Below are 57671 nucleotides of genomic sequence, written 5' to 3'. Positions count from 1 at the left end.
TTCCATTTTTTTCAAATCTCAATATTTATTATACGCATAAATCTACATAAGTCAACATTTTTATTATAAAATAAAATATTTATATTATTTTTGTTGATTTTAGTATTTTATTGTTGATGAATATTGTTTTTTATGATAGTATGATGAAATACAAGGAGGCGTAAAAATGAATTTTCACGAACGATTTAGAGAATTACTTAACGAATATAAAGAAAAGCACTCTGATGTAACACAGGCACAAATTGCCAGTACCATCGGATTAACTCCTCAGGCTTTCTCATATTATCTAAACGGAAGAGAACCTAATTATGATACACTTATAAAACTATCCAATTTTTTTAATGTAACAGTAGATTATATGATTGGAAAAAGTGATTATAAAAACACAGCGCAAAAAATAAATGCTCAATCATTAGGAATTTCCGATAAGGCAGCATTCTTTATGTCTCATTTACAAGATATAGATACAAGTCTTTCTGAGGAAGGCGTAGAAAGCAAATACAATATTGCAAACACTTTAAACATCCTATTAACAAGTGATTATGGACACCAATTTTTTTCAAATATAAATTCGTTTTTTGATGTAAAAAAGTGTAACGAAATCAATGACGCCATATATTCAGCCTGCATAAACGATGGATTATCAATCTCAATTGGGGAGGATATCGATGCAAAATATATATACCTAAACAGTATTCAAAACTCCTTAGAATCTGTGAGATATGAATTGGAAAATAAATATACGATCTCTAAAACGGCAAAAGAACTTGGCTTTGAAAAGAATGAGCCCTGACCGAACGATTCGTTCACCCACTTGTGGAGAAAATAAAGGGTGTCGCATTCTGCTACTCCCTTCGCAACTTTCTGCGAAAATCCATCGTGCCAACTTGTGGGCATGCCGTCGACACTTGTGGCGAAAGGGTGTCCACCCTGCCCGACATCCCTAAATTAAACTTAGGTAGCTTTCCCAACTTCTTGGGAAATCCGCAAACGTCTGCGGTTTTGCTCAAAAATGCGCAAAAGTAAAAAAGCCCCTCCTGCGCCAACAGGAAAGGCTTTCATATAATGGGTACTCTGGTAGAATACCGCCTCAACACCGTTATTATATCAGACCTACCCTTATTTTTCTATACCCAATTTTAAGGAGGTCTTATTTTTATGCCTGTTTACAAGAATGAAGAAAAGAATACTTGGTACACCAGTTTCTACTACCAGGACTGGCAAGGCAACCGCAAGCGCAAAAAGAAAGAGGGCTTTGCCCGTAAGAAGGATGCGCAGGAATACGAGCGCACCTTTAAGCTGCAGCAGTCCGGCTCTTGTGATATGTCCTTTGGACAAATGACGGATCTATACCTGTCTGATTGCAAGATACGCCAAAAGCCCACAAGCTACCGTGTAAAAGAAAGTGGGATAAATACCCATATTCTGCCTTATTTTAAAGATATGCCTATCAACGCTATTACAGTGGCACAGGTGCGGCAATGGCAGAATGAGCTATTAAATAAGGGCAAATATGGCCCGAATTATCTGCACACCATAAACGGACACCTCTCGGCTATTTTTAACCATGCTATCAAGTATTACGGTCTACAAAAGAATCCTGCCAGAGAGTGTGGAAAAATCAGCGGTAAGCGTCCCGAATTGCAGTTTTGGACGTTGGAGCAATTCAACGCCTTTATTAAAACCTACGAAGGACAGTACCCCGAATATCCTATTTTTTTGCTGCTGTTCTGGGTTGGTCTGCGCTCCGGCGAGCTCCTGGCACTCACTTTAGGAGATTTCGACTTTGAAAAGCACACTGTCAGAATTAACAAGACATACCACCGTTTTGACCGGAAAGACTTAATACTCCCACCAAAAACAGAAAGAAGTAACCGAGAGCCGACAACACCGCCATTTATAGAGGATGCAGTAAGGAAATACACCTCCCTGCTGTACGATTACAAGCCTTCTGACAGGCTATTTACTGTGTCTAAGTTCTTTATCAAACGCCGTTTAGAAAAGGGTGCAGAAGCCGCAGGACTGCCACAAATAAGGGTGCATGACCTCAGACACTCACACGCCTCTTTGCTTATCCACCTTGGCTTTTCCCCTCTGGTAATTCAAGAGAGACTGGGGCATGAAAACATAGAAACCACACTGAATACATATAGCCACCTTTACCCCTCACAGCAAGGAGAACTTGTAATGAAATTGCAGGAAGTCTTTAACAGATAGTACGTTTTTGGTACGCCCAAATAAAAAGAATCCCCGAAACGCTGATTTTTCAGTATTTCGGGGATTCTTATCTTTTAATCATCCAGAATAATAAAGCTGTAATCGCCGCCGGTGCGTTCCATGAAATAATTCCTTGCCGCAATATCAGAGGAAACGGGTGCCGCCGTCCAGTAATCTCCGTTGGAATAGGCAACATAGCGAGAGCCGTCTGTCAGGCGGAAATACGCACAGTTCGCCGTTGCACACTGATACTGAATCTGCGTTTTACTGGTAATATAATACTTCCCGAACATTGCCGCCACTGCGCCGCCCTGCTCCGCCTTCACCAGACCGCGCCATGCCGCAAGGTTATATTTCGGCAGAACCTCCACATTAAAATCGGGGATCAGCCGATTGATGGCAGTAATGGGATACGCGTCCATCTGCACATTGGGATAGACAACCTCCCAAAAGCCATTATCATTCTTCAGAACATATTCCTTGATATTTGCCGTATTGCCTGTGGTGGAAAATACCACAACGGCATATTTATTATCCTTTCGGATTTCACGCACATAATAATCCGCGAAACGCCCTTCATACAGGCAGATATAATTCAAAATCCGCCCATATTCCGCCGTTGCGGAGGACAGCCGCCCGATATTGCCATGGCTCTGGTTATATTTTGCCAGAAGCGACTGATAATCAGACTGGACAATCTGCCCCGCCTTGCCGCTCGGAGAGGCCAGCAGATATTTCCCATTCTGCTTCACTGCCGCAAATACGCCGAAATTCATATTGCCCGAGGAAACGCTTGCGCCATTATACGCCGCCAAGTCCTCCCCATCAATCAGCAGGAGCTCAAATCCGGACGTATCCAGACCGCTTTCCAAATAGCCCTCCTTCACCAGCATGTCCGGGGTTATGTAGCAGCCATCATAATAGCCGTAAAGCTTGCCGTTTTTGCTCATCCAGCCGCGTTTCGCGCCGTTGACCTTATAATCCTGCTGTGCCGCCGCGGCAACCGCCGTCAGAGTGTCATACACCTTGGATGCCTGCCAAAAGGGCTTATTCTGCGTGCCTTTCTTGCTGTCCGACTTTTCGTTCTTTTTTTCATCATTCTTGGCCTTTTCAGCCACCTGCTTTTCATCGGCTTTATCCGTTTTTCCACCCGGCACGATAATCTCCGTTGTGCCGCCCTTTCCATCGGCAGCATCTGCATCGGGGGGGAGGGGGCTGCTCAGGTTGCAGCTGCTCATCAGGAACACGCAAAAAGCCAGAAGCAGGCAAAAGATACCTTTATTCCTCACGGTAATCATCCTCTTTATCCTTGATTGCATCAAAAACAGAACAGAGCTCTTTTTCGTGTGCCTGCAGGATTTTTGCAAGCTTTTCTTCCATGGCATCCTGATCATCAATAAAGGGGAACCCGACAATCCAGACAGGGTCGCAATGGCCCTCCTCCTCTATGATGGTATCCACCAGAGCACCTACAGGTTCCGTATCGTAATAATCAAAAACCGCTTCGTATTCCCAATCCTCAAGCTCTCTGTCGCAGCTTAAGCGAAGCACAACCTCGTTACTCTTGACATAAATGCTCCAGATCAGCTCTGCCCTTTCGGGAACGGAATAGGAGCCAAGCTCCTGATCCAGAAAGCCGGTTTCTTCATCCTTCAACATGATCACGATTGTTGTTTCTTCCATAAATGTTCTCCTTCATTCACAATGATACCCACAGTTATCTGTTCAGTATACTACAAAACCCGCTTTCTTGCAACAAATCCCACAATTTCACAGGTCTATCCCTTCTGACGAAAATTTCTCAGCTTTGTTCCCGTTTTATTTCAGAATTTCGGGGTAGGGAATAAATTCCTTCGGGGGATTTTCGTGCGTGCCTAGCATTTTTTCCATCCAGATCATGCCGAGCCACTGCTCCAGCTTATAGGCGCAGTCGGTGAATTTCCCGACCGCACGATAGCCCATTTTTTCATGGAAGGCAATGCTCTGCGGATTCGGATAAGCAATGCAGGCATTGACATTCTGCACATTCTGCTGCTTCAGCGCTTCCTCCAGCCTTTCATACAGCAGCCTGCCGACACCGCGCCCACGCACCCCGCGTTCCAGATAAACCGTTGCTTCCGCAGACCAGAGATACGCCCTTCTGGGATGAAATGCGGAGGCATAAGCATAGCCGATAATTCTGCCGTTTTCCACTGCCGCAAAATAGGGATATGCCTGCAGGGTATTGCGGATGCGTTCCCGAAATTCCTCTACGGTCGGAACGGTATATTCATAGGTGATGAAGGTATCGGTTACATAGGGGGCATAAATGGCAAGCAGTTTCTCTGCATCTGCCTCGGTTACGGGTCTGATTGTGATTTCCTCTATATTTTTCATAGAACTTCTCCTTTGTATATGAAGCAGGAAAGACTGCCCCATAAAAGAGCAGGCGTTCCCGTTTTATTTCGCGATTTCCTTCCAGAAGCTTTCTGCCTCAAAATGAGCATCCAGACCCAGATAATCGGAAATAGTCTGCCCCAGATCTGCGAAGGTCTTTCTGACACCAAGGTCAACGCCCTCCCGAATCGGCTTGCCGTAAGCCAGAATGGGGACGTATTCTCTGGAATGGTCGGTGCTGGGTGTGGTCGGATCGCAGCCATGGTCTGCCGTGATAAAAAGCACATCCTCCTCCTTCAGCTGCGCCAGAATTTCAGGCAGCCTGCTGTCGAAATATTCCAGTGCGCCTGCGTAGCCCTCCACATCGTTTCTGTGCCCGTAAATCATATCGGTATCGACCAGATTGGTGAACAGCAGTCCTTCAAAATCATCCTTGAGGAACTGAATGGTCTTTTCAATGCCGTCGTGGTTATTGGTGGTATGGTCGGTACGGGTCATGCCGCGATGCTCGAAGATATCCTCGATTTTTCCGACAGCCACAACCTCCATGCCCTTCGCCTTTGTGAGGTCGAGAATGGTCGGGCCTGTCGGCTCCAGAGAAAAATCCCTTCTGTTTTTGGTGCGGGTGAAGCCATCCTTTGCATTGCCGATGAAGGGACGCGCAATGACACGCCCAACGCCATACTTCCCTGTCAGGATTTTTCTTGCCTTTTCGCACATTTCATACAGCTTTTGGACAGGAATGACATCCTCATGTGCCGCAATCTGGAACACGCTGTCCGCAGAGGTATAGACGATGGGGTAGCCTGTTTTCATGTGCTCCACGCCCAAATCCTGAATGATGACCGTACCGGATTCGGCATAGTTGCCGAGTGTCTTTGTGCCGATTGCCGCTTCAAAGGCATCCATGACCTCCTTGGGGAAGCCTGTTTCCGTAAAGGTCGGGAAGGGTCTTTTGGTGATAATGCCTGCCATTTCCCAATGCCCTGTTGTGGTATCCTTGCCGATGGAGCGTTCTGCCATTTTGCCGTAGCAGCCCTTCGGTGCGGCAACCTCACCAAGAAGCGAGACCTCCTTGCCTTGGATATCCCCCAAACCTAAGGCGCAGAGGTTGGGCAGGCTCGTCTGCGGACGCACCTTCTTGATATTGACCAGGGTATTACTGCCAACATCCCCAAAATCAGCCGCATCGGGCAGCTCGCCAATGCCAACGCTGTCCAGTACAATAATAATCGCTCTTTTCATGCTTAACCCTCCTGTCTGATGGTTTTCAAAATCAAAGGTGTCTGCTCTGTCAGCGGTGCAGTCTCGATTGTGATGGCCTTTTGCAGGAAATCCGCCGCACTCTGACATTTTTCTCTGCTCTTACTATATACCACCGCCAAGGTTTCACCTGTTGCAATTACATCACCTGTGCGTTTTTTCATGACAATACCTGCACCAAAATCCAGCGTCTGTCCCTTGAACATCCGCCCTGCGCCGGTTTCCTGCGAGGCTCTGCCAATCATGGCTGTATCCATACGGGTAAGATACCCCGATTTCGTTGCTTTTACTTCCCATTTTTCCTCTGCCAGAGGGAGCAGGCTATAATCCGCAATGACGCGGACATCGCCGCCCTGCTGTATCAGCAGCTCCTTAAATTTTGCAAGCCCCTTGCCATTTCTGATATTTTCGAGCAGAAGTGCCTTGCCCTCCTCCTCACTCTGCACGCGCTCCGCCAGAAGGAGCATATTCGCGCCAAGCGTCAGAGAAACCTCAAGCAAATCGCCGCCGACATTGCCCTTCAGCACCTCGATGGCTTCCATTACCTCAAGGCTGTTGCCGATATACATGCCCAAGGGCTGTGCCATACTGCTGATAACCGCCGTTACCCTTCTGCCGACATGCCTGCCCATATCTGCCATAATGCCTGCAAGCCTTTCCGCATCCGCCGCATTTTTCATAAAGGCACCACTGCCGCATTTCACATCCAGTACGATTGCATCCGCGCCTGCGGCAATTTTTTTCGACATAATGCTTGCCGCAATCAGAGGGATGCTATCCACCGTTCCTGTGACATCGCGGAGAGCGTAAAGCTTTTTATCCGCAGGCGTAAGATTATCCGTCTGGCTCATCAGCACGATGCCGCTTTCCTTCGCAAAGCGCAGTGCTTCCTCCTCTGTCACATCCACCCGAAAGCCGGGGATGGATTCCAGCTTATCAATCGTGCCGCCGGAAAAGCCAAGCCCCCGACCGCTCATTTTTACCACAGGCACACCCACAGATGCAACCAAGGGCGCAAGAATCAGCGTTGTGGTATCCGCAACACCGCCTGTGCTGTGCTTATCCACCTTACAGCCTGCCAGAGCGGAGAGGTCAAACATACCGCCCGAATGCGCCATTTCCATGGTCAGCTGTGCCGTTTCTTCCGTATCCATGCCCTTCAGAAAAATTGCCATCAGCAAGGCGGAAATCTGATAATCGGGCAGAGTGCCATCCGTCACGCCCTTCACAAAAAAGGCAATTTCTTCTTTTGTCAGCTTGCCGCCGTCTCTTTTTTTGATGATGCTATCTACAAAATTCACGCAGGAATCCTCCCTTCGGATCGAACCTTTCTTTTTTTCCTATTTTACCATAAAAAGAAGTAAATGACGATAAAATTCCTATCTGCTTTGTATAAAATAAAAAACTGCTCCGAAGTCTCCCTCAAAGCAGTCTTATTTCCAAGTAATTTCTTTCTGAATACTCTTTTTTAGCAGGTTGCGCCGCCGACAACATCCAATCCCAGAATCTCTGCCTTTTTCTGCAGCAATTCATCACTCAGAAGGATTTTTTCCGCGTTCGCAAAGCCAATACGATTGATGGTATCCGCAAAGCGTTCGCCGCTTTCCCCTGCGGAACGGAACAGGAGGATTGCCTTTTCCACGGTATCCAGAACCTCATTCTTATCCGTAAAGATTTTATGAAGCATCTGCCCATGGGCAATCTTTTTGCCCCAGCGTCCGCCGACATAGACCTTATAGCCATCCACGCCCTCATCATTGCAATGGAAGGGACATTTGCCGATACAGCGACCGCAGTGGTTGCAAAGCTCTGCATCAATTTCCAGCTTGCCGTCTGTGTTTTTCTTCGCCGCATGGATAGGACAAGCCTCCTCCAACTGGCATTTTTTGCAGGAACGGCAATCCTCGATATGATACTGCGGCACTCTTGCGCCCACGATACCCAAATCGTTCAAGGTCGGCTTTACGCAGTTATTGGGACAGCCGCCTGTTGCGATCTTGAATTTATGCGGCAGGGATACCCCACGATAGCCCTGATAGAAGCGTGTATGGATTTCATCGCTCAGCGCATAGGCATCATACAGACCATACTGACAGGTGGTTGCCTTACAGGAAACCACAGGACGCACCTTGCTGCCTGTACCGCCGACGGAAAGCCCTGCCTTTGCCAGATGCGCGCAGAAGGCATCAATATCTTGATAAGCAATCCCCGAAACCTCAATCGTCAGACGGGTGGTCATCATCATGTGTCCATCACCATAAAGCCTTGCCGCTTCCGCAATGACACTTGCTTCCTCCGTGGTAATGCGTCCGTTTCTGGTGATGACGCGGGCGTTGAACAGATTCGTGCCCTTATGCTGCAAAAAGCCCATGCCCTTTACGCGCTTGATATCCTCGGGGCGCAGGGTACAGCCCTCCGCAGGAGCCTTGCCCTCCAGCTTATCAATAAATTCCTCCAGTGCCTCTGCGGTCAGCTCCACCGCATCCCGACAGCGTTTGCCCTCTGTTTTATACTTCGCCGCAAGAGGGGCACATTCCGTTGTGCCGAGCGCCAGCTTTTGTTCAAATGCGGCAACAAAATCCGCGCAGATTGTCTTTAAATCCTCTCTCGTGCCGTATTTGCTGCTCAAGACACCGATGGCACCGGAAAGCGCACCACAGGTGCCGCCCATACCCATGCCGGTGCGGAAGCCTGCAAACAGCTTCGTTGCTTCTTCTGTCATGCCAAGATGATATGCTTCATTTGCCGCAAGCAGAATGGCCTCTGCGCAGCTTTTATCCTGCACAAAATAATACTGTCCTGCCTTTTCCTTCAGCATCAATAATTCCTCCTTCATCTCTCCGAAAAATCAAATTCTCTCTCTTTTTCTCAAAATTTTTCTCAAAATGTCACTTGTTCTTCATTATATGCCCTTTTCTGACGGAAAGCAAGAATTTCTCCCCTGCGAAGTCAGGCTGTTTTGGGACAGAAAAAAAGGATATTCCGTTTGGAATATCCCTTCAGATCTGTTGAAAAAATTACAGGCTGTTTACCAGTCTTGTCAGAGAAGATTTCTTTCTTGCTACTGCATTTTTGTGGTAGATGCCTTTGATGTATGCTCTGTCGATTGCAGATACTGCGTTTTTCAGAGCAACAGCTGCTGTTTCCTTATCGCCTGCATTTACAGCAACGATTACTTTCTTCATAGCTGTTTTCACCTGAGATTTAATCATTTTGTTTCTCAGTGTTTTTTTGTTAATCACTTTGATTCTTTTCTTAGCAGATTTGATATTAGCCAATGTTATTTCCTCCTAATTACTTTAATGTGGTTTTCTCTGTCGATATTTTGGGGAATATCGCTCTTTCCTCTTACTATTAACCACCTTGAGGGCATGCTCCCTCCGACACGGCTTGGGGCTTTTTTTCCACTCTCTCGAGTACCCCATGGTTAACTTAACGGATATATTTTACCTTATGGAGCGAAATAAGTCAATGAATACTTTTCAAAACTACGAAAAAAATAATGAAAAACCCTAGGAAAATACAGAAAGGCAGTGAAAGCATGAACGAAAAAGACGAAAAAAAAGCGCCGCAGACGTTTTCTGTCCGCACAGACCTTGCCATTGAGGCACGGGAGCTGGCGCAGAAGGACACCACGGATACCCTTGAGGGCGTAGCGGTGGAAACAGACGAGCAGGCAGACTATTCCCTTACACATGTACACATCCTCTCTCCTGCGGGAAGCGCGCGCATGGGTAAGCCGATGGGGCATTATATTACACTGGAATCGGAAAAGCTAAAGGAAAATGATGCAGATTGTCACGAAAAGCTGATTGGGCTTCTGGCAGAGCAGATTCGCTCTCTGGCAAAGCCGAAAAGGGAGGATTGCATTCTGGTAATCGGGCTTGGTAATTGGAACATCACACCCGATGCACTCGGCCCGAAGGTAATTTCCAAAATCCTGGTGACGCGCCACCTCAGCGGCACACTTCCTGCGGAAATCGAGAAGGCTGTACGCCCTGTTGCCGCCGTCAGTCCGGGGGTAATGGGGATTACGGGGATAGAAACAGGAGAAATCGTAAAGGGGATTGTGGATAAGCTGCACCCCTCCCTGCTGATTGCGATTGATGCCCTTGCCGCACGCCGTTCCAACCGCATTAACGCCGCCATTCAGATGAGCGATACCGGCGTTGCGCCGGGCGCAGGGGTCGGCAATCGGCGCATGCTGCTGGATGAGGCACATCTGGGGATTCCCGTGATTGCGATTGGCGTACCGACTGTGGTGGATGCCGCAACGCTTGTAAATGACACAATGGACTGTATTCTGGAGGAAATGATTCGGCAGACAGAAAAGGGAACGGCGTTTTACGAGACGCTTGCCGATCTGGAGCAGGAGGAAAAATATCAGATGATTGCCGAAATCCTTGGGCCATATACAGGCAATCTGTTTGTGACACCGAAGGAGGTGGATGCCGTTGTGGATCGTCTGGCAAACATCATTGCCAACAGCATCAACATTGCACTGCACCCCGGCATTACGCTTGAGGATATCAATAAATACGCATGGTAACACCACAGAAAGCAGCGAAAAAGGAGCCATAACGGGGGTATCCCCACTGCGGCTCCTTCTTCTATGTATTTGCACTTACCGATTGCACCAAAGCCTTTTTCGCCTGCAAAGGGTCTGCTGATTATTCTATGCCAAGACAGCCGCCCCTTTGCACACCATTTTCCGATCCTTCGCTTTGGTGTATCTACCTGTACCACAAAGGTTCCGACGGATGCGTTTGCCCAACTTATCACATTCCGCCTGTTGGGATTTCTGCGCGCAGCTGTGCCCCTCTTTCATTTCCACATTTTTGCCCCGCGTGCAGAGATTCCGTTCTGATAGATTTCCCCTGAAAAATATCCCATAACAGCAATTTCTCAGCCTGTACCAAAAAAACTCCCTCCCCTCCATGCTTTTTACATTTCGCTTTTTACATTTCTGCTATGGGTACTGTTCATCTGCACCTGTTCCCTCCCGCAGGAAAAATACCCCTTTTCCTCTGCGGACAAATGCACGCAACTGAACTCTATCTTCCTTTATTTTACAAATTTTTCCGCTTTTATGGTATATCACGAAAGGGACATTTTTTATCTTTTTCTTAACGCAACCGTCCCCTTAGACTGGAACGGCGGTCGATATTCAATTTTCGGAACACAATCTTCAGATGATTCTTGACCGTACCCTCGGAAATATGCAGCATTTCGGCGATTTCTCCGTTGCGAAGTCCTCTTGCCGCAAGCTCCGCAATCTCACGCTCCCGTTTACTGAGCGGCTCCTCCCATTCATTCTCCTGCTTGGGAATGAACGCCTTCCATTCCGGCACAGCAGGGATATTCTGTATCGGCAGGCTGCGGATTTCCTGAATGACAGCGGCATATTTTCTGGAAACAGAGGGCAGATAAAACAACGGCTCCAGATATTCGCGGAAATAAGCCGCAAACGAAAGCACCTGATCCCGTTCTGCCAGGGAAAGCGTAAATTCCAGATGCTCCGCCGCCTTTCGGCTGCGTCCGATGGCAAAATAGCAAAGTGCTAGATTGGTGTGGATAAAAAGCTGGGACGGAAGGGCAATCAGCCTTGCATCCACCTTCAATGCTACCTCCAGAATCCCAATCGCCTTATGATAATTCTTCTTCAGAATAATTCTTGGAATACGCACACCCTTGATGGCACTGTTTGTAAAATTCAAATCATACAGCCGATTGGATGCCGCCTGCAGGCGCTTTCGCAATCTGTTCTCCTTCGGCTGCAGCATGGCAAAATAGCTCTGTACCGTTTCCTTCATGCACACATCCAGAAAGGTATCCTGCAGGAAGGCATAGGTATGCGCAGGGTCCTCCAGATAGTCCAAGGTTCGCTTCCATGCCTCCAAATCTCCGCGATAGACTGCATTGGTGCCAAGAAGCAGCGCCGCACCATAGGTCACGCAGGCATTCTTTCTTTGCAGAGACGCATACAACGCCTGATAGCCATAGATTTCCGCATCGGCGAAGCGCCCCTGCGCACAGCAGACCTCGCCCCGATACAGCTCCGCCGCACCGCTGCCATGCCCTGCCGTCAGGGAATTATACAGCTTCATGACGCGTTCCAATGTTTCTGCGGTTCGTTCCAATTCGCCCGGCTTTGTATAGAACAGCCGCCACATGGAAATACTGCCGAACAAAAACGGTTCTCCCACCGTAAAGATAACAGATGGCGCTGTCATCAGGCGTTTTGCCCGCTGATAATGCTGTTCCATTTTTTCCAGATTGGGAAAATCCTGAAAGGCGGCAATCAGTTCCCATTCTCCCAGAAGATTGGGGTCATTCCCATCACAGATGATGCTCTTCGCTTCCTCCAGAAGCTGTTGATATTCCGTAAAAGCGGCATCGGCAAAAAGCGCGTAGCAAAGCCGAAGAAGGGATAAGGGATACCTCTGCTTCGTTTCCATCGGGCAATGTCTCAGAATCTCCCCTGCAATTTCCGTATAGGAAAGCTTATCGAATTTTTCGAATAGAAGCCCTGTCAAATCGCAGGAAAGAATTCCCGCATAATCCAGAACCTTGTAGAAGGCGGCAACGGCTTTTTTCGTCTCCCCATGCTCCCGATACCAGCAGCCGCAGCGATGATAGCTGTCCCACTGCGTCAGAAAGGACGCATTATGCAGGCGATAAAGCAAAAACTTCCGCAGCAGCGCACAGAGGCAGTACCTCTGCTGCTCCGCATCATAGTACAGCAGGGGCAGACTATAAAACCACTCGCCCATCTGCTGCAAATCCGCAATGTCCTCTGTCAGCGCGCGCACCATTTCTACATCTACCGTTTCAAATTGCGCAAGACGCAGCAGCGCCTTTTTAAGGATATCCTCCTGCCTTCTCCAGAATAAATCCTCCATCAGACGGCTCAGCTTTTTCCATTCCACCTCTTCGCAGCCGTTTTGCAGATACAGCGAAACAACCGCCGCCCAACCGCCTGTTTCCTTCTGAATATGTATCGCCTGCTTTTCCGTAAGGGAAATGCCCAGCTCCTCTGCAAAGCAGATAATATCCTCCTTTCGCAGGAAAAAATCCTTTTTGGAAATGTAGCAGACGTGCATCAAATCCTGTATTGGCAGCTGCCAAAAGCTGCGAGAAAGAAAAATAACATGCACAGCGGTACCCTTCAGGGCAGAAAGCAGCTGCAAAACGGAAAACGGAAACTGCGCCGCAATCACCTGAAAATTATCAATCATCAGATAAAGCGAGGATTCCTCCGCAGGCTTTGCATGCACCAAAGGCCCGTTTTCATGATATAAATCGAAAATCTGCTGTGCCAGAGCAGAGTCCTTCTGTGCAATCTGGCGCACGAGCCAATCGCAGCAGACTGTGGCATCCTGCGCATTATGCCAGCGCAATGCCCCATACGGCACATCTCTGAGGGCATGCTTCAGGGCGGTTGTTTTTCCATAGCCGGCAGGTGCTTCTACAAGCGTCAGCGGCACGGTATGCAGCCGTTCCAGCTGGCACAGCAATCTTTCAGAAAAATAAATCGTTTGCAAATAAATCCCCCCTTCCCTTTTCTTGGCATCAGTATACCAATTTTTCACAGATTGTGCAAGAAACCCCAGAAAAGCACAAAAAACGCCATGCGGCTTTTTCGTTTCCGCACAGCGTTTTCATTGCTTTTCTTTTTATACTTTTTAAATCATTGTTGCCGCTTCAATCAGCTTCAGCTTCATTGCGCTCAGCTTATCGGAAAGATCAACCGGCACAATATCGGGGTTTTTCAGGCGTTTCTGTTCTTCCCAGAGGGTATCCTTTTCTCTGTTGCAGTATGCCTGAATGTCCATTGCCTTGGGGCATTCATACACCAGCTTACCATCCACAAAGATGGGAACAAGCAGTTCGCGAAGCGTGAAGCTGCCGGCAGGCAGCTGCATGCTTTTCCATTTTGCATTCGTATCATAGATATACAAATCGGAATCCTCTGTGAATTCTTCTTCCTCCAATGCCAGAAGGTCAGCCTTAATCTTGCCTGTCTTTTTATCATAAATACGGATAATTTTCTTGATGCCGGGATTCGTTACCTTCTCTACATTATTAGACAGCTTAATCTTAGGTTCAAAATCACCGTTTTCGGTTTCCTCTGCCGCCAGCTTATACACGCCGCCAAAGGCAGGGCAATCGTCAGAGGTAATCAGCTTTGTACCAACGCCCCAGAGGGTGATGGTTGCGCCCTGCAGCTTCAGGCTTGTAATCAGATTTTCATCCAAATCACTGGAGGCAGAAATGACAGCATTGGGATAGCCTGCCTCATCCAGCATCTGTCTTGCTCTCTTGGAAAGATATGCAAGGTCACCGCTGTCAAGACGGATACCATAGCCTTTTTCGGGCAGTGTGCCTGCCGCCTTCATTTCATCAAACACCTGAATGGCATGGGGCACGCCGCTTTTCAGTGTATTATAGGTATCCACCAACAAAATGCACGCATCGGGGAACAGGTTTGCATAGGTGCGGAAGGCTGTCAGCTCATCAGGGAAGCTCATTACCCAGCTATGCGCATGGGTACCCTTTACGGGAACATCATACAGCTTGCCTGTCAGCACGTTGCTTGTTGCCACACAGCCGCCGATGACTGCCGCTCTTGCACCGACTGTACCTGCATCGGGACCCTGCGCGCGGCGCAGACCAAATTCCAGAACGGGGTCGCCCTGTGCTGCGTGTACTACGCGGGAAGCCTTTGTTGCAATCAGGCTCTGGTGGTTGATGATATTCAAAAGTGCGGTTTCAATCAGCTGTGCCTCAATGATGGGGGCCTTGATACGCATCAACGGCTCATGCGGGAATACGATGGTTCCTTCGGGAACGGCATACACCTCGCCCGTAAAGCGGAAGCTTCTCAGGTAGTCAATGAAGTCCTCAGAGAAAAGATTTAAGCTTTCCAGATATGCAATATCCTCCTCTGTAAAATGCAGCCCATCCAGATATTCAATCGCCTGCTGCAGCCCTGCGGTAATTGCAAAGCCGTTGCCGCTGGGGTTCTTTCTATAGAACAGATCGAATACGACCTTTCTGTTATATGCGCCTGTTTCATAGTAGCCCTGCATCATGGTCAGCTCATATAAGTCTGTCAGCAGTGCAAAGTCTCTACCTTTCATTTTAAAATCTCCTTTTCGGTGTTACAGGATGTCCGGTTTTCTTATTTTTTCTGTTTTCTGCACCCTGTCAAGATAATATTTACAAAAGCAGAACCGTGCGTGGTTCTGATTACCAATTATACATAGTTTTTCTCGGAAAATCAAATTTTTTAACTGTCTTTACATGTAAATTTACACATTGTATGCAAAAATCACGTTTTTTTCGCGTTTTTCCCTTATTTTCTCTTGAAATTTCAGTACTTTTGTATACAGTTTTCATGAATACACCATTCTTTTGGTTTCTTTGCAAAAAATGCTTTACAAGTTTTTGTACGCATTGTATAATACACAGGTAAATACGAAAAAACACTATGAAGGAGACAGTATGTATCCTCAGCTTGCCTGCAGAGAGTCGGGGGCTTGGTGGGAGCCCGATGACAAGGAAGATACAGAAAATCACTCCGGAGTGGCAGTCCGAACCGTTCTTTTGCTCAGTAGGCTCTGCCGTAGCCCGCGTTAAGGGAAAGCATCATGATGGTGATGTCAATAAGCTGGGCGGCATTTTGTGCCGTCAATTCAGGTGGTACCGCGAACTCTTTCGTCCTGTAGGGATGAAAGGGTTTTTTTATTTATTGAAAAGCGGAGCATGCAAGGCAGGAATAAATTTTCATAAGCTTGCTTATCCGAAAATTTATTATGACTTATTTGCGAAGCAAATCTACCGAAAATCCGAAGGATTTGAGGTACATTCGAGCTTTGAGGTATATTCCAGCTTTCTCCGCGGTCTATCCGATTTTCATATCGACAGTAAAACAGCGGCAAAAACCGCACCATCATAAAACATACGGAAGATAAAGCACAAAAAATACAAAAGACAAAAATTTCAGAGGTATCAGAAAAACACAAAGGAAAAAAGAACAAGCTACGAGAGAAACACACTTTGAAAGGTAAATCATTTTTAAGGAGGAATTGAAATGTACGACAAGGTACCCAATAACATGAACTTCGTTGAAAGAGAAGTACAGGTTGAAAAGTATTGGAAAGACAATGACATCTTCGGCAAGAGCATCAAGGCAAGAGAAGGCGCACCCGTTTTCACCTTCTATGACGGTCCCCCGACAGCAAACGGCAAGCCCCATATCGGTCATATCATCACCCGTGCGGTAAAGGACTTAATTCCCCGTTACAAAACCATGAAGGGCTACAAGGTTCTGAGAAAGGCCGGCTGGGATACACACGGTTTGCCTGTTGAACTGGAGGTAGAAAAGACACTGGGTCTGGATGGCAAGGATCAGATTGAAGGCTACGGCGTAGAGCCCTTCATCGAAAAATGTAAGGAAAGCGTATGGACATACGAACAGGAATGGCGTTCCATGAGTGACCGTGTCGGCTTCTGGGCGGATATGGATCATCCCTATGTCACATACCATAATGACTATATCGAATCCGAATGGTGGGCACTGAAGCAGATCTGGGACAAGGGTCTGTTATACAAAGGGCACAAGGTTGTTCCCTACTGCCCTCGCTGCGGCACAGCACTTTCCTCTCACGAGGTTGCACAGGGCTATAAGGATGTAAAGGAAACCTCTGCCATTGCAAAATTTAAAATGGAAGGCACAGAAAACACCTACTTCCTTGCTTGGACAACAACCCCTTGGACACTGCCCTCCAACGTAATTCTGTCCGTAAATGCAAACGAAACCTATGTTAAAGCAAAATATCAGGATTATTATGTAATCATGGCTGAAGCACTCTTGGACAGCGTTCTGGGCGAAGGCAATTATGAAGTCGTAGAATCCATGAAGGGCGGCGATCTGGAATATGTAAAATATGAACCCCTGTTCGATTTCCAGCCCAACGGCGAGGACTTCAAGGGCTACTTCGTAACCTGCGATGATTATGTAACACTGACAGATGGTACCGGTATCGTTCACACTGCGTATGCGTATGGTGAGGATGACTACCGTGTATGTAAAAAATATGATGTAACCTTCTATCAAAATGTTGACACCACAGGTCACCTGAACAGCCTGGCAGGCCCCTTTGAAGGTCTGTTCGTAAAGGATGCCGATCCTGTTATTCTGAAATATATGGAAGAAAACGGCACCTTATTTGCAGCACTGCCCTTCGAACATAATTATCCTTTCTGCTGGAGATGTGACACACCTCTGTTGTATTATGCAAGAAGCACATGGTTCATCAAAATGACTGCACTGAGAGATAATCTGGTGCGCAACAACAGAACAATCAACTGGTATCCCGACAACATCAAGGAGGGTCGTTTCGGCAACTTCCTGGAAAACGTTATCGACTGGGGTCTGTCCCGCGAAAGATACTGGGGTACTCCACTGCCCATCTGGGAATGTGAATGTGGTCACAGACATACCATCGGCAGCATTGCAGAGCTGAAGGAAATGTCTCCCGACTGCCCCGACAACATCGAACTGCACAAGCCCTTCATCGACGCGGTACACATCACCTGCCCGAAATGTGGCAAGCTGATGACAAGAGTGCCTGAGGTTATCGACTGTTGGTTCGACAGCGGCTCCATGCCCTTCGCACAGTGGCACTATCCGTTTGAAAATAAGGATATCTTCGATGAAAACTTCCCCGCAGACTTTATCTCCGAGGCAGTTGACCAGACCCGTGGCTGGTTCTATACTCTGCTGGCTGTCAGCACACTGCTGTTCGATAAGGCTCCCTATAAGAACTGCATCGTTCTGGGACATGTGCAGGATAAGGACGGTCAGAAGATGTCCAAGCATAAAGGCAACGTTGTTAACCCTTGGGATGCACTGAATAAGCAGGGTGCCGATGCGGTTCGTTGGTACTTCTACGCAAACTCCGCGCCTTGGCTACCCTCTCGCTATTATGATGAGGCTGTATCCGAAATGCAGAGAAAATTCATGGGTACGCTGTGGAACACCTACGCTTTCTACATCCTGTACGCAGAAATCGACCAGTTCGATCCTACAAAATACACACTGGATTATGAAAAGCTGGCTCCCATGGATAAATGGATTCTCTCCAAGCTGCAGACACTGAATAAATTCGTGGATGAATCTCTGGAGGGCTACAAGCTGACAGAGCCTGCCCGTGCAATGGTTGATTTCTTGGATGACCTGTCCAACTGGTATGTAAGAAGAAGCCGTGAGCGCTTCTGGGCAGAAGGCATGGAACAGGATAAAATCAATGCTTATATGACACTGTATACCGTTCTGGAAACCATGGTAAAGCTGGCTGCTCCCTTCACCCCCTTCATCACAGAGGAAATCTACGGCAATCTGGTGAAGAAGGTGGATGCAAGCGCTCCCGAATCCGTTCACCTCTGCGATTGGCCTGCATACCATGCAGAATGGGTAGATGCTGATTTGGAAGAAAACATGGACTTCGTTTTGAAGGTTGTTGTAGAAGGCCGTGCGGCAAGAAACGCAAGCGCAATGAAGAACAGACAGCCTCTGGCTATGATGTATGTAAAGGCAACACAGAGCCTGCCCGCAGAATACTGCGACATCATCAAGGACGAGCTGAATGTGAAGGCAGTTTCCTTCACAGATGACGTAGAAGCCTTCACAACCTACACCTTCAAGCCTCAGCTGAGAACACTGGGCAAGAAATACGGCAAGCTGGTGCCTGCCATCGGTGCTTATCTGAAGGAGGTAGAGGGCAACGGCTTCATGGCACAGCTGAAAGCAGACGGCAAGGTTTCCTTCACCGTAGACGGCAGCGAGGTTGTTCTGGAAATGGATGATGTTCTGGTTGATACCGCAGAAAAGGACGGCTTCGTATCCTCCGGCGACAACAACCTGACCGTTGTTCTGGACACAAACCTGACACCCGAGCTGGTGGAAGAAGGCTTCGTGCGTGAAATCGTTTCCAAGGTACAGACCATGCGTAAGGAAGCTGATTTCAACGTAACAGACCGCATCCGCGTTTACTATGACGGCAACGCAAGGATTGCAGAAATCCTTGCTGCAAATGACATCAAGGGCGATGTACTGGCAGTTGAGGTTGTCGCAGGCAAGGGCGGCGAGCTGAGCAAGGAATGGAATATCAATGGTGAAAAGGTAACACTGGGTGTTGCAAGAGTATAAAGCATCATAAAACATAAAAAAATCCCGAAGGAAATTTCCTTCGGGGTTTTTTATGCTCCGGATTATTGATTTGCAGAAATGCTTTCTGCGCTCTTTGCTTCTTCGGGAATGGTGATTTCCTTAACTGCGTTGAACTGGCTGCAAACCATGGAAATGCTTGTTTTTTCCACCTTTACGGCAGAGGACGCATCCGTACTGCCGGCAGCTTCCATCGCCTTATCCATGATTTTCTGCATTACCTCAGTCAAGTTCATTTCATATTTCAGCACATAGCCATCCGCATCAATCCAGAGCGTCAGGGGAAGGCTTTTCACCGATTCGGTAAGGGCTGCAAGCTGTTCCTCTGTGACACCCATTGCCGCAGCGGTTTCTGTCATGCCGCTTTCCGCAAGCACCTTTTGCAGAACATCTTTTTTCAGTGTACCTTCGATTTTTGTTGCTTCGGTATCATTGATTTTTTCTGTTGCGGTTGCGGAAAAATCGGCTAAATTGCTCAGATAGAGTGTCACATTTTCCTCCGCGTTATACTGTGCAAGACCTCCAAGCTCCATCGTCTGGCTATACCATGTATCCGCCGCCAGAACATAGGTGCGCAGCTTGCCATCCTCCTCCTCGGCGTACATCTGCATGTTCTGCGCTTCTGTGCCATCCTCCAAGGTTGCGGAGAGGTTCATCTGCATTCGCAGGGGATTCTGCTGTGTCAGAATTTTAGCGACTGTGGTGGTTTCCGCGGTTTCCTCGCCCATGGACATATCCATTTCCATCGTCATTTCCGCTGCCATGCTTTCCACTGTTGCCATGGTTTTCTGCGAAAGCGTCAGCAATTCCTTTGTTTCCTCCGCACTCAGTACAGTTGTGCCGCAGCCTGCCAAGGTCAGCACTGCCGCAAGCGCCGCCGCCAAAAGCTTCTTCGATTTCATTTCTGTTTTCTCCTTTCTATGTCTCTGTGTCCTTCCTATATTATGCCTTTTTCTCTTTTTTCTTTTTCTCTTTTTCTAACGCCTTGCCGCCTGTGCAATAGGGCAGCAGGAAGCACTCCTGACATTTCGGTCTGCGTGCAATGCAGATTTTCCTGCCATGTGCAATCATCTGGGTATTGATATCAATCCATTTATCCTTCGGAACAAGCTGCATCAGGTCAAATTCAATCTTGACGGGATCTTCGTTTTTTGTCAGCCCAAGCAGGTTGGAAACGCGCTTAACATGTGTATCCACCACCACACTGGGGATATGATACCAGTTTCCGCGCACAACATTTGCCGTTTTTCTGCCGACACCCGCAAGGGCAGTCAGCTGCTCGATATCCGAGGGAACCTCTCCATTATAGTCCTGCAAAAGCTTCTGACAGCAGGCAATGATATTCTTCGCCTTATTATGATAAAAGCCTGTCGAGTGAATATCCTGCTCCAGCTCTGCAAGATCTGCCTGTGCAAAGTCCTTGACAGAGGTATATTTCTTGAATAAATCCTTTGTTACAAGATTCACTCTGGCATCGGTGCATTGTGCGGAAAGCATGGTTGCAATCAGAAGCTGCCATGCGTTTTCGTGGTCAAGATAGCATTTTGTCGGACCGTAATGCTCGTGCAAAAGCTCTAAAATAATTGTTACCTTTTCTTTTTTTGTCATGCGTCCTTCTCCTTCCCGAAATAAGAATATTTCCCGAAATTTCCCGAGAAATATTTCCCTTCCTCTCTGTTTATCTGCAAAAGCGGTCGGCTTTTTTCTCTCTTTTCCTATCCTATCAAACCATCCCACTTTTTGCAACGCTGTCGGTGCAGGAAAATTTTCTTTTCCCCTGTCTGTGTCTTCCCTGCATTGACAAACCCATTTGGGTATACTATCATAAGAACGAAGGGAGGGACAGGAATGGAACAGAATATTCTGAAAAATGCAGCTTTGAAATCCACAAAAAAGCGGCAAGTACTATTGCTTTTATTGCAAAAGCAGGCACGCCCCATGACGGCAGAGGAACTACACGCCTTAGCCGAGCCGATTCTTCCCATGAATGTTTCCACCGTTTACCGCACGCTGAACACGCTGACAGAAAAGAAAATTCTCATCCGCTCTGTCCGGCAGGATGGGAAGGCATATTATTCCTTAGCAAAAAAGGATCATTCGCACCGTCTGGTCTGCGACCTCTGCGGCAAGGTAATTCCTGTGGATACCTGCCCACTCAGTGAATTAGAGGAAACCCTGCAACAGAAAACGGGATTTCGGATTACGGGACATTCTCTGGAATTTACGGGACTCTGCCCCGAATGCAGTAAAAAGGATACTGACGAAAAATAAAAAAGCCCTTGCAAGAAGTCATCCGACCTCTTGGAAAGGCTTATTTTTTATTCTGCCCAGCGTCCCAGCTTACGGAAGCGCTGATATCTTTCTTCGGAAAGCTCTTTTCCTGTTTTTTTCGACCATCCCTTTAAATCCAGGATGAGTTTTTCCTTCATTTCCTCGCACATTCTTCCGAAATGCACAAAGTCCTCAGGAATAATTTCTTCTGCTACGCCGAATTCCTTCATATCCTCCGCCGTAATATGCAGACATTCTGCCGCATCGGGCGCAAGCTTGGCATCCTCCCAGAGGATACTTGCACAGCCCTCAGGGGAAATAACGGAAAAGACCGCATTTTCAAGCATATACAGCTTATTCGCAACGGAAAGCCCCAAGGCACCGCCGCTGCCGCCTTCCCCAATGACAATCGTAATAATCGGCGTTTCCAGTCCCATCATCTGCATAAGGTTATCGGCAATCGCCTGTCCCTGTCCGCGTTCCTCTGCCTCCTCGCCGCAGAATGCACCGGAGGTATCCACAAAGCAGATAACAGGTCTGTGGAATTTTTCCGCCTGTCTCATCAAGCGCAGTGCCTTGCGATAGCCTTCGGGCATGGGGCAGCCGAAATTGCAGCGGATTCTTTCTTCCAGATTGCGTCCGCGTTCAATGCCGATAAAGGTTGCGGGGATATCCCCCAGCATACCGATGCCGCCGATAATTGCCGCATCATCGGCATATTTTCTGTCCCCATGCAGCTCCGTCCGCTCCTGAAACAGCTTTTCGATATAGGAACGCGCCGTCGGGCGGGTCTGACTTCTCGCCGTCTGTAATTTTTCATAGGCATTCATCCGCGTCATTCCTTTCTACCATGCTGCCGCAGCAGCTTTTCCAAAGTTCCTCTCAGTTCTGTTCTCGGCACAATGGCATCCACAAAGCCATGCTCCAGCAGAAATTCTGCCTTCTGGAAATCCTCCGGCAGCTTTTTCTTTGTGGTCTGCTCAATGACCCTTCTGCCTGCAAAGCCAATGGTTGCGTTTGGCTCGGAAAGGATAATATCCCCAAGCATGGCAAAGCTTGCCGTCACGCCGCCGGTTGTGGGGTCTGTCAGAACGGTGATATACAGACCGCCCTTTTTGCTGTGCTGCTCTACTGCGCCGCTTGTTTTTGCCATCTGCATCAGGGAAAGAATCCCCTCCTGCATACGCGCGCCACCGCTTGCCGTAAAACCGACCACAGGCAGCTCATGCTCTGCGGCATATTCAAACAGGCGAGCGATTTTTTCGCCGACAACAGAGCCCATACTGCCCATCATAAAGCCGGGCTCCATCACGAACACCGCACAGCGCTGATGGCGAATCTTGGCTATCCCACAGACAACGCCCTCCTCCTCGCCGCTGACGGCTCTGCCGCGATCCATTTTATCCTGATACCCGGGAAATTCCAACGGGTCAATCGTTTCGATATTGGAAAATAATTCGTGGAAGCTGTCCTTATCGCAAAGCGCCTTAATTCTGGTTCTTGCGCCAATGCGGAAATGATGTCCGCAATGGGGGCAGGTCACCTTCTGCTTCGCAATCGCACGTCTGGTTTCATAGGACTTGCAGATAGGGCAACGCACCTTTTCTTCTGTTGTATTTTTCAGTGTGATACCGCCTTTTTCCAAAGCATTTTTGGATTTGCGGAAGTAACCCATAATGTTACTCATTTATATCACCCCTTTTTCAAAATTTTGTCCAGAATGAGGGTATCATAATTCCCCTTCTGGAAGATTTTGCTGCGAATCAGCTGCAGCTGTTCTTCAATATTGGTTTCTACCCCAACGATTACCATTTCGCAAAGAGATGCCTCCATTCTGCGGATGGCTTCCTCTCTGGTGTTTGCGTGGACAATCAGCTTGCCAAGCATGGAATCATAGAAGGGAACCACAACGGTATCCTGCATGAGTGCGGTATCGAAATGCACTCTGCCGCCGCCGGGAATATGCAGAAACTCCACTCTGCCTGTAGAGCGTGCATTGATACGACATTCGATGGCGTGTCCCTGCAGGCGGATATCCTCCTGCTTCATATTCAGGGGCACCTGACAGGCAATACGAATCTGCCATTTCACAATATCCACGCCGCTGATTTCCTCCGTAATGGGATGCTCCACCTGCAAACGGGTATTCATCTCGATGAAATAAAACTGCCCATCGGGGGCAAGCAGAAATTCTACTGTGCCTGCATTGGTATAATTTGCCGCCTTTGCCGCCAGAACTGCCGCATCCATCATTTTTCTGCGGATGTCCTCTGTCATAACGGGGCTGGGCGTTTCCTCCAGCACCTTCTGCTTATTCAGCTGGAGAGAGCAGTCTCTTTCGCCCAGACAGAGGATATTCCCCTGTTGGTCTGCCAGAATCTGCATTTCCACATGGCGCACATGGGTAAGGTATTTCTCTAAGAAAACATCCCCATTGCCGAAGGCACTCTCCGCCTCACGCGATGCCGTATGGAAGGCATCCGCAAGGTCTTCCTCTCTCGCCACCACGCGGATACCCTTGCCGCCGCCGCCTGCCGTTGCCTTTACCAGAAGCGGATAGCCGATTTCCTTGGCATATTTCTTTGCTTCCTCTACATCTTTAAGAACCTCCGTTCCGGGAACAACGGGCACGCCGACCTGCTGCATCAGCTGACGGGAGGTATCCTTATCGCCCATGGCAGAGATAACCTCGCTTTTCGGGCCGATAAAGACAATGCCGTTTTCTTCGCAAAGCTTGGCAAAGCCTGCATTTTCGGAAAGAAAGCCATAGCCGGGGTGAATTGCCTCGGCATTGGTTGCCAGCGCTGCGCTGATGATATTTTTCTGATTTAAGTAGCTCTCTGCCGCCGCATTGCCGCCAATGCAGATACGCTCATCCGCAAGGGCAACGGGCAGGGAATTTCTGTCCGCCTCGGAATAGACAGCCACCGTCTCGATGCCCATTTCCTTGCAGGCACGGATGATGCGGACTGCCACTTCGCCTCTATTGGCAACGAGAATTTTAGAAAACATTTCCTGTCACTCCTTGATAAGTGCAAAGGAAAACTCTGCACTGACACACAACTTACCGTCTACATAGCCCTTGCCCTCTGCCCAGTAGAAGGGACCCTTATGCTTGAGCAGGGTACATTCTGTTTCAAATACATCCCCAGGGTGTACGGGGTTTTTAAAACGCACCTTATCCAGTCCCGTAAAGAAGGGGGTAATGCCCTCTGCCTCACCGGAAAGCAGGACACACGCACTCTGCCCCAGAATTTCGCAGAGAATGACACCGGGGACAACCGGATTACCGGGGAAATGCCCCTGCAGGAAAAATTCATCCCCTCGGATGGTTTTTTTGCCGTAAGCCTTGCCCTCTCTCAGCTCTGCTTCATCAATCAGAAGCATGTGATCTCTATGGGGCAGGATTTTTTTGATTTCTTCCTGATTCATCAGTTTTCCTCCTTTTCGGGCAAGATGCGAACCAAGGGCTGACCGAATTCCACAATCTGCCCATTATCCACGCAGACTGCCGCAATCGTGCCTTCCAGTTCTGCTTCGATATTATTGAACATCTTCATGGATTCGACAATGCAGAGCACATCGCCCTTTTTCACCTTATCGCCCACCTGCACAAAGGGCTCTGCCCCTGCCTGTGGCGCAAGATAAACCGTACCCACCAGCGGGGATTTCTGCTCCACGCCTGCGAGTGCTTCTGCTTTTTCCACAGAAGGCACTTCTGCAACAGGCACTTCCGCTATGTTTTCCACAGAAACCACAGGCATTTCCACTACCGCCTGTCTGCCGCCTGCTTCCAGAACGATACGGGTATCCCCCTCTGTCAGGTCTAATTTTGTCAGCTGATTCTGGCGCAGAATCTTCGCCAGATCATTGATTTTATTCGTATCCATATTCATCAGCCCCTCATCTTTCTGAATGCAACACAGGCATTATGACCGCCAAAGCCCAGAGAAGTGGACATTGCCGCTTCTACGGTTGTCTTGACCGCTGTGTTGGGGGTGTAGTCCAAATCACACGCAGGGTCAGCCTCCTTCAGGTTGATGGTAGGAGGGATAACATCCTCCTGCACTGCCAGAATTGCCGCGATTGCCTCTACTGCACCTGCTGCGCCGAGCATGTGTCCTGTCATGGATTTTGTGGAGCTGATGTGAACCTTTTTCGCATCTGCTTCGCCAAAGGCATTTTTGATAGCTCTGGTTTCTGTTTTATCATTCAGGGCTGTGCCTGTGCCATGTGCATTGATATAAATTTCTTCGGGCTTTACGCCTTCCAGACCTGCCATTGCATTTACGATTGCCTTGCCGCTTGCGATTGCTTCCTCCGCAGGAGCGGTTACATGGTGTGCATCACAGGTGGAGCCATAGCCTACGATTTCCGCATAAATTTTTGCGCCGCGCGCCTTTGCGTGTTCATATTCTTCCAGAATTACCGCACCTGCGCCCTCGCCCATAACGAAGCCTGCACGGCGTTTATCGAAGGGCAGGGATGCCGCATTGGGGTCTTCCGATGCATTCAGTGCCATGCAGCTGCCGAAGCCTGCCACTGCCAACGGAACGATTGCCGCTTCACTGCCGCCGCAGATTGCCGCTGTGGTATAGCCATGCAGAACGGCTCTGTAGCCTTCACCGATAGCAGTTGTACCTGTTGCACAGGCGGTAGAAACCGCAACACAGGCATTCTGCGCCTGATAGTGAATGGCAATATTGCCTGCCGCAATGTTATTGATAATCTTGGGGATGAACAGAGGAGAAACACGGCGAGGTCCTTTTTCCCTCAGCACATCATAGCTTTCGCAAAGCGTTTCAAAGCCGCCGATGCCGCTACCGAAATAAACCGCCAAATCCTCTTTTTCAATATTGCCTTCCAGCTGACTGTCTGTCATCGCCTCACCGGCTGCCACCATAGCAAACTGCACGAAACGATCCAGCTTCTTTGCTGTCAGCTTATCCATATATTTTGTCGGATCAAACTCCTTCACCTCTGCCGCCAGCTTATATTTGCTTTCGCTGACATCAAATCTGGTGATGGGTGCGATACCGTTTTTTCCGTTTTTAATTGCTTCCCAGAATTCCGGCACGTTATTGCCCACAGGGGTCACTGCGCCGATGCCTGTTACTACTACTCGTCTCATTTCATCAATCCTTTCCTGCGAAATCCGACTGCTTTTTCGGTTCCTTCGCGCCGATTCAGCATGCCAGACCGCCATCAATACGGATGACCTCGCCTGTAATGTAATCAGAATGTTCCGACGCTAAGAACAATGCCAGCTTCGCCACTTCCTCCGCTTCGCCGAAGCGCTTCATGGGAATGGCATCCTTCAATGTATCGTTTTCCAATGCCTGTGTCATTTCCGTTGCGATAAAGCCGGGAGCGATTGCATTGCAGCATACCCCTCTGGAAGCCAGTTCCTTGGCAACGGATTTTGTCAGCCCGATTACCCCTGCCTTGGATGCGGAATAATTTGCCTGCCCAGGGTTGCCTGTCAGACCGGAAACGGAGCTGATATTGATAATCTTGCCGCCCTTCTGCTTGAGGAAAAGAGGATATACCCCTTTTGTCATATAAAATGCGCCCTTGAGGTTTGTATCAATGACTGCGTCAAAATCTGCCGCCTTCATCATGGGCACCAGCTTATCCTTCGTAATGCCTGCGTTATTCACCAGAATCTGAATGCCGCCGAAATCCTTCACGATTTCCTTTACAACTGCCGCAACGGCATCTGCATCCGCAACGTTGCACTGATATGCCTTTGCCTTTACGCCCAGTCCTTCCAATTCCTTTACGGTTTCCTCCGCCTTCGCGGTATTGCCCGCATATAAAAACGCAATATCTGCGCCATTTTCTGCAAATTTCAGGCAGATTGCCTTACCAATCCCTCTGGAGCCGCCGGTTACGACTGCTGTTTTTCCTTTCAGCATCCCATTTCCTCCTTCACCTTTTCGATTTCCTCCATATTGGAAACGCTGTATACCCTTGCTTCGGGCAGGATGCGCTTGATGAGCTTTTTCAGCGTATCGCCGATGCCTACCTCAATGAAGGTATCGAAGCCATCTGCCGCCATGCGTTCCATGCTTTCCTGCCAACGCAGACTGTGGTTAATCTGATTTTCCATCAATTCCAGTACGTTTTCCGTATAGGGCTCTGTGGTAAAGTTGGAATAAACGGTCAGCGCGGGCTTTCTCAGCTCAAATTCTCTTGCATCCTCGGAAAATTCCCTGCTTGCTCCATCCATGAAAGGAGAATGGAACCCCCCGCCGACTGCTACGGGCAGACCTCTGCCGCCTGCTTCACGCACCGCCTGCTTAAAGGCATCCATTTCCTCAATCGCCCCTGCCACAACAAGCTGACCGGGCGCATTATAGTTTACGGGATACACCTGCTTGAACTGCTTGCAGATTTCCTCAATTTTTGCGTTGTCCAGCTTCATGACCGCAAGCATGGACGCAGGATGCTCTGCCGCAGCCTTTGCCATAGCTCTGCCGCGGATGCAAGCCAGACGGAAACCATCCAGATGGCTATACGCACCGGCAAACGCCAATGCAGGCAGTTCACCCAGAGAAAAGCCTGCCACGCCATCCACAGGGATACCTGCTTCGGAAAGCGCAATCGCCGCCGCAAGATCTGTCAGATACAGACAGGGCTGTGTATTCTGGGTTTCCTTCAGCTCCTCCGCGGTGCCGGAAAAGCACTGCGCCAGTGTACCGCTTCTGAGGGTTTCTGCTCTGTCGAACAAATCCTTTACGGTTTCGTTGTTATCATAAAAGCTTTTGCCCATGCCTGCCTTCTGTGCGCCCTGACCGGAAAAAACAAATGCTATTTTACCCATTTTGCCGCTCCTTTCAGTAACGCCTCTGCTTCTGCTGCAATTTCCTGCACAATTTCTGCCGCAGGCTGTTCCTTTTTCACCATGCCGGCAATCTGCCCTGCCATAAAGCAGCCTTCCTTGGTATCGCCCTCCACTGCTGCCTTGCGCAGTGCGCCAACGCCCAGCTTATCTACCATTTCGGCGGTTGTTTCGGGGGCATATTCCACCTGCAGGAAATGACGGGCAAACTGGTTTTTCATCACACGGCAGGTGCTGCCGCCGAAGCGTCTGCCTGTCGCTGTTGTGGAAACATCCGTTGCCTTTTTCACCATATCCTTATAATTCTGATGCACACCACATTCCTCTGCAAGCAGGAAACGAGTGCCCATCTGCACGCCAACTGCGCCCAGCATAAATGCCGCTGCCATCCCTCTGCCGTCGCCGATGCCGCCTGCCGCCAGTACAGGGATATCCACCGCATCTGCCACCTGGGGAACCAAGGGCATGGTGGAAAGCTCGCCGATATGACCGCCGGATTCGCCACCTTCGGCAATGACAGCATCTGCACCTGCTCTCGCCATCATCTTTGCCGCTGCGACAGAAGCCGCTACAGGAATCACCTTGATGCCTGCTTCCTTCCACATGGGAACATATTGATTGGGAATGCCTGCACCTGTGGTGACTACTGCCACCTTTTCCTCCGCAACGATTTTTGCAACTTCCTGCACATGGGGACTCATCAGCATGATATTCACGCCGAAGGGTTTATCTGTCAGGCTTCTTGCAATGCGAATCTGTTCTCTCAGATAATCGCCGCCTGCGTTCATTGCAGAGATAATCCCAAGGCCGCCGCCATTGGAAACCGCTGCCGCCAGCTTGCCGTCAGCAATCCATGCCATACCGCCCTGAAAAATAGGATATTTGATGCCCAGCATCTCACAAATCGGTGAAACGATCATATCGTCGTCCTCCTTTTCCTTTGTTTTTATCTTACGCCTGTTTTTCTTCGATCAGCTTAACCAGATCGCCAACAGTGTTTACTTTGTTTTCGCCCATTTCGATTTCTGTGCCCAGCTCTTCTTCCAGATTCATCAGAAGCTCCATAACATCCAGAGAGTCGATGCCCAGTGTGCTGAATTCTGTGTCCATTTTGATTTCTGCTGCGTCACATTCCAGTTTTTCTGCCAACATTGCTGCGATTTTTTCGAATACCATAATTTTTCTCCTTTTCTTTTACCTTTTTTTTCTTGTTTTCTTTTCTTTTTTACCATCTTACTAAACAACAGGCGCTTGCCAGACCGCCGCCAAAGGCGGGCAGTAATAATAAATCTCCTCTATGCAGCTTCCCTGCCCGGTTCAGTTCGTCCAAGGCAATGGGAATGCTGGCGGAAGAAGTATTGCCGTATTTATGAATATTTAAATAAAATTTTTCCTTGGGCACCTTCAGCTTTGTGCTTGCGAAATCAATGATGCGCTGATTTGCCTGATGCGGCACAATATACGCGATATCATCAAAGGTCAGCCCATTGCGCTCCAGAATTCCCTTGCAGTCTCTGCAAATGGCGGTTACCGCAAATTTAAAGGTTTCCTGCCCTGCCATGTGAATATAGGGCTTCTTTTCCTGTCCTCTTTCATAGAAGGGAGACATCCCCACAGGCTGTGGAATATCAATGACATCATCGCCGCCCTTTACATCAAAAACAGCATCCAGATAATTTTCACCTGCTTCCAGAACCACCGCACCTGCGCCGTCACCGAAGATAACCGCAGTGCCTCTGTCATTCCAATCCAGCAGGCGGCTCAGACGTTCTGCCCCGATAACGAGCACCTTCTTCACCTTGCCTCTGGCAAAGAACCCTGCCGCCGTTTCCAGAAGAAAATCAAACGCAGAGCATGCCGCATTGATATCCATGGTCATGCAGGAAAGCCCCAGCAGATTCTGAATCATGCAGGAAACAGAAGGGGAAATGCTCTCCCCGCTGACGCTTGCCGCCAAAATCAGGTCGATTTCCTCCGCCGCTACGCCACTGTTTTCCAAAGCAGCCCTTGCAGCCTTGGCACCCATATCCGCCGCCGTTTCATTTGTGCTGATATGGCGTTCCTTTACGCCGACCCTCTGGGTAATCCATTCGTCATTGGTCTCTAAAAACTGTGACAGGTCATCATTCGTAACAACCTTGGGTGGGACATACATGCCCGTCCCTAACACACGAAAGCTCATTTTTCCACTCCTTCTCCCCTTTCTCAGGGAATATGAGAAACTATTTCATTTACCGAAATCCGTTCCATTTTTTCGTTACTTTAACTTAGTACCCTAAATTACGAAAAAAGTTACACAAATTTCGCAAATTTTTTTGTGCAAAAAAGAGAGCCGACGAAAACCCTCGGATTTTCGGCATTTTCTGTCTTAAATTTTTTTCATCTTTTTTGTTCCCTTGCATACCAAAACACCAGTGCAACAATTGTCGTGCTCAGATAGGAAAGGAAGCCGCCCCAAAGCACAAGCCGTCTTTTGCGGACTTTTCTTGCCAGCATGGCATAATTTTCCTCCACATCCCAATTCGGGACTTCTGTGGGAACTTTGTCTACAGGGTGATATTTTTTATAATAGGTGCGGCACTGTGGGCACTCACGCAGATGCTTTTTCACCAGCCTTTTGCTGACCCTGCTTGCAACCCCGTCATAATACAGAGGTGCCAGATCCATCACCAGTTCACATTTCCAATTCATCCTTCAACACCTCCATCAGCATTTTCTTCGCTCTGAAATAAATCACCTTTGCAGAATTTTCGCTAATCCTGAGTATCTGTGCAACCTGCGAAAACGGCAGCTCCGCATAAACACGCAGCACCACCACATCGCGGTATTTCTTCGGGATATCCTCAACCACCTTGCGCACCGCTTTTTCAATATCCTTCTGGCTGACATGCTCCTCCGGGCTGACATCCCCCTTCAGATAACTCTGCGCCACCAAATCCAAATTCGCCGCATCCAGATGCAGCCGCTTCTTTTTCAGATATTTGAAATAGGTATGCTTGCCAATTGCCGCAAGCCAAGTAAAAACCTCACACTCTCCCCGAAATTTATAGAGTGATTTATATGCCTGCAAAAAGGTTTCCTGCGTCAAATCCTCCGCTAAATCTCCATCGGCACACATGCGGTTGAGAAACGCATATACCTTCTGGTAATAGTCCCGATATAAGCTTTCAAAGGTTTTCATCCGATCACCTTCCTTATTATATTCGGATTTTTCAAATCAAGATTTCCGTCTCAAATTCTCTGCCCCCTGCATATTTTTCCAGTAAGTCCTTTGCTTCGGAGAGAAGCGCAGGCAAATCCTCTGCCCCATCAAAGGCATAATATACCAGAAGCAAATCCTCTGTTGCATCCGTAATCATGGTTCTGTCATTATCACTGGTGGGATTGCCGAAGGGTCCTTCCTCGTCAAACAAAACCGGCAGAAACTCAATATTCAGCACATCCTTGCCGATGCCGCGGTATGCCGTGCCTTCGGGCGCACGCATCCAGAGGATGTCGCCCTTTGTTTTCGCAAGATCATACGTCCCCATAGAATACCCCGATTTGATGGAAAGATAATTATTGATATCCACCACGTTATTGATGTAATACAACCCTCGTTCCTTTGCAATTCTTCTGCACATTGCCTCTGCGGAGGAACGATAGCGGTTGGGCTCCTTCCCCAATGCCTTATACGCCTTTCTGGTTGTCTGAATTTTATCTCTCTTATTTGCCTGCGAAAGCTCCACCTCGGAAAGCTCCGCAATTTTCCCATTCAGCAGTGCCAGAAATTCTTCCGGATCGGGCGCAACCGCAACCTTTGCCTGCAAAAGCCCCAAAGCAGCATCAGGGCAGCGTTCCTTTAAGGTTTCATCTATTTTTACTGCTACCAAAATAAGCACTTCCTTCCAATTTTATCTTGCTTCCTTTAGCATACTGGAAAATCGGAGAATGTCAAGTTTTCCTGCGGGGAATGGTTGAAAATTATGTGAAAATGCGGTATCATAAATCTTAGTAAATTTTTTATGAATAAAAAGGAGAGAGAAAAATGGACCAGCGTACTTTAGTTGTTTCCTGCGTAGAATATTACAGTGATCTGAAAAATATCCCCAGTAATAAGGTATTTATTTCCTTTCAGCAGTCCGGCTTCATTGACCTGATTCTGGACAGCCACAAAACCTTCCCCGAAATGGATATTGATTTCTTTGTCGGCATGATTGACGGGCTGACCTATCTGGAAAGCGATGCCGGAGAGCAGGAGAAGGAATATACCCATCACGAAAACCGTGCCGCTGTCGGCGCAGAGGTGGTTGCACTGCTGCAGAAAAAGCACAAAATGAATGACCTTGAGGCATGTGAAATGTATTATAATTCCCAGACCGCAGGACTTGTCAGCGAGGATAAGACAGGCTGGTATCAGAAGCCTGCACAGGAAATCTTTGAACAGATTGAAGCAGAATAAAAAATGAACGGAGTCGAAAAAATCGGCTCCGTTTTTTATTTTCCCTTATGTAATTTTTATGCGTGCAGGGTTTGGAAGGCAAAATATCCCAGAACCAGTACCCCCAGAATGATGCGGTACACACCGAATACCGCAAAGCTGTGCTTGCGTACATATTCCATCAGACCCTTGATGACAAGCAGGCTGACCACGAAGGAAACCACGCAGCCGACCGCCAGAATCGCCCACTCCGCGCCTGTTGCGGAAACGCCGGAAAGCAGGAATTTCACAAGCTTCAGTACGCTTGCGCCAAGCATCGTGGGGATGGCAAGGAAGAAGGAGAACTCTGCCCCTGCCGCTCTGCCTACACCAAGGATGATTGCACCCAGAATGGTGGAACCGGAACGGGAGGTGCCGGGAATCAGGCTCAGGCACTGGAAGCAGCCGATGAGCATGGCAGTTTTCAAATCAATATCGTACACTGAATTTGCGTAGGCTCTGCGGTGGCTGTTTTCTCGCTCCACAAACAAAAACGCAATCCCGTAAACAATCAAAGTGATGGCAACCACAACATAATTGTAAAAATGTGCATCCATCCAGTCATCCAACGGCAGCCCGATCACCGCGGAAGGAATCACCGCAAGCACCACCTTGAACCACAGCCGCCATGTGTTCCGCCTCTGCGGCGCGCTCTTGCTTGGCGAGAAGGGATTCAGCTTGTGGAAGAACAGCAGGATAACCGCCAGAATTGCGCCAAGCTGAATGACAACCTCAAACAGCTTATAAAATTCATCCGAAACCTGCAGCTTCACAAATTCATTCAGCAGAATCATGTGTCCCGTAGAGGAAATGGGCAGCCATTCCGTAATGCCCTCCACAATGCCAAAGAATATGACCTTTAAAATTTCTGTTACCATTTTATCAGAAACTCCTTTCCTGTTTGTACGCTTTATTCCATCGTTACATTATAATCGAATTGCCTGCCGGAAACAACTTATTTAAGAGAAAATTAAAAAAGACTGCTTCATTGAAATTTTATTCCAACAAAGCAGTCTCCTATCGGTGCGACGGGATTTGAACCCACGACCTCAGCGACCCGAACGCTGCGCCCTACCAAGCTGGGCCACGCACCGACAGATGTATAACATAGCTATTTTCTTACATTTTTGCGAAAAAGTCAAGAGGAAGTTTTGTCTTTTCGTGTAAAAAAGAAAAGGGCAGAAAATTTTCCACCCTTTTCGCCGTTTTTATTCCTCTGTTGCTTCTTCCGTTTCCTTGATTGCAATGCCCAGCTCGTCCAGCTGTTTTTCGTCTACCACGCCGGGTGCATCTGTCATCGGGCAGGATGCGTCCTTTACCTTAGGGAAGGCAATCACGTCACGAATACTGGGTGCATTGCTCATCAGCATGATGATTCTGTCCAGACCGAACGCCAAGCCGCCATGAGGGGGTACGCCGTATTTGAAGGCATCCAAAAGGAAGCCGAAGCGTTCCTGCGCATCCTCGTCGCTGAAGCCAAGCAGCTCGAACATCTTCTTCTGGATATCTCTGCGGTGGATTCTGATGGAGCCGCCACCCAGCTCATAGCCGTTCAGAACGATATCGTATGCCTTTGCACGCACAGCGCCGGGATTGGTGTCAATCAGCTCCAAGTCCTCATCCATGGGTGCAGTAAACGGATGATGCACCGCTACATATCTGTTTTCCTCTTCATCCCATTCCAGCATAGGGAATTCTGTAATCCACAGGAATGCGAAATCATCGGGCTTTGTCAGCTCCAGCATTTTGCTCAGCTCTACACGCAGTGCGCCAAGGGAGTCGAATACGACCTTATCCTTATCCGCACAAATGAGAATCAGGTCTCCGGGCTGCCCATCCATCGCATCTACGATTTCCTGCATTTTTTCGGGTGTGAAGAATTTTGCAATCTGGGATTTGATTGTGCCGTCTGCGTTTACCACAATCCAAGCCAGACCCTTTGCCTTATATGTTTTTACAAACTCAACCAGAGAGTCGATTTTCTTTCTGGGGAAGGAGCCACAGCCCTTCGCATTGATGGCACGCACGCTGCCGCCGTTTTCCAAAGCAGATTTGAATACCACAAAATCGGTACCTGCCACAACATCGGAAATATTTTTCAGCTCCATGCCGAAGCGTACATCGGGCTTATCGGAACCAAAGCGCTCCATTGCCTCTGCATAGGTCATTCTGGGCAGGGGCAGCTTGATATCTACGTTCATCAAATCCTTGAATACCTTCTGCATCATTCTTTCGTTGATATCCGTGATATCTTCGATTTCCACGAAGGACAGCTCCATGTCCACCTGTGTAAATTCGGGCTGTCTGTCCGCACGCAAATCCTCGTCACGGAAGCATTTCGCAACCTGATAATATCTGTCCATACCGGAAACCATCAGAAGCTGCTTATACAGCTGTGGGGACTGAGGCAGACCATAGAAATTGCCGGGGTGTACGCGGGAAGGTACGAGATAGTCTCTTGCGCCTTCGGGTGTGGATTTGCCCAGAACAGGAGTTTCAATCTCCAGAAAGCCCTCTTTATCCAGGAAGTTTCTCATCACCTGTACAACCTTATGACGCAGCACCAGATTTTTCAGCTGAGAAGGTCTTCTCAGATCCAGATAACGATATTTCAGACGCAAATCATCCTTTACAGTGATGTTGTCCTCAATCTGGAAGGGGGTTGTTTCGGATTCGGAAAGGATACGCAGCTCCTTGGCGATAATCTCGATTTTCCCTGTTTTCATGTTGGGGTTGATGTTGCCATCTTCTCTTGCGGCAACCAGACCCTTCACTGCCAGTACATATTCACTGCGAACCGTTTCCGCCTTTGCGAACAAATCCTTTTCTGCTGTGTTGCCATCGATTGCAATCTGCACCAGACCCGTTTTGTCTCTTAATGCAATGAAAATCAGCTGACCCAGGTCGCGGCGACGCTGTACCCAGCCCATTACCGTCACTTCCTGCCCAATCATGCTTTCGTTTACATCGCAGCACATGCAGCTTCTTTTTAAACCTGTTAAAGCTTCACCCATGTCACTATCTCCTTACTCTTTTATCTATTTCTGTTTTCTACTGTCATAGTAGTCCATCCTTAATATCATAAACACTTTTCTTGAAAAAGTAAAGTTTCCAAGCGGAAAAAGCTGTTTTTTCACCGAAAAAATCTCCGCTTGTCACTTTTTGGGAAAAGCGGTATAATGAAAAAATATGAAAAATAAATTTTACAGAAATTGCATTTCTGAACGATAAGGAGTTGTTACCATGAACCAGAATAAAATCATCACCATCAGCCGCCAATATGGCAGCGGCGGTCGCATTGTCGGCAAAAAACTGGCGGAAGCCCTTGGGATTCCCTTTTATGATAACGAACTGATTACCATGGCAGCGGAAAAAACCGGACTTTCCGTGGAATGCTTCAAGGATGCAGAAAAAACCTCTGTCGGCAATCTGTTTTTCTCTCTGACCTCTCTGACCCCCAGCATTGATTCTGTCGGTCTGCCGCTGAATGAAAAAATCTTTCTGGTGCAGTCTCAGGTCATCAAAGAGGTGGCAGAGGAGGGCCCCTGCGTGATTGTTGGGCGTTCCGCAAACTATGTGCTGTCCGAAAACCCCAACTGCATCAATATTTTCCTGCAGGCGGATTTGCCCGACCGCGTGGAGCGTGCCATCCATACCTATCACCACGACCCTCAGGGCGCAGAATCCATGGTGATTAAGACCGATAAGCGCCGTGCGAATTATTACAACTACTTCACAGGCGGCAAATGGGGAAAGGCAGAAAATTATGACCTCATCCTCAACACCTCCAGAATGGATCTGGATAAAATCGTGGAGGTTATTAAAACCTACGTTTCTCTGCGATAAAAGCGATAAAAAAAGCACACACAAACGCTGTACATGCTTTACAATTCTAAATATTATGATATAATAAAACTAAGTAGGAAACCGCCACGAATCAGCACTTTGCTTTGCAAAGCCGCCTACAGCGGCAGGGTTCATCTCCCCTGTACATTGGTGGTTGACCTCATCGGTTTAGGCTACCCTAAGAATCCGGCAAGATACTTATGAGGGTAGCTTTTTTATTGCTCTTATTTCTTATGTAGATAAGAGAGCAAGGCAACCAGAAATAAACCAAATGTCAACATGATCATCATGGATTCATATACTGTCATACGCCTCACCTCCTCCTTAGTTAAAGGAGGTCAGCCACCCATCACGGTTTCCATGTATCCATCATAGCATGTTTTCCTTTTTTCGACAATACAATAAAAAGGCATCCACAATTTCTGTACATGCTTTACAATTCTAAATATTATGATATAATGAAACTAAGTAGGAAACCGCCACGTTGTGGTCAACCTCAGGGGTAAGACTACCTGTCTAAACCGTCCAAAGTTCTATGACAGGTAGCCTTTTTATTTTCTCTTGTCTATATAAGAGAGGAGTGCTATCAAAAATAAGCCAAATGTAAGTACGGTCATCCACACTTCATAAGTATTCATAGCACCACCTCCAATCCTTAGTTAAAATCGGAGGTCAGCCACCCATCACGGTTTCCATGTATCCATCATAGCATGTTTTCCTTTTTTCGACAATATACTTTCCTTGCAACAAAAAAGTCCCTTATGGGACTTTTTTCTTTTACACAGGATATTCCTGCAAAAGCGCATACGTCTGTGCTTTCCAACCTCTGAAAGATGTGAACATTTCCTCGGATAGCTGTTGCAGAGCCAATTCTGTTTCTGACAAGGAACTGCTTATATACCCGACAGCATTGATATAATCATCCTTTCCGTCCATTTCAACTGCCTGCAAAGAATTGCTTAGCATATAAACCAGACCGCTCAGGGCAGACAAGCGGTAAATCCATCTTTCCTGTTCAAATAACTGCCTTTTCATTTCATCCATAGCCATAAAAACACTTCCTTTCCGCCATCTGCCCTATGATAGCACATTTCTTCTTCAGAAAAGGGACTGTTTTCAGTCCACTACGGATTTTTTCAGAGAGAAAATCGAGTCCCACTCTCTTTATAACACCTTTTCCACCTTCGTCCCCGGAAAATAGCATGCGATAATTTCCGCCGCCGTTTTCCCCTGCTCCGCAAGATATTTCGCGCCATACTGGCTCAGTCCAACGCCATGCCCGTTTCCGCCGCCGTAAAGTGCCACGCCCGTCAGCGTTCCCTTCGTATTTCTCATTTCCTTGACCGCAAAAAAACCGCTTGGCAGCAGTACCGCTCCCGTTATGCTCTCTCCATCCTTCCGCTGTAAATAAATCGGCTCACCAAGGGTTCTTTTTGTTGGCGAAAGCGCCTTACGGATAGCATTTTCCGTTTTCACCGTTGCCATCCCCTTTTCAAAGTCCAGCTGCAATTCCATTGCGAGTCCACCCTGTCCTCTGCGTGTCACCGCAGTGCCTGTCAGCCTGCCCAAATCATTTTGATTCCCTTCTATCCTGCAATTCGCGCTTTCCGCCAGAGTTTTCTGCAAAATTTCTGTCAGCTGTCCACAGCTGAAATACACCTTCCAGCGATACCACGGTGAATTCATATCATATCCCTGTTTCTTCCAATCCTGCCAGAAGGCAAGCCATTCCTCCTCTGTCTGCGGCGGCGCGAAATCCCCGTAGGTCTGCGCCTGTAAATAGGATTTTTCCCTGCCGGAAAAGCTGCCGTCCTTCGACCAAACCTCCTGACTGCCTGCCCCGAAGCCACAGGAGGTGGAATAAAAATAGGTCTGCGCCACCGCACCTGTTTTCGTTACGGCGCACATCCCCTCGGTCGCTTTCACTGCCTGTGCCGCCGTTTCATTTTCAGCATAGCCCAGATACACCTGACTGGCGGTGGTATCGGTTACATGCGCGCCATACGCACAATAGGTATTCGCATAAAACTGATTATAGGCATAGCTGCGTGCCGTAATTGCCTGCGCCTCCAACGCCGTCTGTCCGAAGGAGGTCGGCATTTCATGCGGCACAACGCCGAGCAGATACCGTTCCAAGGGCAGTTCATTGATAACAGCAAGGCTGTCTGCGCCGCGCCGTTCCAATTCAATCGTGCCTTCATATTGATACGCTGTTCCGTCTGCAAATGCCACACGAATCGGTGTTTCTGCCGTTGCCGTCACAATGCCATGCGAAAACCAAGACAAATCGGCTGTCAGAACCGCCTTTCCTTCGGGTAAAAAATGCTTCTCATTTGTTCCATTGGAAAGCGTAAAGCCATTCTCCGCGGAAAGGGTTACGGTTTTCTGCTCCGCCCCCTTCAGAAGGACACGCATCCGCTCCAGAACCGCAGGAGTACGAATCACCGCCGCACAGATTTCCCCGTCCTTTTCAAAAAATTCGCCGCAATCCGTGCCGCAAATCAAATCGGTAAAATCCGCCTTTGCGATTTCTTCTCCTGCCGCATCATAAACCCTTGCCGCTTCCGCCCAAGGCAGCTCGCCCCGCTCCGCCAGATACAGCGTTTCTCCGTCCACACGCTTCACGGTGCAGCCTCCGACAGATTCCGCTGCCGTCACCTCTGCGACCTTACCGTTTTCCAGTTTTACATCATAAATTCCCTCATCAAGCGCCTTTCCATAGGCAAGCATCGCCGCGCCCTCCCCCGTTTCCAGAAAAAGCGCACCTTTTTCCTGCCTGCAATAGATATTTTTCACCACAGGCGAAGCGGCTTCTACCGTCAGCAGCGCAAGGATTTCCCCATCCTTTTCCAGAAAGGTAATGCGGCTTGCGGCATAGGGCGTTAAATCTATGCCTGCCGCAGTAAATCTGCCCGTATCGCAAAGCCCATCCGCATCCAGAACCACCGCATTTTCCGTTTGAATCCCATAGGAATAAAGGCTGTCCTCTCCGCGCCTTGCCTTAAGCGCCGTTTCCAAAAGCTGTACCCAAAGCTCATAGGAAACCGCCATGTTTTTATTCTCCGCCGTCAGCACAATGCGGCTGTTATAATCGGGCGCAAGCCTGTCCATCAATGCCTGTGCCTCCCAAAGCGTTAAATCCGCCTGCGGACGAAAGGTGCCTTCCTCACTGCCCGCGAAAAAGCCCTGCTCCACACAGCCTTGAATATAAGGATACGCCCAGTCCTCCGCTGAAAGGTCGGAAAAATTCAGCTTCGTTTCCATTTCATCCAATTCCTGATTCGTATAAAACGCTAAGGCAATCGTTTTCGCCGCCATTTCCCGACTGACGGAGCTCTCTGCACCAATCTGCCCCACCTTTGCGCGCTCTGCCGGTCGCTCCGTACCGCATGCGGAAAGGGAAAGCAGCAGCAGACCGCCCAGTAATATGTATTTTTTCATTGTACCAACTCCTTATCGGTACAAGTATATACATCTGTAGCAAAAAAAGAACCGCCTTCCGGCGGTTCAGTTCTCTGCTGATGCTCTATTTCTGTTTTAATATAATATAAAAAAATAACCCCGAAATGCCGGTCTTGCCCCTTGACACCTAGCCTAAGCCAGGTGGGTTTCCGCAACCTCGGAATCTGCCTTCCCCCGCCCAAAGGGAATTATCTTGGGGCCTGACATATCCGCTGTTTATAGGAATCCCGAGTCAGTAATGTAGGTTCAAATATAGCAAGTTGTCGTGCATTTCAGGATTTCTGTACTGATTATACTACAATCGCCCATGTTAGGCAACAGTAAAATCATTTTTTCTTACTTTTGAGAAACGGAATCACTGTCATCCAGAGCGCACCAACGACAATCGAAACATCCGCAATGTTGAAAATCGGGGCATTTTTCCTCTTCACGGGGATGAATAGAAAATCCGTCACGCGCCCTTTTCTGAGCCGCTCCCAGAAATTTGCCGCACCGCCGCCCAGAGTCAGGGCAAGCGGAAGGGCAAGCCGTCTTTCCCCTTTGCCGCGTAAAATCCGCACCAGCAGACCGCCGTAAAAGGCAAGCAGCACGCCCGTGGCAAGAAGGATTCCCTTTCTTCTTCCGCTGAATCTATTATATGCGATGCCTCTGTTCTTTATGTGCCAGAAATAGAGGTGATCTTTGACAATTTCCCGTTTTTTATTGAGCGGCAGGTTTTTCTCTGCCCACTCCTTCGAGGAAAGGTCTATCCCCAGAACTGTCAGAATCGCCAGAATTGCTTTCATTTTTCCATGCCCCCAATCTTTTCCGTGCAAATGCCTTGTCACAAATCTATTACCGTATTATAATTCTAATATAAGGCAATGCTAAATGCAAACCCAAAATAATTCAAGAGAGGTGTCTTTATATGGCTTTGGTAACAACAAAAAAAATGTTTGAAAAGGCATTTGAGGGCGGCTATGCCATCGGTGCGTTCAACATCAATAACATGGAAATCATCCAAGGTGTCGTAGCTGCGGCAAAGGCGCAGAATTCCGCTGTCATCCTGCAGGTTTCCAAATCTGCGCTAAAGTATGCACATCCCAAATATCTGAAGGCAATGGTAGATGCCGCAATCGAAGAAACCGATCTGGATATTGCACTGCATCTGGATCACGGCTCTGATTTTGAAGTATGTAAAGACTGTATCGAATACGGTTTCACATCTGTCATGTTTGACGGTTCCCATCTGGAGTATGAGGAAAACGTAGCACAGACAAAGAAAATCGTAGAATACGCCCACGAAAGAGGCATCGTGGTTGAGGCAGAGCTGGGCAAGCTGGCAGGCGTTGAGGATGAGGTTAACGTAGATGCGGCACATGCAACCTACACTGATCCCGATCAGGCAGTTGATTTCGTAAAACGCACGGGTGTGGATTCCCTTGCCATTGCCATCGGCACAAGCCATGGTGCTTATAAATTCAAGGGCGAGGCAAAGCTGGACTTTGACAGACTGGCAACCATCACAGAAAAGCTGGAGGCGGCAGGCTTCCATAACTATCCCATCGTTCTGCACGGTGCATCCTCTGTTGACCAGAGATGTGTTGCGATGTGCAATGAATACGGCGGAAACATTGCGGGCGCAAAAGGGATTCCTGCGGAAATGCTGCGTAAGGCATCTTCCATGGCTGTCTGCAAAATCAACATGGATACTGACCTGAGACTGGCAATGACTGCTGCTGTTCGCAAATCCTTCGGGGATGAGCCTGCGGCATTTGACCCTCGCGGCTATCTGGGCGCAGGCAGAGCGCTGATTCAGGAGCTGGTTGAGGACAAAATCAAAAATGTCATCGGCTCTACGGATTCCATGAACTAAACACCTTAAAGACCTTGAGGCTTTGCCCCAAACCCCACTTAGGGGATAATCCCCTAAGAACCCTATACTGACACAAAACTGCGTTTTGTGTGGGAAATTTCAATAATTCCTCGCAAAAACGCAGTTTTTGCAAATAAGGTCAAGGGGATTATCCCCTTGCAGGGCGTGGGACAGAGTCCCACAGAAACAAAAGCAAAGGAGGTTTTGCCCATGTATGAACTGGTGCAGGTCGCAGAAAATACCTATTACATCAATGCCCCTTCCAAAATCGGCGTTTATCGCGTAAGTGATGACGATGTCTGGCTGATCGACAGCGGAAACGATAAGGATGCCGGCAGAAAAATCCAGAAAATTCTGGATGCACAGGGCTGGAAGCTGACCGCAATCATCAACACCCATTCCAACGCCGACCATGACGGCGGCAATACCCTGCTGCAGAATCGGCTTAACTGCGCCGTCTATACCACACCCATGGAGCTGGCGATTGTGGAGCACCCGATGCTTGAGCCATCCTTCCTTTACGGCGGCTATCCCTTCAAGAAGCTGCGGAATAAATTCCTCATGGCAACCCCCTCCAAGGGGCAGGATATCGCCGATGCGCCTTTGCCTGCGGGCATGGAATATTTCCGCCTGCCGGGGCATTTCTGGGACATGATCGGCGTGAAAACGCCCGATGATGTTTATTTTATGGCTGACTGTGTGTTTGGGGAAAATATCCTTGAAAAATATCATATCTCCTTTTTCTATGATATTGCGGCACAGCTTGAAACGCTGAATATGATAGAAAAGCTGGAGGGCAGGCTGTTCATCCCTGCGCATGCGGAGCCGACAGAGGACATCAAGCCTCTGGCAGACGCAAACCGTAAAAAGATGCAGGAAATTCTGGATGCACTTCTGGAAATCTGCAAGGAGCCGCTGCATTTTGAGCTGATTCTCAAGCAGGTATTCGAGCGGTTTGCATTAACGATGGATTATAGCCAATATGTCCTCATTGGCAGCACGATTCGTTCCTATCTTTCCTATCTGGTCGATCAGGGGAAGGTGGAATGCTATGTAGAGGATGCCCTTCTGCTCTGGAAAACCGTTTCCACAGAATAAAAAGGAGCAAAAAGAAAGCACTTGAAACCCGTATCGGAAAATACGAATTCAAGTGCTTTTTTATTTGCTTTTTTTAGAAAAACAATTCGCCCGGTCTGTAGCCTTCGGGCAGTTCCTCTTCCTCTAAGAATTGGAAATTCTCGTCCTGCAAAATCGGCAGAAATGCCGCAAAGGGCGGTCTGCTGAATTCAGAGCCGTAGCTGCTTGCGCCGAACCAACCGCCTTCCTTCCCCTTCAGATTCAGCCCACGGGCAAATTTCGTGCGGTTGGAGCAGTCATGCACCGCAACATCCCAGCCTTCCTCGTCCGCCTGCTTCATCAGCTTGAAGGTCAGCTCTCTGCTCCAAATGGGAGAAACATACCCCTGTCGATAGACGTACATGTTTTCTCCTTCGTAATTCCAGATATTGTTGTTGTTCAGATGCAGCTCCGCACAGTTCATGAAGTCCACGCCTGTTGCCAGAATCTTATCCTTTTTCTGCATAAATGCTTCAAAATATTCGGGTGTCATAGGCGTTTCAATCCCGACATATTTGATATATTTCTTTGCTGTCGCAATCGCTTCAATCACCTTATCGGAAGCATTGCTTGCCCCCAGATTGAACCGCAGCTCATCCAGACCTGCCTCACCTAATGCCTTCAGATTTTCCTCTGTCGCCAGTGTGCCGTTGGTATACATGTGCTGATGAATCCCTGCTTCGTGGAATTTTCGGATGATGCCGTAGTATTTTTCAATCTCCATAAACGGCTCTAGGTAAACATAGGAAATCCCTGTCGGCTTCTCCTGAATGGAAAGCAGTAGGTCTAAATCCCGTTCGTAAAACTTCGTGCCGCCAATTTCCCAAAGCCCCTCTCCGATGGGCATACAGTCCTCCAGCTCGCCGTAGTTATAGCAAAATTTGCACTGGATGTTGCATTTGTTCGTCTTACGAATGGCAGTCAAGCCTGTCCCCGTCATGCAGGAACGGCAGCCCTTGGCGAATTTTTCCTCCGGACCGACAAAATAGGTTCTGCCGCCAATGGATTTCAGCCCCTTGATTTCCGCCATCAGCTTTTCATTTCTCGCATCAATGGCATCCTCAATCTGCGCAAAGGTCGCGTAAACCAGTTCCATCTGCTTCGGCAGCAGTTCTTCCTCCTCGTCCAACTGTGCAAAAAAGGAAAACCACAGCAACGCATCTTTTTTTGAAATTTTCATTGTTCTCTCCCTCTATTTATTTCTATTATATCTCTTTCTTCCATATATTCGAATCTACATCAAATGTATCATGATACCGGTCGTTATACAAGAAGAAGAAGCCCTAATTTTGCAACAAATTTTAAAAACTGCGATAAATTGAAATAAATATCTGCCAATAAAGCCGATGGTTTTAAGAACAATCCTATCTGAGCACATCCTAAGCTGTAGCCCCCGGAACTCACTCCTGCATTTCCTCCAGCATCCGAAGCATCGTTTCCTTCAGCCTTTCATTGTACGGCGAGCCCGGGTCAAAGCACAGTTCGATAAACTGCTGTACTTCCTTATTCCCTGCCAGAGCCTTCGGCTGATGTGCATACAATCTTCCTTCGGGGTTATCCGTGCGAGCAAAGATGTAATCCATAGACACGTCAAAATAGTCCGCATATTTTCTCAGATTTTCAACCGTTGGTGTTGCTGTTCCCTGCTCATAACGGTTAATACTGGGCTGTTTCAATCCCAAAATCTCTGCCATTTTCATCTGTGACAGCCCCATACTCTCTCTTAGCCCCTTGAGCCGCTTTCCCATTTCTTTCATGCGCATCCTCCTCCCCGTATTCCATGACACGAAAGGCGCTCACCGTTTCCGATGAACGCCCTCGGTTATTCTTTTTCCGATTTATTTTTCAATTTTCGTGATTGTCACTGTCTTTGTTGCATTATCCCAAGCGACGGTTGCGCCAAGCTCGTCTGCCACAAAGCGAACAGGTACGAAGGTGCGTCCATCAATAATCACAGGTGCAACACCGTATTTCTCCAGTGTTTTGCCAACTGTCATCTTGATTTCCTTGCCGTCGATGTGCAGTGTAACCTCTTTTGTCACGCCGTTCCAATCAACCTTGCCACCCAGAGTTTCTGTAACGATTCTGATAGGAACCAGAGTTCTGTCATTGCGGATAACGGGTGCAGTATCGTAAATCACCGCTTCATTATCCACGTTGACAATGCGACTGCCGATTTGCAGCTTGATTACCTTGCTCTTTTCAGCCGCGCTGTTATCATCCTTGGCCTGGTTGTTGTCCGTAGTCTTGTCGTTGTCGATGGTTTTATTGTTATCCTTATCCTTGTCTGTTGTTGTAGCGGAGGAAGATGAGGAGGATTTCTTCTTCTGCACAGTCAGACCATAGGTAGCATCCTTTGCAAGGAAATTGTCCCCTTCTGCCGCAGAAACAGTAATCTTCGCCGTACCAACCGCTTTTAAAGTTACGGTTACGACTTTCTTATCTGTATCCACACTTGCTGTTGCAACATTTTCATCACTGCTTGCTACAGTTACCTTGCCATCACCATCATAAGTATAGGTAAAGGTTACAGGGCCTCTGTTGATTCTGCTGGAACCACCAGCTGCAGAAAGTTCCAGTTTAGCCGCCGCCTTTGTAATTTTCACTTCTGCAGAGCCCAGAACATCCTCATGATTTGCTTTCACTGCCTTATAATAAACAGTATATGTTCCTGCATCTGTAAAAGAAGGATTCTCAGCAGTGTAATTTTCACCATCCGTAGAATATGTTACTGCAGCATCCCCTGCATCAACGCTGATAGAATGTTGCTTTCCGTCATATGTGCCAGAATATCCCGTTGCGCTTACTGTAAACGTAGCATTCAGAATTTCAACCTTCACAACTTCGTCTGCGTCAGCATAATTATCTGTCCCCGTCAGACTTGCCTTAGCCCAGTAGATGCCTGCTGCGGTCGGCTGTGTTTTCTTTGCAGAAGGTGTCCACTCATTCTGGCATGCTTCATCTGTGTAATATTTCAATGCAATATTTGCATTTTCAATTACATTGCCGGCAGAAGTTTTTGCTACAGGATTCAAGGTATAGTCTGTACCATAAGTTACGGATACCGGTGCCATTTCAATCTTCGTTTTGTCGTCTTTAACGATCTTGAATTTTACCTCAGTGGAGTCGCCGCCAACTGTAACAGTAACCGTCGCCTCACCAACATTTGTATTATCGGCATACTCAACTGTATATCCACCATTCAGGACGGTATCGCCCTTCTTTACTACAACCTGAGGTTTAATTTCCTGTCCGGTATAGGTCTGGTCAAGAATTGCGTTTACCGTATAGGTTCCTGCCTGGTCAATATCCTTTACCCACTGTGCATAAAGTGTTACAGGAACTTCCGGAATTCCAGCCTGATCTGCATAAGCATCGCCACTGCCATCTGCTTTCGTATTCCAGCCTGCAAATTTATAGTCCTCTCTTTTAAACGTATTTTTTGTAAGGTTGGCAGATACAACCTGACTGTTTGTAATTGTCGCTTCCTGGTCTTGCATTTCGCCTGTACCGCCGTTTGCATCAAAAGAAATTATATATTTTGCATTCAAATCTGTAATGCTATAGCCCTGCCATGTTGTCTGCTCAATAAAATCCTTATCCACAAAGCCGGTAGCCTCTACCTTTACACTGCCTTCGGTTCCATCTTTAGGATATGTAACCGTATAGGTAATTGTATTCTCATCATCCGTTTCAAATACAAATTTATTCACGTTCTTTAACAGTTTGCTGATAATAGCATCTACATTCTTAGCACCTTTTTTGAACAGCGCCCCATCTACAAGATTCAAACTTCTGTCGCTGTTTTCATTGATACTAATATCCGCATAATCCCCTGCAGTAAAGACGAACTGCTTGAAAGTCATATTTTTAAACGGATTCTGTCCTACTGTCTTTAATTTGGCAGAGAACGTAATTACAGTCTGCCTTGCACTTTTCAAGCCCAAATTGCCCAAACTGATTCCACCAATAGAACAAATATTTGTCATATCAATATTATTGGCATCTCCATTGGAACCAATCTTAAATTCTGTTAATTTAGGGGAATAGGATGCAAATGCGGATTCTCCGATTTTCTCAACGGAAGCAGGCAGTACTACCTTTGCAAGATTAAACTTTTCACCTTCCTTACCACTCCCTGCTGCCATAAAATCATTGGGAATTACCTTTACCTGAGAATCATCAGCAAAAACGATTTCTGTTATCTTTTCCTTCAAAGCATTTTTATTGGCAGTATCACTTCCCGCAAAAACACCTTCTCTCAATGCAGTAACCGGGTAGCCTTTTCCTTCATAAGTCATTACAGAAGGAATTGCAATCTTACCATCAAAGTTTTCAGGCTCATTAAATTTTACCAATTCACATTTATTGTTTATAATATCTACATTTACAAGCCAGCTTCCGATAGTAACTTCTTTTTCTGCCTCTACAGCACTAACTGTAAAGCCATGCCATGTATCCCCGACTGTCGGCGCTGTGGTTATATCTGTTCCGGTTGTAACCCACGTAACAGTTTTATCTGTATAATTAACGGTATAGGTCTCCTTTGCACCATCTGCACCGTCAAATACAAATTTTTTCACACAATTCCATGTCAGCAGACTATCTACCATTTCATTATAGTTTGCAGCGCCGTTTTCAAATTCAACAATACCAATGCTGGAAGGTGCTCGATTCTCTACTTTTACACCAATTTCCGTATTTTCATAATTGCCTTCTTTAAATAAAAAGGTTCCTATATTGCTGGCACGAAATGCACTATATGCCATAGACTTTAAATTACCAGAAAATGCAAGTGTCTTTGCCTTAAATGTATCACCAAGGCAATCCATGCTTTGTGCTGCAAATTCTTCTGCGTTTGTAAAATCAACTATGTCAGCATTTTTCCCGGAAGTAATTCCTCCAATTGTTTTATAAGTTCTGACAGCTTCATCGTTAAATTTCTTGATTGTGGCAGGAAGATTGATAACTAAGGTTTCATTCGCAACACCACTGCTGTTGTCTGTTGTTTTAAATGCCAAAAAACTCGCAGGCAGTTCTGTAATCGCTGTGCCTTCTTCAAAGGATACCTTAGTAATTTCACTTTTATATGCAAATAAGCTTGCCGTAACAGATGTTACAGTATATTCTTTACGAGATGTATCTGTCATCTTAGCAGGAACAACAACCTCTCCACCGTCACCGATATATTCAACGATTTCACAGGTTTCTCCATCAAAGGATACTGCCTTAAAATCATTGTTTTCCATTTCCTGATACCCTTCTGCATTTGTATATGAAAATATTACAGAATTGTAATTATAATTTACACCATTTACCCATACATCCGGAGCAGGTTTAGGAAGCTTAAGAGTGCATTTGTTGCCGCTTGGAAGACTCAATGAAGAAAACGCACCATCCCCAACTTCTGTCAGTTTTTCACATTTGCTTAAGTCTACAGTCTCCAGGCTTTCATTATTCATACATACTGTATTATATATTGTCTCTAAATCAGCAGAGTTCACAGTAAGTGTTTTCATATGAATCAACTTACGGAATGCCTGACTGCCGATTGTAGTAATGCCGTCCCCGACAGTAACTGTTTCAATCTCTAACTGCTGTTTCCACCAAGGGAAGGTTGCCCACTGGCTACCTTTCTCGTCTGTTGAATCAGGATTGCCTGTACCGGATATAGTTGTAAAGGATGCCATTTTTCCTTCACCGGTAATTTCAAGTGCCTTTGTATCTTTATCATAAGACCAATAGGTCATACCCTCTACTTTTGCAACAATATTTGTTGCTCCTTCAGGGATATTGAATAAATAAATCGTACAGTCTGCCGTTGCATCTGCCCATGTATCAGTTGTAACCTGGTCTGCAGCAGTAATCAAATCTTTATTCCCGTCATTTTTAATATAAGACTGTGCAATAGCTCTTCCCTCTACCGTTTCACCATCTAACTCATAAGTGTAGTAGATACCTGCCATAGGATTTTCCTGTTCTGTATGATATGCCACATCAAGGCGAACCTGTGAATCCACAACAGACGCTGTAATGTCAACTAAATCCGCATATTCGCCCTTGTCAATCGTGACCTCCGTTCCTTTACCTTCCTCTTCCGAGGCTAAAGAAGTGTCTGCATTTTTCACTGATGCCGCAACGGCAGTTCCATCTCCCTCCTCTGCAAACGCAGGTACGGAAACCATGCTTGCCGCCACGGTCAGCGCAAGCACCTTTGCGTAATAATTCTTCTTCATAACCATCTTCCTCCTTATTGTTGCCAAATAATGCCCATTGTTTTTAAAAAACAAAAAAACACCGCCCTCACGGCAGCGCTCTGGTTGCAGCTGGCTGCCATTTGAAAGGCCCTATAGCTTTGCGTCACAGGCTTTCGCCTGCTTTGCCGTGTTTTTATTGCATTTGTTGCCCCTTGTTTTGAAAACACCGTCATTTTCCTCACATAATACAGACTACGCATTCTGTTTCATATACAGAAAATTCAGCACACAAAAAAAGCCGGTGAAAAAATTGTTTTTGCCAGCTTCTTTTGCATGCCTTTTTGTGCAGGAAATTCTTTTCTCTGCCCTCCCGAACCCAAGAAATTTTACAACAGTTATCCGTATTCCAAAGAATTTTCTCCTTCTTTATAAAGAAAATCCGTCCTATAAAGAACAGAATGCGTAATATGTCCTAAATGCACAATCGCATTCGCTCAATCTGGCGAATATGGCTTTCCGCCGTTTCCATCACATAAATACGAGTAGTTTCGATGCTGGCGTGTCCCAAAAGATCCGCCAGCTTTGCTATATCCTTTTCCAAGTGGTAAAAGCTGACCGCAAACAGGTGCCGGAAGTTATGCGGAAAAACCTTCTTCGCCTCCACACACGCCGCCTTGCACAGCCGCTTCATTTCGCCCCAGACATTTGTACGGCTAATCGGCTTTCCCGTTTTCGTGATAAACACCGCTCCCGAAGCAATTTTGTTCCTTTTGCAATACCTCTGCAATTCCTTCCGCAGCCTTTGCGGCAAAAGTACCTTTCTCTGTTTTCCCTTGCATTTCACAACTGCCGTTCCCATCCGCACTGCCTCAGCAGTGATAAACTGCAATTCAGAAATACGAATCCCTGTGTTGCACAGTGTTTCCATGATATAAAACAGCCGTTGATTCCCCTTTTGCTTTGCCGCCTTTAATAAGGAAAGATATTCCTTTTCCGACAGCTCCCGCTCCTTATCCCGAAAAATGCATCGTTGCTGTTTGAACGGCTTTACTCTGCAATCGCGCCACCCTAAAAACGAAAATAGCCCATTCAGCGCCACCAGTGCTGCATTTGCTGTACTTATAGCATATTTCTCCGCAATGCTCTTTTTGTATGCGATAACCGTCTCTTTCGTAACCGTCTTTTCTCTCGGCAGATACCGACGAAACTGCTCAATGTTATGAAGATATTTCTGAATCGTCCCACTGCTCCGCTCCGCCAACCACAAATGCCTTTCGTATTCTTTCACCATTTCCTGTGTTAAGGTATACTCCATCCTTTTCGCCTCCTCGATTTTATTCCCCTTGATTTTAGAAAAAGAACGGAAAAATAGCAAAAAAGTCCACAAACAGGCTCTTGCCCATTTGTAGACTTCATTTTTTTGTACGCGACAAATTCAAATTCTCCTTTCCTATATATTTGAGTACCCTTTGCATCCCTTTCAAAATTCAACTAAAAAAAGCCTTGAAAACCCAATGTTTTCAAGGCTTCTGCATGGAGATGAGGGGAATTGAACCCCATGGAAAAGTGCATTTTTCTTTGAAAAATCAACATTTTCCGGCACTCAATCTTGATTACTCGTGATTACTTTTTCAGAAAATTCACTTAGAAAGGAGAGAAGTGCTTCCACATTTTCTATCATAAAACGAATAAACATTCTAATGCGTCTTAGAATCTGATTCTAAGACGCAAATTGATTTTTCAGATTGTATATAAAAAATCTTCATAGTTTCCTCTGCTCCAATGCCAATCCAATCAACCGATCTGTCTGATCTGCCATGAACAGCGGAATATTCAGCATATCATCATCCAGCTTCAGGTTGTCCAAAGAGAAACGCACACGAAGCTTTACCTTATCCGGAAAAAGTTCCTTAAATTTTTTCAGACTTTTGCTCGTGGTATTAGCTTCCGATTTCACCTCGATAGGAAAAATATCATTTTCCCGCTGAATCAGGAAATCCACTTCATACGGAGGATTGGTCTGTGTCCAATAACGAGGAGTCACCTCAAACTGTGTTATCAATGTCTGCAACACAAAGTTTTCCGTCAATGCACCTTTAAACTCGGTAAATAGACGATTGCCTTCCCCAAAAGCAGTCGGCGCAAGCTGTGCCAGACGGCGGAGCAAACCTACATCCACCAGATAAATCTTAAAGGCAGACAAATCATCATACGCAGTCACAGGCAACCCCGGCGCAGAGCTGCGATAAATTTTATGCACCAGTCTTGCATCTACCAGCCATTGCAAAGCATCTTCATATTCACGCGCTCTTGCCCCCTCCTTGACAACTTTATAGATGAATTTCTTGTTTTCCTTCGCCAGCTGAGAAGGGATAGACTTCCATATCATAGAAATCTTTGGAAACTCGCTGACATTCGGATGCTTCGCAAAGTCACGCTCATACGCCCCGATGATACCCGACAATGCCTCCTGCATCGCAGAAACATCCCTCGCTTCCGTCCACATCAGGACAGGCTCAGGCATACCGCCGGTGACATAATACATCTTGAGCTTTTCATACAGCGGATTGAAGAAGGCATCCGGAATCGGCTCAATGGTATCCACGCTTTCCAGATACGCAGCAAGGTTTTCATCGCCATTGGCAAGCAGAAATTCCGAAAATGTCATGGGGTCAATCTGCATGAAATTAACCTTGCCGACAGGGAAAGAAGAAGGTTTCGCCAAAGCAATCCCCAACAGAGAACCGGCACAGGCAATATGATACTGCGGCGCGTTCTCACAGAAATACTTCATGGAATTGATAACCTTCGGGCAGTCCTGCACCTCATCGAAGATGATAAGCGTCTTTTCCTGCAGAATTTTCTGACCGCTTGCCAGCATCAGATTTTGCAGAATACGATCAACATCCTTGGTTGTCTCGAAGAACTGCTTGTATTCCTCGTTTTCATCAAAGTTAAAATAAGCCGTATTTTCATAATATCGCCTGCCGAACTCCTTCAGAATCCATGTTTTCCCCACCTGACGCACCCCTTTCAGAATCAAAGGCTTACGGTAGGGAGAATTTTTCCAGTCCAGCAGTTTTTTCAAAATAAATCGTTCCATAACCTCACTCCTCACATTTTTATTGAGGTTTTTGTACTTCATCATCACATTTTTATTATATCCCAAGGAGTGTTAAAATACAACAAAATCACAAAATTATTATATTTTTTGCGGTTTTTATCACATTTTTCCAAATATATAGGACTATGAATAAAGCCCTCTAAAGAAAAGAGAAGTGATTTTCATCACCCCTCTTCAATACCAAATAGTTAAAATTTTTCAAGCGAAAATCATTTTCCGGCGGCATAATACTTCTTTTCTTCTCCTCTGCCGCTCGCGGTAATGAAACCATTATCAACCATCTGTTTCAGTATGGTATATGCACGGGTTCTCTTAACGCCCAAAATCTCCTGGACTTTCTCATTGTTAATTTCTCCATACCGCGCAATATAATCAAGAATTACCTGCATCTGCTCGGTTTTCTCCGCTTTGCTATCTTTTTTCTCTGCCGAAACGCTCTTATTCCTGTTTGGCAGTATCATCTTAAAGGTATTCTGTGTCACCTCAATCGTCGGCTGCAAGCTGCAATCCTTATATAAATCAAAAATTCTTCTGATTCCCGTTCCGTAGGATTCAATCAGCCGCAGACGGTGGAAAACCTCTGCCAGCTTTTTATTGCGTGGCTGTGAAATGCCGCTGCGAATATCCTCTGTTGACAACCCCATAACTAAGCCGCCCATAGAGATAAATTCCATCTTATCATCATTGACATTGATGATGATGCTGCCGCTAAAGCCATAATCCCGATGCACAATAGCGTTCAGCAGTGCTTCACGCAGAGCTTCTTCTGGATAGTCTACAGACTCCACTCGCTCCAACTGCTTAATCGTTGCTGTTGTTTTATTACAAAGATTCAAATATGCAAATGTATCGTCTAATTGCTTGAAAACAGAACCGCCAAACTCTCTGCTGTCCCGAAATTCCGTGTTTTCTCCGTTATTAAAAACAGCCACCTTTATGGTATGTGTGCATTGGTCGGAAAGAATGAGAGCAAGGTTTGTATACAGGTTATCGGCAACGCTTCTGATACCAAGTGCGTTGTATTTTTCTTCCGAAAACGGCACATGATATTTCTGAAATGCCTGCTCTGCCTGCAAAAAGGTAAGCTCCTGCTCTAAAGACCGCATTTCTTCAAAACTGTCCCCGTCTGATACCTTTATCATGCGGCGAATCTGCTCCGAGGATGCCTGCACACTGGATGCCCCCTGTCGGATATACACACCGCTCGGCTTCAACCCTTTCGACTTGAGATAATACGGCTTGTAGCTTCCTTCACCTACAGTAATCTTTACAACCCGATTATCCTCTAATTTATATTTCACAAACATCGTAACATCAGGCTGAATGGCATCCCGAATCCCATTTGTAATTCTAGTGTAGGTATCGTCCACATTGTCTATCCCCACAACATTTCCGTTGTCATCCACCCCGATATATATGACTCCTCCGTCCGTATTGGCGAAGGCAATCACCTCTTTATAGATTTCATCTGTTAATTTCGCCTTAAATTCTGTATTTTCCGATTCTAAAATCATTCATAAGCACCCCCTTCTTTTTCTTATTATACACCGAATTTTTCAGTGAATTCAACAAGAATTAGTGAAAAAAGTGAATTTTCACTGAATTTATGTGAATTTTCACTTTTTTGCAAAAAAATTCGCCCTTTAAAGTAGAGTGGCAATGAACATATCGAAAAAGTACCGCAAAATTAAACCACCTCTACTGCAGGTAAATAACACAGTCCTTTCAAATTATTTCTAATAAAAAAATCCACAAACAGACTATTACCCATTTGTAGACTTTATTTTCGCGCTGCAATTTATCCCTGCATTTCCCCCAACATCTATATCCTTGTTTCCTTCAGACATTTCTCTGTATTTAGCTTTACATTCAGGATTCTTACAGAATCTTTCATACTTCTGAGTTGCTTCATTCCAATCAGTTTCTTGTTTACATACAATACAAGAACCATTTTTCTTTCCTGTTAAGATATAATAATAGTATCTTGCATAAGACCATCCTTGTGGAATACATTCGGGATGATGCACAGATACATGATTTCCCCAAGTGGTAAGAGATTTATATTTCATACCACAACTAGGACATTTATATGATTTTACTTTTTGCATTTATATCACCACCATAAAAAAAATTACTTTTTTGTTAATTTTATAAAAAAAAGAAAAGAAAAGAAAAGGAGTATGAAATATTTCATACTCCTTTATTATGATTAATAAGATACATCAACAAATCCATTATCTGTCAAGACAAAATGATATGTTGCACTACGATTAGATCCTTTAGGGACATCATAATAGTTAATTAAATCATAACTATACATAGTACTACCTTTAGTCCCTCTTAATACTCTACCTTGTCGATTTGCATAATCAGCACATGCTTGAGAAACACTCCAATATTTATTAATTGAATTGTATTGCATTTTTCCATAGTCTTGACCATTTACTGTAATTTCACATCTCCAAGCAGGCCAGCCCCAAATAGTTTCATATTTTGGATTATATCCCATTGCTCTGAGCATTGCAAGATCTGCTTTAAGATCTGCAGATAAATTAGCTTCTGGATCGACGGTGTCAGTTGTATTATCCGATACAACTCTACTATCTTCGTCATACCAGGCATAATCATAATCGCCATCTGGCTGGCTTTCAATGGGGTCTGGATCTGGAATGTCTAAGCAATATTTGGATTCGTTATTACTTTTCTTTTCTTCAATAATACCATCTGTATGAGACCAGACTTTATTATCAGCAAACAATTTTTCATTAGTGATTACATTGCCTAGTTCAGTATGATAAATTGCATTATCTACTGAGCAATAATCATCGGAATCTGCAAATTCTTTTTCATATCTACAGTCAATATTGACAGTATAGTCAGTACCATATTCTTCCATAGATGGTTTCTTACCAGATTCTAGATTTACATAGAGCATAACATCAATATTATATCTAGTTTTTCGATCGGTTCTAAAAGTATTCATCATAGGAAAAATAATTTTATCATCGGTAATTTCTGGTGCTGTGCTCATATAAGCATTGTCCAAAACTCCAATAATACGCTGGCTTTCTTCATTCTTAAGAGTACCAATTACATGAATGAGATTAAATACTTGATCATCAATTTCATCCTGAATATCATAAAGTCGATCAAAATGAGCAGAGTCTTCTTCATATAAGCATTTAATAAATTCATCAGTTAATTTAAAATGCATTTCAGTATCTTGTTCGTATTTCTGATGGTATTCCTTAATTGCATCATCTGCACTGGTACTGCTAAGAATATTATTCAACGCAGCTTCTTTATTACATCCCGTTACAGAAAATATTGTAATAATACTTAATAATAAAACTGGTAATAACTTGAATTTTTTCATAATTCATTCCTCCATTTTTGTATTATATTTTTTATTACCATCAAAATAATAACTATTATTTTTTAATTTCAAATACAAAAAATAAGAGAAAGTGCGATGCTTTCTCTTATTTTTATTATCTCGTAACATAAAATCTAATAATAATTTTTATATCTAATTTTGGATTATTCGCATAACCACTATACTTTCAAGCATTTTGGAGTATAGAAAACCATTCATTTTACCACTAATTTACCACGATTGAATGAGCCTTGATATGACTATAAAATAACACCCAAAAGACATCATTACACCTAAATGGTGTCTTTTTAAAAAGCAGTCAATCATAAGACTAACTGCTTTGTATGTAGGGATATGAAATTGTAAACTAGATTGTCTGTTATAGATTTATAGTCATAATATATTCTTCGCTGTTTTCATCAACAACAAGAAAACCTGCTTTCTTATACATTTTTACTGCATAATTATTTTTCTGAACAGATAAGGAAATTTTTGAATAACCAAAAGATTTTTCCACTAACAATAATTGTTGCAATAATGAAGTCCCAATCCCTTGTCCTCTATACTTTTGAAAAACAGACATAGCAAGGGACGGTGTATCATTGTCAATGTGTCCGTAATCGTTCATTATTCGTACCCAAATAGCACCTATGACATTTCCTTGAACTTCCGCAACTAAAGCCCTATCATCTTTTCGCTTTCCAAATTCAAAAACATATTCTTGTAATTCTGGACAGTTAATTATTGATTTAGGTGGTGGCTCAACACCGTCTGGAATATAAATTGCTTCATACAAAAAGTCATTGAGTAAATCATATTCTGCTTTTTTAATTTCCCTTATGATATAATCCATAACTTGACTCCTAATCTATTTTATCTTTTTTCATACCCCGATTATACCATTCACATATAAGCACTACAACAAAATTTTATGCTTCAATAATCTTGTTAAAAAGTTCTAAGAGTATATCATTTCATCACTCCAATCTATAATTTTGGTAAGAAAAAAGCAGTCAATCCTAAGACTAACTGCTTTGTGTGTATGGATATGAAATTGTCAAGTTAAAAACTGTTTATTTTTTCTTTTTAGGTTTTTGCGTTGGTAGTTCATCATACATCACATTAAATAACCCCGTCAGAAAATCTTTATTATCAATTTCTTCCACCAATAACATTTCTTTGGCATTTTCGTATGGAATTTCATAAGTAACTGTTGGCATATAAGAAATTGCAGACTTTGTTGGTTTTACCAGTAACCTATCATCATATATACCGCCAATGATTTTTCCACGATAATAGATAATAAATTCTCCCATCATTGCACGATATGTTATTTCTTGTAATTCTGATAATTGTTCTAAAACAAATTGTAAATAATCTTTACTTGAAGCCATTTCCAACCCTCCAATCTTGAATTTTATTATTCCAATGCTTTCTTTAAGTCCAGAACAAATTGCTTTTGTTGTTTTTTTAAATAGGTTTTTACAAAAGGTTTCATAAACCACTTTTTAGGTATCACATTTTCTGTAAAGTCTATTTGTGTTTCATTCCCTTTGTCTATAAAAACACCAATCCAATGACCTTTCATGTTGCTATTCTCCATATCAAATTCCCAGCGTTTATATGGTTCTACAACGGTGACGGTAAATGTAGTAGCATATCCATTTTTTGTGTATTCAATAAATTGTTTGTCATTTATTATTTCTGTTTTGCTCAAATCACTTCGCCATGAGTTATATTTATCAACAGCTAAAACAATGTTCCAAACTTTTTGAAAATCATTACTAATAATTGTATTTATATTTGAAATTGCCACTTTTTCATTTCCCCTTTTCAAACTGAAATTTATATAATTATTCCTCTAACTTTCCCTATTTTACAGGCTTTCCCGCCTGTTCATTAGTGAAATGATATGTAGTTTCCCTTATTTTTGCCCTTATGAGATAATCACAAGGGAAATTTTTTAGTCATTGCCTACCACTTTATCAAGAAGCCGAACCGATTTTCGTTTCGCATCTCTTGTGGAGTGAG

General features: G+C 46.1%; 52 protein-coding genes, 1 tRNA gene, 1 other RNA gene, 1 riboswitch and 1 other annotated feature. Of the genes, 9 read left to right on the top strand and 45 right to left on the bottom strand.

The features are described from left to right. Positions 1-166: 166 nt before the first annotated feature. Both GPK49_RS03785 and GPK49_RS03780 read left to right on the top strand, forming a co-directional pair. Complete coding sequence (locus GPK49_RS03785) at positions 167-793, top strand: helix-turn-helix domain-containing protein (protein ID WP_215676792.1); 627 nt, start codon at positions 167-169, stop codon at positions 791-793. Between the two features lie 365 nt (positions 794-1158). After that, positions 1159-2217 (top strand): site-specific integrase, encoded by a 1059-nt coding sequence (locus tag GPK49_RS03780; protein WP_215676791.1) that lies wholly within the window; start codon positions 1159-1161, stop codon positions 2215-2217. A gap of 74 nt (positions 2218-2291) precedes the next feature. Here GPK49_RS03780 and GPK49_RS03775 read toward each other — a convergent pair whose 3' ends face one another. From GPK49_RS03775 to rpsT, 7 genes are all read right to left on the bottom strand, one after another. Then, a complete protein-coding gene (locus tag GPK49_RS03775) occupies positions 2292-3506 on the bottom strand; it encodes a hypothetical protein (RefSeq protein ID WP_215676790.1) in 1215 nt (404 codons plus the stop codon). Next, positions 3496-3900, bottom strand: coding sequence for a DUF6762 family protein (locus tag GPK49_RS03770; RefSeq protein WP_118582147.1), 405 nt, complete (start codon positions 3898-3900; stop codon positions 3496-3498). Before GPK49_RS03770 ends, GPK49_RS03775 begins: the two co-directional genes overlap by 11 nt. Before the next feature lie 135 nt (positions 3901-4035). Beyond that, positions 4036-4593 carry a GNAT family N-acetyltransferase gene (locus GPK49_RS03765; RefSeq protein WP_215676789.1) on the bottom strand — a complete coding sequence of 186 codons (558 nt, stop codon included), beginning with the start codon at positions 4591-4593 and terminating at the stop codon, positions 4036-4038. Positions 4594-4656: 63 nt separating this feature from the next. Then, positions 4657-5838, bottom strand: coding sequence for a phosphopentomutase (locus GPK49_RS03760; RefSeq protein ID WP_215676788.1), 1182 nt, complete (start codon positions 5836-5838; stop codon positions 4657-4659). 2 nt (positions 5839-5840) lie between these two features. Beyond that, positions 5841-7157, bottom strand: a complete 1317-nt coding sequence (locus tag GPK49_RS03755) for a thymidine phosphorylase (protein ID WP_215676787.1) — start codon at positions 7155-7157, stop codon at positions 5841-5843. Between the two features lie 167 nt (positions 7158-7324). Further along, a complete protein-coding gene (locus GPK49_RS03750; protein WP_215676786.1) occupies positions 7325-8674 on the bottom strand; it encodes a C-GCAxxG-C-C family (seleno)protein in 1350 nt (449 codons plus the stop codon). 199 nt (positions 8675-8873) lie between these two features. After that, positions 8874-9134: a 30S ribosomal protein S20 gene (gene rpsT / locus GPK49_RS03745; RefSeq protein WP_016407417.1), complete on the bottom strand. Its 261-nt coding sequence runs from the start codon at positions 9132-9134 to the stop codon at positions 8874-8876. A 263-nt stretch (positions 9135-9397) separates the two neighbouring features. Between rpsT and gpr the strand changes: the two genes are divergently transcribed. After that, on the top strand, positions 9398-10405 hold the full coding sequence (gene gpr, locus GPK49_RS03740; RefSeq protein ID WP_215676785.1) for a GPR endopeptidase: 1008 nt from the start codon (positions 9398-9400) through the stop codon (positions 10403-10405). Between the two features lie 577 nt (positions 10406-10982). Here gpr and GPK49_RS03735 read toward each other — a convergent pair. Continuing rightward, positions 10983-13400: a LuxR C-terminal-related transcriptional regulator gene (locus GPK49_RS03735; RefSeq protein ID WP_215676784.1), complete on the bottom strand. Its 2418-nt coding sequence runs from the start codon at positions 13398-13400 to the stop codon at positions 10983-10985. 141 nt (positions 13401-13541) lie between these two features. Continuing rightward, positions 13542-14999: a nicotinate phosphoribosyltransferase gene (locus GPK49_RS03730; protein WP_215676783.1), complete on the bottom strand. Its 1458-nt coding sequence runs from the start codon at positions 14997-14999 to the stop codon at positions 13542-13544. A 341-nt stretch (positions 15000-15340) separates the two neighbouring features. Beyond that, positions 15341-15587, top strand: a binding site (T-box leader). 365 nt (positions 15588-15952) lie between these two features. On the opposite strand from GPK49_RS03730, the gene ileS reads away from it, so the two are divergent. Then, a complete protein-coding gene (ileS, locus tag GPK49_RS03725; protein WP_215676782.1) occupies positions 15953-19072 on the top strand; it encodes an isoleucine--tRNA ligase in 3120 nt (1039 codons plus the stop codon). Positions 19073-19134: 62 nt separating this feature from the next. Here ileS and GPK49_RS03720 read toward each other — a convergent pair whose 3' ends face one another. Further along, positions 19135-19992: a DUF6612 family protein gene (locus tag GPK49_RS03720; protein WP_118582174.1), complete on the bottom strand. Its 858-nt coding sequence runs from the start codon at positions 19990-19992 to the stop codon at positions 19135-19137. Between the two features lie 40 nt (positions 19993-20032). Then, positions 20033-20698, bottom strand: coding sequence for an endonuclease III (gene nth / locus GPK49_RS03715; protein ID WP_016407423.1), 666 nt, complete (start codon positions 20696-20698; stop codon positions 20033-20035). Between the two features lie 240 nt (positions 20699-20938). Between nth and GPK49_RS03710 the strand changes: the two genes are divergently transcribed. Then, the gene (locus GPK49_RS03710) at positions 20939-21361 is read left to right on the top strand and encodes a Fur family transcriptional regulator (protein WP_016407424.1); all 423 of its coding nucleotides are present in this window, start codon (positions 20939-20941) and stop codon (positions 21359-21361) included. Positions 21362-21408: 47 nt separating this feature from the next. Here the strand turns inward: GPK49_RS03710 and accA are convergent, their stop codons facing one another. The 14 genes from accA to GPK49_RS03640 all read right to left on the bottom strand — a co-directional run bounded on the left by accA (position 21409) and on the right by GPK49_RS03640 (position 32077). After that, complete coding sequence (gene accA, locus GPK49_RS03705) at positions 21409-22200, bottom strand: acetyl-CoA carboxylase carboxyl transferase subunit alpha (RefSeq protein ID WP_118582177.1); 792 nt, start codon at positions 22198-22200, stop codon at positions 21409-21411. After that, positions 22197-23048, bottom strand: coding sequence for an acetyl-CoA carboxylase, carboxyltransferase subunit beta (gene accD, locus GPK49_RS03700; protein ID WP_016407426.1), 852 nt, complete (start codon positions 23046-23048; stop codon positions 22197-22199). Before accD ends, accA begins: the two co-directional genes overlap by 4 nt. 5 nt (positions 23049-23053) lie before the next feature. Beyond that, positions 23054-24373: an acetyl-CoA carboxylase biotin carboxylase subunit gene (locus tag GPK49_RS03695; RefSeq protein WP_016407427.1), complete on the bottom strand. Its 1320-nt coding sequence runs from the start codon at positions 24371-24373 to the stop codon at positions 23054-23056. Between the two features lie 6 nt (positions 24374-24379). Continuing rightward, positions 24380-24793: a 3-hydroxyacyl-ACP dehydratase FabZ family protein gene (locus GPK49_RS03690; RefSeq protein WP_016407428.1), complete on the bottom strand. Its 414-nt coding sequence runs from the start codon at positions 24791-24793 to the stop codon at positions 24380-24382. After that, positions 24793-25251 carry an acetyl-CoA carboxylase biotin carboxyl carrier protein gene (accB, locus tag GPK49_RS03685; RefSeq protein ID WP_215676781.1) on the bottom strand — a complete coding sequence of 153 codons (459 nt, stop codon included), beginning with the start codon at positions 25249-25251 and terminating at the stop codon, positions 24793-24795. The genes GPK49_RS03690 and accB overlap by 1 nt, the downstream gene beginning before the upstream one ends. Positions 25252-25256: 5 nt before the next feature. Next, the gene (gene fabF / locus GPK49_RS03680) at positions 25257-26492 is read right to left on the bottom strand and encodes a beta-ketoacyl-ACP synthase II (protein WP_016407430.1); all 1236 of its coding nucleotides are present in this window, start codon (positions 26490-26492) and stop codon (positions 25257-25259) included. A 55-nt stretch (positions 26493-26547) separates the two neighbouring features. Continuing rightward, entirely contained in the window at positions 26548-27279 is a 732-nt protein-coding gene (gene fabG / locus GPK49_RS03675) for a 3-oxoacyl-[acyl-carrier-protein] reductase (RefSeq protein ID WP_016407431.1), read from the bottom strand. Continuing rightward, entirely contained in the window at positions 27273-28187 is a 915-nt protein-coding gene (locus GPK49_RS03670) for an ACP S-malonyltransferase (protein WP_215676780.1), read from the bottom strand. The genes fabG and GPK49_RS03670 overlap by 7 nt, the downstream gene beginning before the upstream one ends. Beyond that, positions 28175-29125, bottom strand: coding sequence for a nitronate monooxygenase (locus GPK49_RS03665; RefSeq protein ID WP_016407433.1), 951 nt, complete (start codon positions 29123-29125; stop codon positions 28175-28177). The genes GPK49_RS03670 and GPK49_RS03665 overlap by 13 nt, the downstream gene beginning before the upstream one ends. A gap of 31 nt (positions 29126-29156) precedes the next feature. Then, positions 29157-29381 (bottom strand): acyl carrier protein, encoded by a 225-nt coding sequence (locus GPK49_RS03660; protein ID WP_016407434.1) that lies wholly within the window; start codon positions 29379-29381, stop codon positions 29157-29159. A gap of 49 nt (positions 29382-29430) precedes the next feature. Continuing rightward, positions 29431-30387 (bottom strand): beta-ketoacyl-ACP synthase III, encoded by a 957-nt coding sequence (locus GPK49_RS03655; protein WP_215676779.1) that lies wholly within the window; start codon positions 30385-30387, stop codon positions 29431-29433. Positions 30388-30584: 197 nt separating this feature from the next. Continuing rightward, a complete protein-coding gene (locus tag GPK49_RS03650; RefSeq protein WP_215676778.1) occupies positions 30585-30896 on the bottom strand; it encodes a zf-HC2 domain-containing protein in 312 nt (103 codons plus the stop codon). Continuing rightward, entirely contained in the window at positions 30880-31386 is a 507-nt protein-coding gene (locus GPK49_RS03645) for an RNA polymerase sigma factor (protein ID WP_215676777.1), read from the bottom strand. The genes GPK49_RS03650 and GPK49_RS03645 overlap by 17 nt, the downstream gene beginning before the upstream one ends. Positions 31387-31417: 31 nt before the next feature. Next, entirely contained in the window at positions 31418-32077 is a 660-nt protein-coding gene (locus tag GPK49_RS03640) for a B3/B4 domain-containing protein (RefSeq protein ID WP_016407438.1), read from the bottom strand. Between the two features lie 155 nt (positions 32078-32232). Between GPK49_RS03640 and GPK49_RS03635 the strand changes: the two genes are divergently transcribed. Then, positions 32233-32646, top strand: coding sequence for a hypothetical protein (locus GPK49_RS03635; protein WP_016407439.1), 414 nt, complete (start codon positions 32233-32235; stop codon positions 32644-32646). Positions 32647-32702: 56 nt separating this feature from the next. Here GPK49_RS03635 and GPK49_RS03630 read toward each other — a convergent pair whose 3' ends face one another. The 3 genes from GPK49_RS03630 to aspS form a co-directional block, all read right to left on the bottom strand. Beyond that, positions 32703-33542 carry an undecaprenyl-diphosphate phosphatase gene (locus GPK49_RS03630; RefSeq protein WP_215676776.1) on the bottom strand — a complete coding sequence of 280 codons (840 nt, stop codon included), beginning with the start codon at positions 33540-33542 and terminating at the stop codon, positions 32703-32705. Between the two features lie 142 nt (positions 33543-33684). Next, positions 33685-33758, bottom strand: a tRNA-Pro gene (locus GPK49_RS03625). A gap of 114 nt (positions 33759-33872) precedes the next feature. Then, entirely contained in the window at positions 33873-35678 is a 1806-nt protein-coding gene (gene aspS, locus GPK49_RS03620) for an aspartate--tRNA ligase (protein WP_215676775.1), read from the bottom strand. Positions 35679-35907: 229 nt separating this feature from the next. Between aspS and GPK49_RS03615 the strand changes: the two genes are divergently transcribed. After that, on the top strand, positions 35908-36510 hold the full coding sequence (locus tag GPK49_RS03615; protein WP_215676774.1) for a cytidylate kinase-like family protein: 603 nt from the start codon (positions 35908-35910) through the stop codon (positions 36508-36510). A 224-nt stretch (positions 36511-36734) separates the two neighbouring features. On the opposite strand, the gene GPK49_RS13140 is transcribed toward GPK49_RS03615, so the two are convergent. The 6 genes from GPK49_RS13140 to GPK49_RS03595 all read right to left on the bottom strand — a co-directional run bounded on the left by GPK49_RS13140 (position 36735) and on the right by GPK49_RS03595 (position 40757). Continuing rightward, a complete protein-coding gene (locus GPK49_RS13140) occupies positions 36735-36818 on the bottom strand; it encodes a putative holin-like toxin (RefSeq protein WP_423780772.1) in 84 nt (27 codons plus the stop codon). 243 nt (positions 36819-37061) lie between these two features. Further along, positions 37062-37148 (bottom strand): putative holin-like toxin, encoded by an 87-nt coding sequence (locus tag GPK49_RS13135; RefSeq protein ID WP_408608201.1) that lies wholly within the window; start codon positions 37146-37148, stop codon positions 37062-37064. Between the two features lie 139 nt (positions 37149-37287). Continuing rightward, positions 37288-37560 carry a hypothetical protein gene (locus tag GPK49_RS03610; protein WP_016407443.1) on the bottom strand — a complete coding sequence of 91 codons (273 nt, stop codon included), beginning with the start codon at positions 37558-37560 and terminating at the stop codon, positions 37288-37290. Positions 37561-37674: 114 nt separating this feature from the next. Next, positions 37675-39951, bottom strand: coding sequence for a SpoIID/LytB domain-containing protein (locus GPK49_RS03605; RefSeq protein ID WP_215676773.1), 2277 nt, complete (start codon positions 39949-39951; stop codon positions 37675-37677). A 113-nt stretch (positions 39952-40064) separates the two neighbouring features. Next, positions 40065-40254: non-coding RNA, 6S RNA (gene ssrS / locus GPK49_RS03600), on the bottom strand. Between the two features lie 44 nt (positions 40255-40298). Further along, the gene (locus GPK49_RS03595) at positions 40299-40757 is read right to left on the bottom strand and encodes a signal peptidase II (RefSeq protein WP_215676772.1); all 459 of its coding nucleotides are present in this window, start codon (positions 40755-40757) and stop codon (positions 40299-40301) included. Positions 40758-40879: 122 nt separating this feature from the next. Here GPK49_RS03595 and fba point away from each other — a divergent pair, with 122 nt between their 5' ends. Both fba and GPK49_RS03585 read left to right on the top strand, forming a co-directional pair. Further along, positions 40880-41827 (top strand): class II fructose-1,6-bisphosphate aldolase, encoded by a 948-nt coding sequence (gene fba / locus GPK49_RS03590; protein WP_215676771.1) that lies wholly within the window; start codon positions 40880-40882, stop codon positions 41825-41827. Between the two features lie 210 nt (positions 41828-42037). Next, entirely contained in the window at positions 42038-42925 is an 888-nt protein-coding gene (locus tag GPK49_RS03585; RefSeq protein ID WP_215676770.1) for an MBL fold metallo-hydrolase, read from the top strand. A gap of 73 nt (positions 42926-42998) precedes the next feature. Here the strand turns inward: GPK49_RS03585 and GPK49_RS03580 are convergent, their stop codons facing one another. The 11 genes from GPK49_RS03580 to GPK49_RS03530 form a co-directional block, all read right to left on the bottom strand. Next, positions 42999-44123: a radical SAM protein gene (locus tag GPK49_RS03580; RefSeq protein ID WP_215676769.1), complete on the bottom strand. Its 1125-nt coding sequence runs from the start codon at positions 44121-44123 to the stop codon at positions 42999-43001. A gap of 220 nt (positions 44124-44343) precedes the next feature. After that, positions 44344-44700, bottom strand: coding sequence for a helix-turn-helix domain-containing protein (locus GPK49_RS03575; protein ID WP_215676768.1), 357 nt, complete (start codon positions 44698-44700; stop codon positions 44344-44346). Between the two features lie 81 nt (positions 44701-44781). Further along, positions 44782-49179 carry a stalk domain-containing protein gene (locus tag GPK49_RS03570; RefSeq protein ID WP_215676767.1) on the bottom strand — a complete coding sequence of 1466 codons (4398 nt, stop codon included), beginning with the start codon at positions 49177-49179 and terminating at the stop codon, positions 44782-44784. Between the two features lie 82 nt (positions 49180-49261). Continuing rightward, a riboswitch (cyclic di-GMP riboswitch) is annotated at positions 49262-49337 on the bottom strand. Positions 49338-49612: 275 nt separating this feature from the next. Further along, on the bottom strand, positions 49613-50455 hold the full coding sequence (locus GPK49_RS03565; protein WP_215676766.1) for a tyrosine-type recombinase/integrase: 843 nt from the start codon (positions 50453-50455) through the stop codon (positions 49613-49615). Between the two features lie 447 nt (positions 50456-50902). Further along, positions 50903-52243, bottom strand: coding sequence for an ATP-binding protein (locus GPK49_RS03560; RefSeq protein ID WP_215676765.1), 1341 nt, complete (start codon positions 52241-52243; stop codon positions 50903-50905). Positions 52244-52473: 230 nt separating this feature from the next. After that, positions 52474-53778 (bottom strand): RNA-binding domain-containing protein, encoded by a 1305-nt coding sequence (locus GPK49_RS03555; RefSeq protein WP_215676764.1) that lies wholly within the window; start codon positions 53776-53778, stop codon positions 52474-52476. 249 nt (positions 53779-54027) lie between these two features. Next, positions 54028-54372 carry a hypothetical protein gene (locus GPK49_RS03550; protein WP_215676763.1) on the bottom strand — a complete coding sequence of 115 codons (345 nt, stop codon included), beginning with the start codon at positions 54370-54372 and terminating at the stop codon, positions 54028-54030. A gap of 101 nt (positions 54373-54473) precedes the next feature. Further along, on the bottom strand, positions 54474-55640 hold the full coding sequence (locus GPK49_RS03545) for a hypothetical protein (RefSeq protein ID WP_215676762.1): 1167 nt from the start codon (positions 55638-55640) through the stop codon (positions 54474-54476). Positions 55641-56019: 379 nt separating this feature from the next. Beyond that, entirely contained in the window at positions 56020-56493 is a 474-nt protein-coding gene (locus tag GPK49_RS03540; protein WP_021422709.1) for a GNAT family N-acetyltransferase, read from the bottom strand. A 220-nt stretch (positions 56494-56713) separates the two neighbouring features. Next, complete coding sequence (locus tag GPK49_RS03535) at positions 56714-57034, bottom strand: TfoX/Sxy family protein (protein ID WP_105309540.1); 321 nt, start codon at positions 57032-57034, stop codon at positions 56714-56716. 26 nt (positions 57035-57060) lie between these two features. Then, a complete protein-coding gene (locus GPK49_RS03530) occupies positions 57061-57456 on the bottom strand; it encodes an SRPBCC family protein (protein WP_011068146.1) in 396 nt (131 codons plus the stop codon). Positions 57457-57671 lie beyond the last annotated feature (215 nt).

It is taken from the genome of Clostridium sp. MCC345 (assembly GCF_018785345.1).
In the GTDB taxonomy this organism is placed as follows: domain Bacteria; phylum Bacillota; class Clostridia; order Lachnospirales; family Anaerotignaceae; genus Anaerotignum_A; species Anaerotignum_A faecicola.
Note: the sequence above shows the minus strand (reverse complement) of the source record. Positions and strands in the feature narration are given on the sequence as shown.

Coding starts and splice junctions, on each gene's coding strand:
- GPK49_RS03585 (WP_215676770.1), top strand. CDS start 42,038: ATGTATGAACTGGTGCAGGTCGCAGAAAATACCTATTACATCAATGCC.
- accB (WP_215676781.1), bottom strand. CDS start 25,251: ATGGATACGAATAAAATCAATGATCTGGCGAAGATTCTGCGCCAGAAT.
- GPK49_RS03595 (WP_215676772.1), bottom strand. CDS start 40,757: ATGAAAGCAATTCTGGCGATTCTGACAGTTCTGGGGATAGACCTTTCC.
- GPK49_RS03605 (WP_215676773.1), bottom strand. CDS start 39,951: ATGAAAAAATACATATTACTGGGCGGTCTGCTGCTGCTTTCCCTTTCC.
- nth (WP_016407423.1), bottom strand. CDS start 20,698: ATGACAAAAAAAGAAAAGGTAACAATTATTTTAGAGCTTTTGCACGAG.
- aspS (WP_215676775.1), bottom strand. CDS start 35,678: ATGGGTGAAGCTTTAACAGGTTTAAAAAGAAGCTGCATGTGCTGCGAT.
- GPK49_RS03550 (WP_215676763.1), bottom strand. CDS start 54,372: ATGCAAAAAGTAAAATCATATAAATGTCCTAGTTGTGGTATGAAATAT.
- fabG (WP_016407431.1), bottom strand. CDS start 27,279: ATGCTGAAAGGAAAAACAGCAGTCGTAACCGGCGGCTCCAGAGGGATT.
- GPK49_RS03695 (WP_016407427.1), bottom strand. CDS start 24,373: ATGTTTTCTAAAATTCTCGTTGCCAATAGAGGCGAAGTGGCAGTCCGC.
- GPK49_RS03535 (WP_105309540.1), bottom strand. CDS start 57,034: ATGGCTTCAAGTAAAGATTATTTACAATTTGTTTTAGAACAATTATCA.
- fba (WP_215676771.1), top strand. CDS start 40,880: ATGGCTTTGGTAACAACAAAAAAAATGTTTGAAAAGGCATTTGAGGGC.
- GPK49_RS03545 (WP_215676762.1), bottom strand. CDS start 55,640: ATGAAAAAATTCAAGTTATTACCAGTTTTATTATTAAGTATTATTACA.
- GPK49_RS03770 (WP_118582147.1), bottom strand. CDS start 3,900: ATGGAAGAAACAACAATCGTGATCATGTTGAAGGATGAAGAAACCGGC.
- GPK49_RS03610 (WP_016407443.1), bottom strand. CDS start 37,560: ATGGCTATGGATGAAATGAAAAGGCAGTTATTTGAACAGGAAAGATGG.
- GPK49_RS03710 (WP_016407424.1), top strand. CDS start 20,939: ATGGAACAGAATATTCTGAAAAATGCAGCTTTGAAATCCACAAAAAAG.
- GPK49_RS03575 (WP_215676768.1), bottom strand. CDS start 44,700: ATGAAAGAAATGGGAAAGCGGCTCAAGGGGCTAAGAGAGAGTATGGGG.
- accA (WP_118582177.1), bottom strand. CDS start 22,200: ATGACGCGGATGAATGCCTATGAAAAATTACAGACGGCGAGAAGTCAG.
- GPK49_RS03570 (WP_215676767.1), bottom strand. CDS start 49,179: ATGAAGAAGAATTATTACGCAAAGGTGCTTGCGCTGACCGTGGCGGCA.
- accD (WP_016407426.1), bottom strand. CDS start 23,048: ATGAGTAACATTATGGGTTACTTCCGCAAATCCAAAAATGCTTTGGAA.
- GPK49_RS03690 (WP_016407428.1), bottom strand. CDS start 24,793: ATGAATCAGGAAGAAATCAAAAAAATCCTGCCCCATAGAGATCACATG.
- GPK49_RS03560 (WP_215676765.1), bottom strand. CDS start 52,243: ATGGAACGATTTATTTTGAAAAAACTGCTGGACTGGAAAAATTCTCCC.
- GPK49_RS03665 (WP_016407433.1), bottom strand. CDS start 29,125: ATGATCGTTTCACCGATTTGTGAGATGCTGGGCATCAAATATCCTATT.
- GPK49_RS03670 (WP_215676780.1), bottom strand. CDS start 28,187: ATGGGTAAAATAGCATTTGTTTTTTCCGGTCAGGGCGCACAGAAGGCA.
- GPK49_RS03555 (WP_215676764.1), bottom strand. CDS start 53,778: ATGATTTTAGAATCGGAAAATACAGAATTTAAGGCGAAATTAACAGAT.
- GPK49_RS03630 (WP_215676776.1), bottom strand. CDS start 33,542: ATGGTAACAGAAATTTTAAAGGTCATATTCTTTGGCATTGTGGAGGGC.
- GPK49_RS03565 (WP_215676766.1), bottom strand. CDS start 50,455: ATGGAGTATACCTTAACACAGGAAATGGTGAAAGAATACGAAAGGCAT.
- GPK49_RS03615 (WP_215676774.1), top strand. CDS start 35,908: ATGAACCAGAATAAAATCATCACCATCAGCCGCCAATATGGCAGCGGC.
- GPK49_RS03785 (WP_215676792.1), top strand. CDS start 167: ATGAATTTTCACGAACGATTTAGAGAATTACTTAACGAATATAAAGAA.
- GPK49_RS03540 (WP_021422709.1), bottom strand. CDS start 56,493: ATGGATTATATCATAAGGGAAATTAAAAAAGCAGAATATGATTTACTC.
- GPK49_RS03780 (WP_215676791.1), top strand. CDS start 1,159: ATGCCTGTTTACAAGAATGAAGAAAAGAATACTTGGTACACCAGTTTC.
- GPK49_RS03730 (WP_215676783.1), bottom strand. CDS start 14,999: ATGAAAGGTAGAGACTTTGCACTGCTGACAGACTTATATGAGCTGACC.
- GPK49_RS03760 (WP_215676788.1), bottom strand. CDS start 5,838: ATGAAAAGAGCGATTATTATTGTACTGGACAGCGTTGGCATTGGCGAG.
- GPK49_RS03580 (WP_215676769.1), bottom strand. CDS start 44,123: ATGAAAATTTCAAAAAAAGATGCGTTGCTGTGGTTTTCCTTTTTTGCA.
- GPK49_RS03655 (WP_215676779.1), bottom strand. CDS start 30,387: ATGAGCTTTCGTGTGTTAGGGACGGGCATGTATGTCCCACCCAAGGTT.
- GPK49_RS03765 (WP_215676789.1), bottom strand. CDS start 4,593: ATGAAAAATATAGAGGAAATCACAATCAGACCCGTAACCGAGGCAGAT.
- GPK49_RS03645 (WP_215676777.1), bottom strand. CDS start 31,386: ATGAAAACCTTTGAAAGCTTATATCGGGACTATTACCAGAAGGTATAT.
- gpr (WP_215676785.1), top strand. CDS start 9,398: ATGAACGAAAAAGACGAAAAAAAAGCGCCGCAGACGTTTTCTGTCCGC.
- GPK49_RS03720 (WP_118582174.1), bottom strand. CDS start 19,992: ATGAAATCGAAGAAGCTTTTGGCGGCGGCGCTTGCGGCAGTGCTGACC.
- GPK49_RS13135 (WP_408608201.1), bottom strand. CDS start 37,148: ATGAATACTTATGAAGTGTGGATGACCGTACTTACATTTGGCTTATTT.
- GPK49_RS13140 (WP_423780772.1), bottom strand. CDS start 36,818: ATGACAGTATATGAATCCATGATGATCATGTTGACATTTGGTTTATTT.
- GPK49_RS03635 (WP_016407439.1), top strand. CDS start 32,233: ATGGACCAGCGTACTTTAGTTGTTTCCTGCGTAGAATATTACAGTGAT.
- GPK49_RS03650 (WP_215676778.1), bottom strand. CDS start 30,896: ATGAATTGGAAATGTGAACTGGTGATGGATCTGGCACCTCTGTATTAT.
- GPK49_RS03660 (WP_016407434.1), bottom strand. CDS start 29,381: ATGGTATTCGAAAAAATCGCAGCAATGTTGGCAGAAAAACTGGAATGT.
- fabF (WP_016407430.1), bottom strand. CDS start 26,492: ATGAGACGAGTAGTAGTAACAGGCATCGGCGCAGTGACCCCTGTGGGC.
- ileS (WP_215676782.1), top strand. CDS start 15,953: ATGTACGACAAGGTACCCAATAACATGAACTTCGTTGAAAGAGAAGTA.
- GPK49_RS03750 (WP_215676786.1), bottom strand. CDS start 8,674: ATGCTGAAGGAAAAGGCAGGACAGTATTATTTTGTGCAGGATAAAAGC.